The 57,671-nt window shown below is 42.7% G+C and carries 40 protein-coding genes (1 of these 40 running past the window's edge); 11 read left to right on the plus strand and 29 right to left on the minus strand.

Annotated elements, in window-relative coordinates:
- Positions 1-94 precede the first annotated feature (94 nt).
- Together JMX75_RS07960 and JMX75_RS07965 are read right to left on the minus strand one after the other, a co-directional pair.
- A complete protein-coding gene (locus JMX75_RS07960) occupies positions 95-2,356 on the minus strand; it encodes a tetratricopeptide repeat protein (RefSeq protein WP_201531925.1) in 2,262 nt (753 codons plus the stop codon).
- Between the two features lie 273 nt (positions 2,357-2,629).
- Positions 2,630-5,587 (minus strand): valine--tRNA ligase, encoded by a 2,958-nt coding sequence (locus JMX75_RS07965; protein ID WP_201531926.1) that lies wholly within the window; start codon positions 5,585-5,587, stop codon positions 2,630-2,632.
- A 330-nt stretch (positions 5,588-5,917) separates the two neighbouring features.
- On the opposite strand from JMX75_RS07965, the gene JMX75_RS07970 reads away from it, so the two are divergent.
- Positions 5,918-7,003, plus strand: a complete 1,086-nt coding sequence (locus tag JMX75_RS07970; RefSeq protein WP_201531927.1) for a formate/nitrite transporter family protein — start codon at positions 5,918-5,920, stop codon at positions 7,001-7,003.
- Positions 7,004-7,291: 288 nt separating this feature from the next.
- Here JMX75_RS07970 and JMX75_RS07975 read toward each other — a convergent pair whose 3' ends face one another.
- The 6 genes from JMX75_RS07975 to JMX75_RS08000 form a co-directional block, all read right to left on the minus strand.
- Positions 7,292-8,215 (minus strand): bile acid:sodium symporter family protein, encoded by a 924-nt coding sequence (locus tag JMX75_RS07975; RefSeq protein ID WP_201531928.1) that lies wholly within the window; start codon positions 8,213-8,215, stop codon positions 7,292-7,294.
- A gap of 399 nt (positions 8,216-8,614) precedes the next feature.
- Entirely contained in the window at positions 8,615-9,151 is a 537-nt protein-coding gene (locus tag JMX75_RS07980) for a YbjQ family protein (protein WP_181209634.1), read from the minus strand.
- A gap of 51 nt (positions 9,152-9,202) precedes the next feature.
- A complete protein-coding gene (locus JMX75_RS07985; protein WP_201531929.1) occupies positions 9,203-9,679 on the minus strand; it encodes a YbjQ family protein in 477 nt (158 codons plus the stop codon).
- A 139-nt stretch (positions 9,680-9,818) separates the two neighbouring features.
- Positions 9,819-10,376, minus strand: a complete 558-nt coding sequence (locus JMX75_RS07990; RefSeq protein ID WP_020444290.1) for a UPF0149 family protein — start codon at positions 10,374-10,376, stop codon at positions 9,819-9,821.
- 337 nt (positions 10,377-10,713) lie between these two features.
- Positions 10,714-10,950 (minus strand): PA3496 family putative envelope integrity protein, encoded by a 237-nt coding sequence (locus JMX75_RS07995; protein WP_011281113.1) that lies wholly within the window; start codon positions 10,948-10,950, stop codon positions 10,714-10,716.
- Positions 10,951-11,143: 193 nt separating this feature from the next.
- Positions 11,144-12,658: a hypothetical protein gene (locus JMX75_RS08000; protein ID WP_201531930.1), complete on the minus strand. Its 1,515-nt coding sequence runs from the start codon at positions 12,656-12,658 to the stop codon at positions 11,144-11,146.
- A gap of 451 nt (positions 12,659-13,109) precedes the next feature.
- Between JMX75_RS08000 and serB the strand changes: the two genes are divergently transcribed.
- The 6 genes from serB (at position 13,110) to hemJ (ending at position 18,814) form a co-directional block, all read left to right on the plus strand.
- The gene (gene serB / locus JMX75_RS08005) at positions 13,110-14,312 is read left to right on the plus strand and encodes a phosphoserine phosphatase SerB (protein ID WP_201531931.1); all 1,203 of its coding nucleotides are present in this window, start codon (positions 13,110-13,112) and stop codon (positions 14,310-14,312) included.
- Between the two features lie 204 nt (positions 14,313-14,516).
- Complete coding sequence (locus JMX75_RS08010) at positions 14,517-15,527, plus strand: DUF368 domain-containing protein (RefSeq protein ID WP_201531932.1); 1,011 nt, start codon at positions 14,517-14,519, stop codon at positions 15,525-15,527.
- A gap of 372 nt (positions 15,528-15,899) precedes the next feature.
- On the plus strand, positions 15,900-16,289 hold the full coding sequence (aciT, locus tag JMX75_RS08015; protein ID WP_201531933.1) for an AciT family ciprofloxacin tolerance protein: 390 nt from the start codon (positions 15,900-15,902) through the stop codon (positions 16,287-16,289).
- 170 nt (positions 16,290-16,459) lie between these two features.
- Positions 16,460-16,966 (plus strand): hypothetical protein, encoded by a 507-nt coding sequence (locus JMX75_RS08020; protein ID WP_011514462.1) that lies wholly within the window; start codon positions 16,460-16,462, stop codon positions 16,964-16,966.
- Between the two features lie 209 nt (positions 16,967-17,175).
- Positions 17,176-18,303, plus strand: a complete 1,128-nt coding sequence (gene bioB, locus JMX75_RS08025; RefSeq protein WP_201531934.1) for a biotin synthase BioB — start codon at positions 17,176-17,178, stop codon at positions 18,301-18,303.
- A 76-nt stretch (positions 18,304-18,379) separates the two neighbouring features.
- Positions 18,380-18,814, plus strand: coding sequence for a protoporphyrinogen oxidase HemJ (gene hemJ / locus JMX75_RS08030; protein WP_011514464.1), 435 nt, complete (start codon positions 18,380-18,382; stop codon positions 18,812-18,814).
- Between the two features lie 105 nt (positions 18,815-18,919).
- On the opposite strand, the gene JMX75_RS08035 is transcribed toward hemJ, so the two are convergent.
- The 5 genes from JMX75_RS08035 to JMX75_RS08055 form a co-directional block, all read right to left on the minus strand.
- Entirely contained in the window at positions 18,920-19,744 is an 825-nt protein-coding gene (locus JMX75_RS08035; protein WP_201531935.1) for a hypothetical protein, read from the minus strand.
- A gap of 236 nt (positions 19,745-19,980) precedes the next feature.
- A complete protein-coding gene (locus JMX75_RS08040; protein ID WP_201531936.1) occupies positions 19,981-20,472 on the minus strand; it encodes a hypothetical protein in 492 nt (163 codons plus the stop codon).
- A 74-nt stretch (positions 20,473-20,546) separates the two neighbouring features.
- Positions 20,547-21,263: a ribonuclease PH gene (gene rph, locus JMX75_RS08045; RefSeq protein WP_011514467.1), complete on the minus strand. Its 717-nt coding sequence runs from the start codon at positions 21,261-21,263 to the stop codon at positions 20,547-20,549.
- Between the two features lie 236 nt (positions 21,264-21,499).
- On the minus strand, positions 21,500-23,284 hold the full coding sequence (locus JMX75_RS08050) for an AMP-binding protein (RefSeq protein ID WP_201531937.1): 1,785 nt from the start codon (positions 23,282-23,284) through the stop codon (positions 21,500-21,502).
- A 557-nt stretch (positions 23,285-23,841) separates the two neighbouring features.
- Entirely contained in the window at positions 23,842-25,569 is a 1,728-nt protein-coding gene (locus JMX75_RS08055) for an AMP-binding protein (protein ID WP_133104795.1), read from the minus strand.
- 705 nt (positions 25,570-26,274) lie between these two features.
- On the opposite strand from JMX75_RS08055, the gene parC reads away from it, so the two are divergent.
- Positions 26,275-28,593: a DNA topoisomerase IV subunit A gene (gene parC, locus JMX75_RS08060; RefSeq protein WP_201531938.1), complete on the plus strand. Its 2,319-nt coding sequence runs from the start codon at positions 26,275-26,277 to the stop codon at positions 28,591-28,593.
- A 66-nt stretch (positions 28,594-28,659) separates the two neighbouring features.
- On the opposite strand, the gene JMX75_RS08065 is transcribed toward parC, so the two are convergent.
- Positions 28,660-29,592, minus strand: a complete 933-nt coding sequence (locus JMX75_RS08065) for a DUF4268 domain-containing protein (RefSeq protein WP_201531939.1) — start codon at positions 29,590-29,592, stop codon at positions 28,660-28,662.
- A 231-nt stretch (positions 29,593-29,823) separates the two neighbouring features.
- Between JMX75_RS08065 and JMX75_RS08070 the strand changes: the two genes are divergently transcribed.
- Positions 29,824-30,621, plus strand: a complete 798-nt coding sequence (locus JMX75_RS08070) for a Cof-type HAD-IIB family hydrolase (protein WP_133104798.1) — start codon at positions 29,824-29,826, stop codon at positions 30,619-30,621.
- Between the two features lie 93 nt (positions 30,622-30,714).
- Here the strand turns inward: JMX75_RS08070 and JMX75_RS08075 are convergent, their stop codons facing one another.
- On the minus strand, positions 30,715-30,978 hold the full coding sequence (locus JMX75_RS08075; RefSeq protein WP_133104799.1) for a hypothetical protein: 264 nt from the start codon (positions 30,976-30,978) through the stop codon (positions 30,715-30,717).
- 54 nt (positions 30,979-31,032) lie between these two features.
- A complete protein-coding gene (locus JMX75_RS08080) occupies positions 31,033-31,824 on the minus strand; it encodes a 3-oxoacyl-ACP reductase (protein ID WP_201531940.1) in 792 nt (263 codons plus the stop codon).
- Positions 31,825-32,089: 265 nt separating this feature from the next.
- Between JMX75_RS08080 and JMX75_RS08085 the strand changes: the two genes are divergently transcribed.
- A complete protein-coding gene (locus tag JMX75_RS08085; protein ID WP_201531941.1) occupies positions 32,090-33,214 on the plus strand; it encodes an ABC transporter substrate-binding protein in 1,125 nt (374 codons plus the stop codon).
- Between the two features lie 91 nt (positions 33,215-33,305).
- Here the strand turns inward: JMX75_RS08085 and JMX75_RS08090 are convergent, their stop codons facing one another.
- From JMX75_RS08090 to pilM, 11 genes are all read right to left on the minus strand, one after another.
- A complete protein-coding gene (locus tag JMX75_RS08090; protein ID WP_201531942.1) occupies positions 33,306-34,517 on the minus strand; it encodes an FUSC family protein in 1,212 nt (403 codons plus the stop codon).
- Between the two features lie 155 nt (positions 34,518-34,672).
- A complete protein-coding gene (locus JMX75_RS08095; protein ID WP_011514477.1) occupies positions 34,673-36,094 on the minus strand; it encodes a glutamate synthase subunit beta in 1,422 nt (473 codons plus the stop codon).
- A gap of 197 nt (positions 36,095-36,291) precedes the next feature.
- Positions 36,292-40,755, minus strand: a complete 4,464-nt coding sequence (gltB, locus tag JMX75_RS08100) for a glutamate synthase large subunit (protein ID WP_201531943.1) — start codon at positions 40,753-40,755, stop codon at positions 36,292-36,294.
- Between the two features lie 800 nt (positions 40,756-41,555).
- Entirely contained in the window at positions 41,556-42,692 is a 1,137-nt protein-coding gene (locus JMX75_RS08105; RefSeq protein ID WP_201531944.1) for a hypothetical protein, read from the minus strand.
- A 181-nt stretch (positions 42,693-42,873) separates the two neighbouring features.
- Complete coding sequence (gene aroB, locus JMX75_RS08110) at positions 42,874-43,983, minus strand: 3-dehydroquinate synthase (RefSeq protein ID WP_201531945.1); 1,110 nt, start codon at positions 43,981-43,983, stop codon at positions 42,874-42,876.
- A gap of 81 nt (positions 43,984-44,064) precedes the next feature.
- Entirely contained in the window at positions 44,065-44,625 is a 561-nt protein-coding gene (gene aroK / locus JMX75_RS08115; protein ID WP_011514481.1) for a shikimate kinase AroK, read from the minus strand.
- A 164-nt stretch (positions 44,626-44,789) separates the two neighbouring features.
- Complete coding sequence (gene pilQ / locus JMX75_RS08120; protein WP_201531946.1) at positions 44,790-47,168, minus strand: type IV pilus secretin PilQ; 2,379 nt, start codon at positions 47,166-47,168, stop codon at positions 44,790-44,792.
- Between the two features lie 27 nt (positions 47,169-47,195).
- Entirely contained in the window at positions 47,196-47,735 is a 540-nt protein-coding gene (locus JMX75_RS08125; protein ID WP_181209614.1) for a pilus assembly protein PilP, read from the minus strand.
- Entirely contained in the window at positions 47,735-48,466 is a 732-nt protein-coding gene (locus JMX75_RS08130) for a type 4a pilus biogenesis protein PilO (protein WP_201531947.1), read from the minus strand. Before JMX75_RS08130 ends, JMX75_RS08125 begins: the two co-directional genes overlap by 1 nt.
- Entirely contained in the window at positions 48,463-49,128 is a 666-nt protein-coding gene (locus JMX75_RS08135; protein ID WP_020444315.1) for a PilN domain-containing protein, read from the minus strand. The genes JMX75_RS08130 and JMX75_RS08135 overlap by 4 nt, the downstream gene beginning before the upstream one ends.
- A complete protein-coding gene (pilM, locus tag JMX75_RS08140) occupies positions 49,128-50,183 on the minus strand; it encodes a type IV pilus assembly protein PilM (protein WP_201531948.1) in 1,056 nt (351 codons plus the stop codon). The genes JMX75_RS08135 and pilM overlap by 1 nt, the downstream gene beginning before the upstream one ends.
- 195 nt (positions 50,184-50,378) lie before the next feature.
- On the opposite strand from pilM, the gene JMX75_RS08145 reads away from it, so the two are divergent.
- Positions 50,379-53,072, plus strand: coding sequence for a penicillin-binding protein 1A (locus JMX75_RS08145; RefSeq protein WP_201531949.1), 2,694 nt, complete (start codon positions 50,379-50,381; stop codon positions 53,070-53,072).
- Positions 53,073-53,250: 178 nt separating this feature from the next.
- Here the strand turns inward: JMX75_RS08145 and JMX75_RS08150 are convergent, their stop codons facing one another.
- Together JMX75_RS08150 and rpoC are read right to left on the minus strand one after the other, a co-directional pair.
- Positions 53,251-53,775, minus strand: a complete 525-nt coding sequence (locus JMX75_RS08150; RefSeq protein ID WP_201531950.1) for a DUF6586 family protein — start codon at positions 53,773-53,775, stop codon at positions 53,251-53,253.
- Between the two features lie 219 nt (positions 53,776-53,994).
- Positions 53,995-57,671, minus strand: partial view of a DNA-directed RNA polymerase subunit beta' gene (rpoC, locus tag JMX75_RS08155; protein WP_133104815.1) — the 3' portion only. The gene runs 544 nt beyond the window's last position; only the last 3,677 of its 4,221 coding nucleotides appear in the window; its start codon lies off the right edge, out of view — the gene reads right to left on this strand; its stop codon occupies positions 53,995-53,997.

Raw genomic sequence — 57,671 nt, forward strand, 5'->3', positions numbered from 1 at the left:
AGGTCATGCCATCTGCTAAGCTTTTAAGAACTTGTTTGCGATAGTCTAGTGAGTAAGTCATAATGATTAAGTATATCTATTGAGATGTTTTATCCTATAACACTTTTATATTTAATACGCTATATTTACATTTTTTCAACTTTTTTCTAATATATCTATCTTTAAAATTAGTAGGTATAGCATTAAAAACATCAGCCATCTTTTCTAAATAACTTAAAGATTCTTTATAATTACTTCTTTGGAAGAGTGCGTCAGCTCTCCTGTAATTGAGTTGTACTTTCGAATCGTAATAGGTTTTATGTATAAAATCATCAGCTTGACTAATACTATCTTCTAAAAGGTTTAAAATCTTTTGTGCCTTTTCAAAATCATTTTGGAATAGATATCCACGTGCTAGTGTTACAGAAACTAAATGAGATTTTGGATCAAGCTCATATGCTTTTTCAAAATTATCAACAGCTTCATTAATGTTTTCTTCAGATACTTGTAAAAACTTACCAAACCAGTAATGAAGTTGTGGAGTTTCTGGTGATAGTAGTATAGCTAATTCATATTGTTCTCTAGCGTCTGAAGTATTACCTATTTTTTGAAATAAGTATGCTTTAAATCTTGCGACCTCAAAATAATCAGGTGCTAATCTATGTGCTTCATCAAGGCGGTTTATTGCCTCATCATATACAGAATTATTAATGAGCCCATATATCGTTTGAAGCTCTTTAACTATAACTCTATCTGACTTTTCTCTAAATTGAATATTGAAAGGAGCATATTTATCAGAAGTATTTTGATTCATCTGTCTTTCAAAAAGGGAGTTTAACTTATTCCTCTTGTCTCTGATTTTCTTCTGAAAGGTATTAGATGGTTTGTGATGTTTACTAAGATATGAACGTGCTAACTCAGAAAGTTGATACATTGTTTTTACACTTGAGTTCTTAGCATCAGATCTTTGCGATAACATATTTGTTGACATTAATTCTAGAATAGCCTCTTGGACTCGGATGGAATCAAAATCATTTAAATATGCCAATTCTGGCAACCCCATATGACCACTTGCACATTGCATTGAAGTAGTTATTTGTTGAGCATCCTTAGACAGATATTGATAAACGTTTGACATACAAAAATCTAGAAAACTTCCTGAGTTTTGCAATACTGTCTCGATACTCATACCAGTATTTACAGAGCTTACGAACCATTTGATATAACTAGGGTTCCTATGCATCCTATTTACGTAATCTCGTAATTTCTTTTCAGGTAAGGTACTAATAGCATTTACACTACGAATTTTTGCAACCATTCTCAACAATTGAGAAGCATACTTTTCTTCAATCCCTTGAAGCTTTATAGGGTATTCATATGCACCTAAACCAATTCTTGAAGTAATTATAATCTTACTTCCTGGAGGTAAAGAACCAACGAAACGCTTGATATTTTCATCCATAATAGTTTCAAGATTATCAATAAATAAAGCTATCTTAAACGTAGCTAAATACTCAATAACTTCATCAAAAGTATAAGCATAATCTTTTGAATTATCTCCCATAACTTGTGCACCAATTTCTTGTATAACACCTAAGGAAGTATTAATTGCTCCTTTTATTTCCCTAATTTCATGTAATGTTATTTGAGTAGTTTTAGATGTTACCCAAACTACGGCATCAAACGACTTTTTATCTTCTATTAATTCATATGCTACCTTCAAAGCTAAGGCAGATTTACCTACACCACCTTCACCCACAATAGAGATTACCGGGAAACTTCCATAGCATAACTTTTTAATCTGCTCGATTTCCTGATCGCGACCTATTAGTCCAGTTTCATCAAAATCTGGCATAGGTAAATTGTGGTTAATTACGTTATCATCATCTAAATTAGTTATGTTCAATGACAGCACAAAGCTTGGATTTCTTTTAATCTTATTTAACGTATCACTGATGCTTTGCCATGAGATATTCGTATCAAAATCTATTAAACTTTCACAGAAGTTCGTAACATTTGGCAAGTCATCAAAATTCAGAGGACGTATATGCATCACTCTGTTTCTAACAGAAACGAGTGTTTCAAGTTCTCTAGTAAAATGCTTAATAGTTTTTATAACATTATCAGGGAATATTTCCTTATTCGAGTTTATAGTTTGAAAAGTATCACCCAAATCGAAGTAATCGATTAACTCTCTCAACTCTATATCTTCGAAAATACCTCCAATATCCTTTTCAATCCTTATTTTTGCTCTTTCTCGTAATTCTTTATTAATGCTGCTTTCGTCAATAATATATTCTTTAACCAGACCTCTTAAATCCTCTTCGAGAGAAGATATCAATGCATATGCAGTCATTCTAGTTATATTAAATGCCATTTTATGTATCCTTTTTTGTTGCTTCAATACTGTAAAATATAAAGAAGATGCTTATAGCCTATTGATACTAGCGTATCAATTTAATTTTGAGCTGGTTATAGATATATAGCTATTGAATACTAAGTTAAACTAAAAAATCTGATAATAATAGCACACAAATATTCAGTTAAATGGTAATACTAATGATGCACTAGAGAACTAATCAGTAGACAATAAAAAACGCCATCACAAGTGTGACAGCGCTTTTTATTACTACAGATATTTACGTTTTATTTACAACGCTTTTAACTGCTCCATCTGCGCCGTCATCGCCGTCAACTGCCCTTCTAGCTCAGCCAGTTTCGCTTTTTCAGCATCGACTACTTCCGCAGGTGCTTTACTCACAAAGCCTTCATTACCAAGCTTACGCGCGATGCCTTCGGCTTGACCTTTCAACTTATCATATGACTTACCTAAACGTGCTAGCTCAGCCGTTGGATCAATCAGACCTTTCATCGGTACGAGTACACGTAACTGACCGACCATACTTGATGACGATAGTGGCACTTCACCACCTTCTTTGACGATCTCTAGGCTCTCAACTTTGGCAAGCGCTTTGAACTGGTTTTTGATACGTGATAGACGCGCATCTTCATCGCTAGAGATATTTTGTAGTAGCACTGGCAGACGTACGGCATTGCCCAGTTTCATCTCACCACGGATGTTACGGACGCTAGCGATTAGCTCCTGTAGCCACGCCATATCCGCCTCAACCTGCTCACTGATTTGTGCCTTATCCGTTTTTGGATAGTCAGCGACCACGATGCTATCGGTGTTTTTACGACCTAATAGTGGCGCAACCGTCTGCCAGATTTGCTCGGTCAGATACGGCATGATTGGATGGCTAAAGCGTAGCGCCGTCTCTAGCACATGCAGCAGTACATAGCGGATTTGCGCTTTGCGCTCGTCAGACACCGAGTCATCATTCAGACTGGCTTTGGCAAGCTCAACGTACCAATCACAGTACTCATTCCAGATGAACTCATAGATATCTTGGCTGACCATATCGAGACGATACTGGGCGAAATGCTGATGGATATCGGCAACGGTAGAGTTCAGACGACTCATGATCCATTTTTCTGGCAATTCCCAAACGTCAGGGTTTGCCGCTTGGTCGATAGGCTTGGCAGTACCTTCGCTATCGACACAGTTCATGAGTACAAAACGGCTGGCGTTCCAAATTTTATTACAGAAGTTGCGATAGCCCTCGACACGCTTTAGATCAAAGTTGATATCGCGACCGGTACTGGCCAATGAGGTAAAGGTAAAGCGCAATGCATCCGTACCAAAGGCTGGGATGCCTTCAGGAAACTCTTTACGCGTTTGCTTTTCGATTTTGGCCGCGTCTTTTGGATTCATCATATTGCTGGTGCGTTTTTCTACCAGTGCTTCTAGATCAATACCGTCGATTAGGTCAATCGGATCTAAGACGTTACCTTTAGATTTTGACATTTTTTGACCATTGCCATCACGTACCAGACCATGCACATAGACAGTCTTAAATGGTACTTGCGGCGTGCCATCTTCGTTTTTCACGAAATGCATGGTCATCATGATCATGCGAGCAACCCAAAAGAAGATAATATCAAAACCTGTCACCAACACGCTGGTTGGGTGGAAGGTGTCCATCACGCGTGGATCAGCGTTGACGTCTGCCCAGTCAAGCGTACTGAACGTCCATAGACCAGAGCTGAACCACGTATCGAGCACGTCATTATCTTGGCGCAATACGATATCATCGCTTAGATTGTACTTGCTACGCACTTCCGCTTCGTCACGGGCGACATAGATTTCACCCGTCGCATCGTCATACCATGCAGGGATACGATGTCCCCACCATAGCTGACGGCTGATACACCAGTCCTGCAAGTCGGTCATCCACGACATATACATGTTTTTATATTGTGCAGGAACGAATTCAATACGACCATCTTCTACGGCATCAATCGCAGGCTTGGCAAGCTTACTTACTGCTACATACCATTGATCGGTCAACCACGGCTCAACGATCGTACCGCCACGCTCAGCACGCGGGGCTTTGAGCGCGTAGTCTTCGATATCTTCTAGCCAGCCTTGCTCGCCCGCTTGCTCGACAAGGAATTTACGCGCAGCAAAACGCTCAAGCCCTGCATACTCACTTGGCGTGGTCTCTAATGTTGGCTCACGTGTTTGCAGATCAGGATAAACTTCCATCGCTGGCAAAATTTTAGCGCGCTCATCAAGGATATTAATCAATGGCAAGTTATGACGACGACCAAGTTCATAGTCATTAAAGTCATGGGCTGGGGTGATTTTTACGCAGCCGGTACCAAATTCGATGTCAACATAATCATCGGCAACAATAGGCACAATGCGACCAGTGATTGGCAAGGTAATGGTTTTGCCAATCAAATGCGCGTAACGCACATCCTTTGGATTAACCGCAACGGCGGTGTCACCCAGTAAGGTTTCAGGGCGCGTGGTGGCGACGACCAGATAGTTTTTACCCTCTTGGGTTTGCAACTCTTTATCAGTGAAATGATAGCGGAAATGCCATAAACTGCCTTTTTCATCGACGTTTTCTACTTCTAAATCAGATAATGCGGTTTGGAACTTAGGATCCCAGTTGACCAAGCGTTTACCACGATAAATCAAACCATCGTCAAACAGACGCACGAACACTTCTTTAACCGCATTCGATAAGCCATCATCCATGGTAAAGCGTTCACGCGACCAATCGACCGAGCTGCCAAGCCGACGAATCTGACGGGTGATATTGTCGCCCGACTCTTCTTTCCATTCCCACACTTTATCGATAAAGTCTTCACGCGTCATATCACGGCGCTTAATACCTTGCGCCTCCAAACGACGCTCAACCACCATTTGGGTGGCAATACCTGCATGATCCGTACCCGGTTGCCACAACGTATTGTCACCATCCATACGGTGATAACGGGTCAGCGCATCCATAATGGCATTATTAAAGCCATGACCCATATGCAGTGAACCGGTGACGTTCGGTGGCGGCAAGGCGATAGAGAACGACTCATCTTTATCAAAGCTTGGCTTAAAATAACCACTGTCTTCCCAGCCTTGATACATGCCTGCTTCGACATCGCTTGGATTGTAGGCGTTCTCTAATTGACTTAAGGCGGCTTGAATAGATTCGGTCAGGTTGCTCTTGGTATTTTCAGGGGTATTAGGAGTACTCATAATAGAATGGTCTTTTATTAAAAATGAATGTGGTCAAACAAAGTTATCGAAAAATAGGGAAAATAATTAATAGAGTGATTTTAACGTAGATGGGCAGATTTTGTTAGATGCTAAGGTAATTTATCAGCCTTACAGCGCGTCATTACGCCCCTAACACCAGCAAATAGCAGAAAACACCAATAAACAACCGCAATCGGCTGAACTTCCAACAAAATAAATCCTAGTCGTGTTATAAAATATAGGTGATGCGAGAACTTATATAGTTATCGTATAGCATAATAAATGGCGTTTTTATCCTAAAATGATAGCCTGATAAATAGCGAGCCAACTGTGTCCCAAGATACTGAGCACACTTATAACAATAGCAGCCACTCTAAATCTGACAAGATAGATGATCAGCGCTTGATTGATGAGAGCGCTAATCATCCATCTAGTACTAAAAATAAAGATATTAGCGATGCGGATACGCCAGACGATACTAATGCAAAAGAAAACTTGGAATACGAAGACTTCTCTGAGGATATTAGCAAAGAAGACCAAGAAACCATCAAAAAAGTCGCTAATGATGACAATTTAAGTCAAGCAAAAAGCTATGCCAGTATCTTAGTCGAGCAAGTGATGGATGCCAGAGAAACTTTTGAGCGCTCACTTGGCTCACTATTTACCAGTGCTTTTACCGCTGGCCTTGAGATTGGCATCAGCTTTTTTATGATTTTAGCGGCTTTTGCGCTATTGAGTGGCGTGCTACCGAGCCATTATGCTGTGGTACTTGCCTCCCTACTTTACCCGATTGGTTTTATTATCGTCGTCATCGGTCAGTCGCTATTATTTACCGAACAAACCTCACTCTTAAGCCTACCTGTGCTCAATAAAATCGAACCGCTCAATAAGCTGTTACGCCTGTGGGGCATTGTCATCGCTGGCAACGTCGTTGGCGGCTGTTTATTTGCGGCATTAATGATAGGTTTAGGTTTAAATATGCAGCTATTTAGCGTCAGCGACATTGATATTTACGCCGAGCATATCTTAGGGTTTAGATGGTGGGTAATATTTGGCAGTGCTATCTTGGCAGGTTGGATGATGGGCGTCACCGCGTGGCTTGTAACCTCAGCGCGCGATACCCTTAGCCGCATCGTCTTGGTGACGCTTATTACTGGCAGTATCGGATTTTTAGGTTTGCATCATAGTATCGTGGGTAATATCGAAGTATTCTCAGCCTTGCTCTATGGCAATACCGTCAGCTTAGGGCGTTATTTGCTGTTTTTAGCCGTGGTGTTGGTCGGCAATACCGTCGGCGGCGTGGTATTTGTCGCGATACTTAAAAACCGTACCTTCCTATTTGAATTAGCCAAAGTAAAAGAAGAAACAGCTAAGGATAAGTTAGAAGCAAAAAACAATATCCGTGGACCTTACTAGAGACAATCAGCACGGTATTTTTAAATCTAACGCTAAAACTCTATAACCAACTTTAACTATAATAATTCCATTGAAAAACAGTACAAGGCTGCTGGGATAAATTTGACGCAGCCTAGAGAGTGCAAAGCACACAGCAAGCAAGCAAAATTTACCACAGTAGCCCTTTATAACCTTTGTACTTATTTTATTTAGCACTGACTATATCGAAAGCGGTTATGCAGCTTTATAACTAAAAAATTATAATCGAGCAATTATGCCTGAGTAATTATACAAATAACTCATCCCTATTTACAGCATACGCGCTGCCAACACACTACTTTCTATCTCAGACTTTCTTAACTTATTGTGCCGAGCGCTAAATATACGCACCAAAATGCCTGCCGTTAGGAACATTACCAAGGTATAAATAGCTGGCATCATCGACATATCGTAGTTAGATAATAGCGTTAATGCCATAAATATCGACAAGGTACTGTTTTGTAGACCGACTTCTAGCGTCACCGAAGTCCTTTGCGCTAAGTTAAGACCGAACCATTTGCTACTATAATAACCGAGCGCCATGGTTGAGACGTTTAATAATACCGATACAGGGCCGGTAGCGATAAAGGCGTCGACAATGATATCGCGTTGTACATAACACAAAAACAGCACTAAAAACGTTAAAAATATCACCCCAAATCGAGACACATAGACTTGTGAGCGATCGGCGACTTTTGGTGCGTAGCGTTTAATCAGCATCCCAATGCTAATAGGTACAATCGTCAGTACCACTAAGGTAAGCACGGTTTTTACTACCGGCAATTCAAACTCACTACCGCTGCCCATAAAATAAATCAATGAAAAACTCAGTACAATGGGAATGCTAAATACCGTAATAACGCTGGCAATCGCTGTCATCGTCACCGACAGCGCCACATCGCCTTTAGCCAAATAGGTAAATAAGTTTGAGGTAGTGCCGCCCGGACACAGAACGAGGAGCATAACTCCGACGGCGTATTCTGGGCGTAATGGCATGATATTAGCTAGGGCAAAGCCAATAATTGGCAACAGTATCAGCTGATTGGTCAAGCCTATACCGACAGCTTTTGGGTATTTTAATACCCGTTTAAAATCATTGGTAATCAGGGTCAAACCCATACCCATCATGATTAAAAACAAGCAAATAGGAATAACAACGGTATTTACTAAGGTGACTAGAGCCAGACTTTCCATAAACTACATCCTTGTAGATAAGACCTATTGCTAGGTCAATTTATAATGATTAAATGATGCCTGATTAGCAATCCTTGCTAATGCTTATAGATAACAAACATCACCCGTTTTAAACGATTCTCATTTCGAACGATTTTTTATAGCATCTTTCATAGCAATGTTATTGCTAACTATCAACAATAATTAAGAATTAATAAAGGGAGTATATAGGTCAAAAGTCAGGTTTAGCTGTTTTATTCAACGACTCACCAGTCAAATGCAGAATATAGAGATTGAGTAAGAGTAAAAGGGATTGTAACGAGATTAAATGAGAGTGTTTAATGTGAGCTTTTGGATAATTTGGATTTTGATAATTGGCGTTAAATACTTTTAGTTAAATAGCTATGACGGTATAAACGCTTATTTTTTGGAAATATTGATTGAGGTTTTGGCAGGAGTATTGCTGAAAGCATTATTGGGCGCTTTAGTAGAATTTTCAGTACTCATAACTGCCGTACCGTAAGCGATCGCTTCGACCATACTACCCAATTGATTTATATTACTGACTTCAAGACGCAAACCATAAATATGATTATAGCCTTTTGCCTGTGCTTGGGTGCGCATACGTACTAGAGCTTCACGGCGGGCACGATCAAGCAAGGTCTCATAGGTGGTGAGATTTTTACCAAAGAAACTCAGCACTTTGGCAATGACCATTTTAAAATAATCTTGCGCAATAACGACGCTACCAAGCACCAACTCACCCTCAGACTGCGACACTAGTTTTGGTACATAAAAACGCTCACTTGAGACAATAATATGGCTCAACTCAGCTTCGGCAATAGTCAATCTTGCCAAATGCTGACGCTCATGACGCGCACCAAAAAACCAGCCAACTATAAATAAGACCAGCAGCGGCGCATAGTTCATCAACATTTGGCTGAACGATTGATTCATGGAACGTCTCTTATCATCAAAAAGGCTACCTGTCAGTGCTTGAGCGTAGTCTTATTCACCAAAAGGATTAAAGCGCGGTAAATCATCAGGTGACTTTACTGTTGAAGGCTGAGCAACTGACGCCACAGGCTCTTCATATTGAGAATGATGATTTGATGACTGATTCGGCGGTTGATTCGTTGATTGATGGACAGGCTGTTGTGGCATCCGTACGGCTTTGACCGCTGTACCGTAAACAAATAGCTCAGAGGCACCTTGTGCAATACTAGAGGTCGAGAAACGCAGTCCAACCACTGCATCAGCGCCCAACGCCTCAGCTTTGACGATCATACGATCAATCGCCTCTTGACGCGATTCTTCTAACAGCTCCGTATAGGCAGTGAGTTCACCGCCTACGATGTTTTTTAGACCCGCAAATAAATCTTTACCAACATGCTTTGAGCGTACGGTACTGCCGTATACCACATCCAAGCGCTCAGTAATCTGATAGTTGGGCAAGTGCTCAAGATTGGAGAGTTGGACAGTCATAGTACAGCCTTATTGGTAACCTACAGAATTAGTGACTTACAGAATGATAAAAACGTATCGCCCGTTCAAGATAAAAGCACGATACTTTAAAACGCATTAAAAAGCACATTGCTCAAATAATTTATATTGAGCAAACTCTTTAGTCGTTAGTATGGAACAACAAAAACAGCTCAGTTAAGTTGCCTTCGATGCTGTTTACCATTTGTACCATTTTATCTTGGTCTTTACGCATCTCAGCAAGCTCAGGGTCTTCATCATCGATACCACTCAGCACAATCATCGGCAAGGTCAAAACGGCCACATCTTCTGCAGTCTCTTCGTTTTCCATCCAATCACTGGCTTCATCACCATACATTGCATCCACAAAGCCAATCGACCAAGCAACGATATCTGAATCATCAGAAAAATCGACCGCCACTTCTTCATTGCCCGCATCTTCACCAAACGGTAGCTCAATAGGCGTCTCGTTTTTTAGCTCAGCGATGATCGACTCGCGCCAGCGCTGAATACCATCAATCACGTTTGCTGGAATCTCGCTCACATTATCTTCAAACAGTGCTTCTAACCAATTAGGCAGTGGACGCCCAATAACCGTCGCAGTCAAAAAACCATGAGTCGCAACACTATCAAGTACAAATGCGCTTTCTTCGTTGTCTAAATAATCGAGTAGTTCATCGAAACTAAGTTGGTTGGTCATGGTGTCGTTGTCCTTGAAAGATGGATTGCGTCATGCGCAATAAATAAGGGTTATATAAAATAACGAGAGGTATAAAGATGACGATTATCTTGAATAAGTCAATCTACCCAAAGATTTTTTAAATCAATCATTGCTAAAGTACAGCTGTGAGAAATAGCTGGTTAAATAGGTGCTGTTCACTATTGATACTATTAAAATCAGAACCTAACCAGCTTAGCACAGCACACTTAGGACAATTAGTTAACGATGGTTAGCTAATAGCCATAATAGTGCAAATCAATACTTAAAAAGTATTCGCAAAATATTTGCGTGATAACCTTATTATAGCGATGACGAATTAAAGTTCGTCATCATCCCAATCATCGCCATCTTCATCAAAATTATCGATATCGTCTAGATCATCCTTTAGCTCTTTAGCCAAACGTTTTTCTTCTAGCAGATTATCAATTAGACGACGCTTCTCAAGGCTACTTAAGCGTGTACGTACACTCGTCTCTGCTTCTTCAACCATCTTTGCATCATCATCATCAACGAAATCATCATCAAAATCGTCATCAATATCAGCATCACTCATGACCAACTCCTATCTTTTTTGGCAAAATTACTGAAAAGTTATCAATATATATATGCCTTATAAAGTCTCTATTAAGCCTTGTCAATGCTTTTTATTACTATGACGCATTTACAAGTCAACAACAAGACACTATTGGTCATTATCGCGCGGGCAATTGTAGACAATTTCTGCAAGTTAAATAGAGTATCTAATCCTACTCTTCTGAGTCATCGATCATCAATACCGCATTACGCACATCGGCCAAACGCTGAATCATCGCATCATTACCACCATCGAATATCGCGCATTCACGCTCATAAACCGTCGTTGGACGCATGACGCTTTGTACTTGTACGTGATGACTGATTTGTTTAAGACCACCATTCGGCAATAAAATCAGCATCTGCTCTTTTTTGCCGACGCTATCTAGCAGATGCGTCATGGCATCGACTTGGGCATTGTCACTCACACCAGCTTTGGCTGGCAGGGCAAATCGTGACAGCTCAATATGCTTATCATGAATAATTTTATTCAGCATCAAGTATAGCTTGGCTAGCATCACGCCTGCCAATGCAACTTTTGCATGGCTATTCTCTGCTTTAAGCATCACATAAGCACCACTTTCATCAAAGTGTGGTTCATTGATTGCGCTTACACCCAACAACAATGGCTGTTTCAGTAACTCAGTCACCGCTTGGTTTAGTAGCTGCGTACAGAGTGCCAAATACGGCAGACGTTGAGACGGTGCCAAGCGCTCAAGCATATTAAACTCATCATGAAAGACAATCTGGACGCTGACACTATCAAATGCTCTGGTAGCAGACAATCGAGAGACATGATTGTTAGCATGCTGGCTACTGTCTTCAGCTTTATAAGCAGTATGATCATTGACATCACTGTCTGTCATATTACTGGCAGCATCCGCAGTTGTACCGTTAGTATTATCATCGAGCATCGAATCTTGATTCTGCTGGGTTCTGACATACTGATTGACAGCACTATGAATATCTAATTTACGCGTATTAGGTTGCTGGCTATACGCTGTACTGGCAGCTGCTTGACCATTAGATTGACCGTCATGGACCAAACGATCACTTTGGCTAGTACCTGTTTCACCACTATCACTATCAGCAGTAGACATTGATTGACGACGTTCTCGCTCACGAGCATAACCACGCTGATCAAGCTGCGTATATTGCTCACGATGCAAGTCTTGAACATCGCGGCTGATGGCGTTGATTTGCTCTCTGGTTGGACGAGCGATATAGCTGTAAATCAGCCACAGCAATAAATGCAGCACCATCGAACCAATCACAAATGGCCATTGCATGGCGATGATTTCACCCTTGCTAATATCCTTTAGAGTCAATGCCACACTACCGATGACCGCATCGCCTTTGGTTGCAATTTGACTAATGGTATCACCCTGCTGCATCGGCGCATTGCCGACAGGCACCAAGATATCGCCATTATTGTCTTTAATCAGGATGCGAGTCACGTCTTGTTCGCTGGTATAGCGATTGGCAATAACGCTTAAGCTGACGCGGTCTTTATTTTCTAAAGACAGGCGCGCTTCGTCAATGAGCTGAGCGACCATTTGCTCGCCTTTTTGCGCACGACTGTTGCTCAGCTGTTGATCGGTACTGATGACCAATAATAGGGTTTGCAAACAAAAACTAACCAGAAGAATGATGGCAAACAACCCTTGCCGCGGCGCTAAATAGGTCATGATATGGGAAACTTTTTTGGATAAATGGAGTTAAAAAACGAGGCTATTGCTCATTCGCTCATTTTTGCAAGAGTATGCAGCTATATTTGTTCAATTCAATACCGCATTGTCTAAATAATCTTTTTTTATAAGACTGATTATTAAACGCTGCTATCGTACAGTAGTTATGTTGTGCAATTATGTGTGGCGCAAGCATTTAAGCAGTATTTACGACTCGCTTACCCACTCATTGACATCTACTATATCACCATAGTAAGGGTTATGGCGTTAGCGAGTATCATAATTTTTTTGTAATGAGTCATTTCAATTTTACGGAGATTTTTTTGCAACAGTCGCCGTTTTATTTGCTGTTTTATTCGCTACTGATACTTTGCGTCTCATCTATAGTAGCTGCTTACTAAAGCTGTTATTATTCCTAATCTTATATCAGCATACAAGGGACAATTGAGCGATGCCAAACAATACCTCTTACTCGTTACCAAAAGACAGCAAAGCATGGCAACAGGCGGTTGATTCCGTGGCCTCGTTACTACCAGAGGGTACCAATTTACAGGATTTTGATGCACTACAATCCTTGCCTATTTTTGCTTTGATTGTGGTATTGCCGACGCATGTATCTTCACTTGATATCCACCAGTATGTACAATCATGGGTTGATGAGCAGCCAAATTGGCATTTGGTCACGGTTGCAGAAGATGCTGATGCCAATTTTGTAGATGTTGAAATTGCTGATGTAGACACGGCGCAACCTTTTGCCAAACGCTCATTTATCGATGTGCAAGTGTTCCGTTATCTATTGGTGCCAGTGACTGATACCCTGATGCATCCTGCCAAAAAAACTGCCGCCGCACATATCATTGATGACCAATTGACCACGCGTTTGCGTCGCGACTTGACTGAAGCTTATAACAACGCTCAAAACGCCGTCGTAAGCGATCACTTAGATGTTGTAGATTGTCATATCTTATCGGTCGGTCATATGCTGCGCACTCATAAGCTTGCCTGCTTTGATATGGACTCTACGTTGATTGAACAAGAAGTCATCGTTGAGCTGGCAAAAACGGCAGGTATTGGCGAGCAAGTAGAAGCCATCACTGAAGCCGCCATGCGGGGCGAGATGGATTTTGATGAATCTTTTGCGCAGCGCGTGGCGTTATTGCAAGGTATTCCAACCAGCGTGCTTGATGAAATTTGCAGTCGCTTAACATTATCGACAGGTGCCTTGGCCACCATTAGCGCTCTAAAAGCGTTGGGCTATCATACGGTCCTTGTATCCGGTGGCTTTACGTACTTCGCTCGCTATATCGCCGAGCAATTGGGTATTGATGAAATACACGCCAACTCATTGGATATCGAAGAAGGTGAAGTCACCGGTCATATACAGTTGCCTATCGTTAATGGTGCTAAAAAAGCGGCTATCGTCGCCCATACGGCTGAGCGCCTAGGTATTACGATGTCTCAAGTGGTTTGTGTCGGTGACGGCGCCAATGACTTACCGATGATGGCACTGGCCGATTTGGGCGTGGCTTTTAATGCCAAACCTATCGTACAAGCGCGCGCCGATGCCGCTGTGAATGTCACAGGGCTTGAAGGGGTACTATATGCGCTAGGCTATCCTGCATTTGTACGCAGCAGTGAACGCAGCAAAGTTTAGCTAATTATAAAAGATATCGAACCAAAAGCTGGGCTTATACATTTTAATTGGTCCAGCTTTTATGGTTTATTCTCTGCTTTACAGTGTTTTTTGGCGCTACTATACTGCCATTCGCGATTGTCATTTCATATTGCCATGTTTATCTTTTTCAATAACTTTTATCTTATCCAGTAACTTTATCTTGTCCAATAAAAAGGATTGTCCATGACGGCATCACAATCACCACGGCCAGATGCCCAGTCATCTTCCACCCAGTTAGATAACCAACCTGCGGCTGACGAAAGCAGCCCGATTTATAACAACAGCCCCAAGGAATTACTGGGTGTCTATGTGCGAGGGTTGGCAATGGGCGCGGCTGACATTGTACCGGGCGTCTCTGGTGGTACGATTGCATTGATTGCAGGTATTTATGAGCGCTTAATTAACGCTTTGAGCAGTGTGGGTCCCAATCTTTGGCAGGTCTTTCGCCAAGAGGGTGGTATCAAAGGTTTAATTGCAGTATGGCGACAAGTCGATGCCACTTTTTTATTGTTCTTATTGATGGGTATTGCCACCAGCCTTGCAACGCTTGCCGGTGTTATTAAGCATTTATTAGACAATCAGCCTTTAATGATTTGGTCATTCTTTTTTGGTTTGGTCATTGCAACTGTTTTTCTGTTATTAAGTGAGATTAAGCGCTGGAATATCGGACGGGCGCTATTGTTCCTGCTTGGAGTAGCCAGCGCCGTTATCATTAGCAGCTTGCCTCTGATGAATACGACGCCAAGTTTGCCGTATTTGTTTGTTGCCGGTGCTATCGCTATTTGCGCGATGATATTACCAGGCATCTCAGGATCTTTTATTTTATTGTTGATGGGTGCTTATGATACGGTGCTCGAAGCGGTTCATACTTTGAACTTTGCTATTATCTTTACATTGGTGGCTGGTATGGCAACGGGATTATTGCTCTTTACCCGTATGCTCAAATGGTTATTGTCCCGTTATTATCAAGCAACTTTAGCGCTACTTATCGGCTTTATCGCAGGCTCGTTGGTCAAAGTCTGGCCTTGGAAAACAGATGCCCTAGGGACATTAAATAGTGAAGCCGTTTATAACGTCATGCCATGGCATTACCCTACTGGCGCAGAGTGGTTAACGACCTTGAGCTTGATGCTATTAGGTGCCATTCTAGTGACTGCCTTATCGCTTTGGGGTCACCGTAGCCCTCGCCCTTAGTGTCTGTCTACTCTTGCTATAGGCGATTCAATTTAAAAAGAATACAGTACGGCTGGGATAAATTTTGCGAAGCCTCTGGAGTGCAAAGCGCACAGCAAGCGAGAGAAATTTATACCAGCATAATGCTATTCTTAACATAACTCTTCTATATTGAACTCACTATATTAAATCTTACCATTAAAAAAAAGCGCCCATATTAAGGCGTTTTTTTGTTGTCTAAAACTGTGAGATTTGCCATTTATTTTGCCAAATACTTTTAAAAAATCAAACGTCAGCTGTTGTCGCAAAGTCGCCTTCAGAGGCTTTAGCTTTCTGCTACAAACTTCCATAATAGCCTTGTTGGAATTCACCTTATGAAGAGCGAGATGAACAATGTTATTAACAATATTTTCTACATTTGGTAGCGAGGCGTTGAGTACAAGTGCCATATTGGGCTATGGTTTATTTTTAATCGCAGTTATTGCTATTGCTGTGTCATCACAGCGCTGGTTGCTTTGGTATTTGTTTGGCGGCATGGGATACTGGTTAGCCGTAGAAATGATTCATAGTTTAATGACACATTGGTTCTTGTGGTCAGAGTGGCACAATTATGTAATTGCTATGGGTATCAGTTGGCTGCCTTTAGGCGCATGGGTCTTGTATCGAGCGTTACGCTATGAGGATGTCAGTCGCAGCATGATACAAGAGCGTGAGCTGCAAGCAGCGCGCTATATAGAGCATACACCCGTCTATGACGACGACTATCAGCCACGCTTTCATTAAGCACTGCCCTATTATATTGCTGTCATCGAATGTTACAAGATACTTAAGGCTCTCTACGTAACTCCTAAAGAATTGACACCTAGCAATCGTTTATAATCTACTTATATATTTGTCACAAAAATTGTTATAAAGTACGCATTATTTGCGTCTCATTTTTTAGGAGTTTGTCTATGTTTACTGTACCGGTTTTGGATATTAAGTCTGATCCATTAGATGTTTTATTAGCTGTGATTGGTTATCGTTTGTCTATGCTAGCTGATAGCGATAATGAAGATGTTAAAAAAATACTTGCAGATCGCAAGGTTATTATTGAGCTTGCTAGCACTGAAGCAGATGTGGCACGTTATTATAGCTTTGATAATGGTGAATTTAGCCAACATAGTGGTCATGCTAAAGAAGCTGACCTGACTATCAATTTCAAAGACTCTATGACAGGCGTTAAGCTTTTAACTAAAGGCAGCCTTCCTGCCTTTATGACTGCCGTACAAGAAGGCAACTTAAGCATCGAAGGCGATTACAGCCTAATGATGTGGTTCAATAAACTTGCTAAGCATATCGTGCCAGCCATTCCAGAAGAATGTAAACCTTATATCCAAAAAGCCAAGCCATATGCTTATAAAGCACAAAAACTTGCCAACCATTGGGTCGGCGTTGCTAAGCACAAGTTGGGTAAATAATCGAATAATCAGAAGCGATAGATAGCTAGCTGTTAGTGATAGCTGAATGACGGCTTCGCTAGTTTCTGATTTTCTAAAAAGGTTGCGCTATACTATAGCGCAACCTTTTTTATTGTAGATCGTACTACTAAAAAATTAAAACAGATGAGCGACATCCGATGTTTATCTTCTATGACCATGCTTAATATCTTTATAAAAGGATTTATATTATGTCAGCACTGCTTAATATCACAGAGCCAAATAACAACACTAATAGCAATAACAACGATTTTTTAGCATCACTACCGACCGATGCCCCACAAGCCACTGCCAGCAAATACAGTCGCGAGCAGATTGCCCAATTGTTCGATTTGCCATTGATGGATTTATTATTACAAGCGCAAACCATACATCGTCAGAACTTTAATGCCAATGAAGTACAAATCAGCACCTTGTTGTCTATCAAGACTGGCAACTGCCCTGAAGATTGTGGCTACTGCTCACAATCCGGTCACCACCGCGATAAAACCAAGCTGGTCGCTGAGAAGCGCATAGAGGTGGACAAGGTGATTGCCGCTGCCAAACGTGCAAAAGCTACTGGCTCATCACGATTTTGCATGGGCGCAGCATGGAAGCACCCTAGTGCCAAAGACATGCCTTATGTGGTCGAGCTGGTCAAAGAAGTCAAAGCCTTAGGGCTTGAGACCTGTATGACTCTAGGTATGCTAGATACTGACCAGGCCGCACAACTGGCAGACGCAGGACTGGATTACTACAATCATAATTTGGATACGTCTAGAAGCTACTATGAGCAAGTAGTCAGTACGCGCAGCTACGATGAGCGTCTAGATACCATTACAAACGTACGCAACTCAGGTATCAACGTCTGTAGCGGCAATATCGTCGGTATGGGTGAGAGCCGTGATGACCGCATTGACTGGGTGCATGAGCTACTAAAAATGCCTAAAGCACCAGAGTCTATTCCAGTCAACTTATTGGTGCCGATTCAGGGCACGCCAATCGGTGATAAGGTCTTGGCAGAAGGTCAATTGTCAGTGCTTGAGTGGATTCGTACCATTGCTGTGACACGTATTTGCTGTCCAAGTAGCTATGTACGTTTATCTGCGGGTCGCGAAAGCTTATCTGACGCTGAGCAAGCATTAGCATTTATGGCAGGTGCCAACTCATTCTTTTATGGTGACAAACTGCTGACCACGGGCAACACCAGTCAATCAGGCGATGATAGGCTCATGCGCGAGCTTGGCTTAACCAAGCAATTTGCCGCTCCTCGTGCACCAAAGCAAGTACCTGTCATGGACGCCATGAGCGGTCATCAATCACAAGTAGTTTTGGCTTAACGCTACCATTATTAGATAATCTGCGCTAAGCTTGCCCGCGTTTATCATTGCTTAAAATAACCAAAGAGACTTCAGCATGGCAGATTATTTTAATTGGATTAAAGCGGCACACATTATATCCGTGGTGTGCTGGTTTGCAGCGATTTTCTACTTGCCGCGCCTATTTGTCTATCATGCAATGAGCGATGACAAGATCAGTCAAGAGCGCTTTACTATCATGGAGCGCAAGCTCTATCGCGGCATCATGACGCCAGCTATGATAGCGACGTGGGCTTTTGGGTTATGGATGGTGTTTTTGGGTTGGGACGTCTATAAAACCCAAGGCTGGCTACACGTAAAGATATTCTTAGTTATTCTATTGTCCGCTTATCATGGTGCCTGTGGTTTTTATCGTAAAAAGCTGGTCGATAACCCGCAATATAAGTCGCATGTATTTTGGCGCTGGTTTAATGAAGTACCCGTATTTGCTTTAGTCATTATTGTGATTCTAGTGGTGGTTAAACCGTTCTAAAATTGGCTGCAATATAGACAATAATTCATAGAAAAAGCGTCCATTACTTGATGAAGTAATGGACGCTTTTTTATAGCTGAATAAATTATATTAAAAAGATCTACATTAAACGTTCGGGCGCATAATCTGATAGACATTGCTCAAATCATAAACACGATAGCGCGCAGGCTCGCGGCGGCTCTCGCCAGCATAGCTTAATATCAGCGCTTGCTTTGCTTGCTCATTAACCCAGCCAACAAACAATCCGCTGTGCTCGACACCGTTATAACCATGATTGATATAGTAGAGCCAGTCACCAACTTCGATTTCACCACTATTGGCATAAGGACCTTGACCATAGGTACCTTTATGGATGGTATCGCGCGTCACCCCTGCTCGTTTGAACACCGCATTCAGATAATCCCAGCAGCCGCCTTGAATAATCGTACGCTCGTTCAGCGCCATTTTACGGGCAGTGCTAATTACTTCACGGGCAGCCAGACTACTTTGTGTTTCGGCATTGCTGAGTAACGGTAGATACTCGCTATCGACATTATCATAGTTGCCTGATAAAAATGCCGGCAAAACTGATGATACTTGGCGTTGTACTTCAGGATAACGATAATTAGGTTGGTTGTTGCTAACATAAGCATTTTGGTTAGAGTCGCTTTTATTAGCATAGCTACTATTAGAATAACTTGGTTGTGTATTACTTGTATTTGAACGATAACTATTAGAAGTACCAGCACGTTGGATAGTGGATCGCGTACTGATTTTAGCAGCAGGGACAGCGGGGTACGATGGTGTATAGCGGGCGCTATAATCAGTTAGAGAAGATTTTTGAGCAATTAAGCTGCTCATACTATCGGCGTGAACTTGACCGACTGCACCCAGAGTAAGTAATAATGCACTGCACGACGTTGTGATTGACCAAATGGGCAAACGCGACATGACTAGCTCCTTGTCAATATAGTATCAATAACCATAGTAGCGATAACCGTATTCATTATAAGTATGATGAGATTTTTCAATCTTACTTATAAACCATTTGGACAGGATTCTGCAAGCCTTATCACGCTTAAATAAACGATAAAAGGTATAAATATAAGAATAAGCGGTAAATAAATAAGACAAGATGAGCAGGTTAAAAATCTCAAACATTAAAAAAACCTTTAATAATAAAGGTCTTAATCGCTGCTCATTTTGATATTAACATGACGTTTGGTCAGTGTTTGACCTTGTAAGATCGCTTTGGTAGCAGTGGCTTCTTGGATATTATCAAAGCCACTAATACAATATTTACGTTTAGAATCGCCATTAGTAATCTCTAATTGCTCGCCTACTAGACTTATCGTATCGCTGTCAGTTAACTGAATAGGCATACGCTTGCCTTGGTTGTCATGTACCAGCTCACCAGCACGCACCCATAATATGCCGCTATTAATCATACCTGCCATGGCTTTTTTATGCTGTTGGCGCTGCCGATTAAAAAAGAAGCTACCGATAATCAGCAGTGCAAGCGCACCAATTGACCATCGCACCGGCAACAAACTCATTGCCAGCGCGACGCACACTGCGCCAACCAATAACACCGCACCAAACCAGAATAGCCCATTATCTAATGCTTGGGGCTGACCTTGTAAGGTAATTTTGGCGCCGTCATCAGTCAGCTTAAGCATGGGTTACTACCTGTTAAAGAGCGTGAGAGAATGATTAAAAAGCGTTGAGCAGGCGGTATAGCTGGCCTACATTACTACCAACCTAAGGCAGTTTTTTGCATAGCAATCAGCTCAGCGATGCCTTTTTCAGCAAGAATAAGCATATCGTCAGCTTGAGCACGAGTAAATGGCTTTTCTTCCGCCGTCCCTTGTAGCTCAATGAACTCGCCTTTTTGGGTCATCACCACGTTCAAATCCGTATCACAGCTGGCATCTTCTTCGTAGTTTAAATCTAAGTACGCTTTACCATCTTTCATACCGACAGAAACGGCAGCAACCAAACCAATCAATGGATCCGCTTTTAGTTTCTTAGTTTTTTGAATGCTCTCTAAGGCATCGATAAGGGCAATCGCGGCACCGGTCACACTAGCAGTACGAGTACCACCATCCGCTTGCAAGACATCACAATCTAGGTAAATGGTATTTTCACCAAGCTTACTCAAATCGATCATGGCACGTAAACTACGACCGATTAAACGCTGGATTTCTTGGGTACGACCTGATTGCTTACCGCGAGCCGCTTCACGTTGATTACGAGTATTGGTCGCGCGTGGCAACATGCCATACTCAGCCGTGATCCAGCCTTTGCCTTTACCCTTGAGCCAGCGTGGTACGCCAGACTCTACACTTGCGGTGCACAGTACTTTGGTGTCGCCAAAACTGACCAATACTGACCCTTCAGCATGCTTAGTATAATGGCGCTCAAAGCTGATTGAGCGAAGTTGATTAAGCTCACGGTTGTCAATACGCATAAAATTCCCTAGTACGAAGTTGTAAAAGCAGTGTTATAAAATAAGAGGTTTATATTTAAATTTATCGTTATGTGGTTAGCCAATCAGTATTTCCAGCAAATTTATATATTAAAATAAATGACAGCTGAATGCTCTAGCAGGGCTAAATGTTAGGTTATCCTAACGTGACAACGGTGCAATAGCAAGATTCACACAAGCTATCACACCGCTGTCTTGATTAAAAATAGCTGTAAAAGTTATTCTAGACCTTCCATCTTACGCAATTCTTTACGCAGGATTTTGCCCACGTTTGATTTTGGTAATTCGTCAACGAATTGAATATGACGTGGACGCTTATAGCCGGTTAGTTGTTTTTTACCAAAATCAAGCAGCTCTTGCTCGGTCACATTACCTTTTTTGACCACATATAGCTTTGGATCTTCGCCGCGATCATCATTTGGAATCCCGATCGCACCGCACTCTACTATCCCTGGATGCTCGCTCATGGCTTCTTCGATTTCATTTGGATAGACATTAAAACCAGAGACCAAAATCATGTCTTTTTTGCGGTCAACAATTTTGATAAAGCCTTTTTCGTCCATAATGCCGATATCGCCTGTTTTAAGATGACCACTGGCAGTAAAGCTTTCAGCCGTTTCTTCAGGACGGTTTTGATACCCAATCATGACTTGTGGACCTTTGACACAGATTTCACCACGCTCACCGATAGCTACCATGTTTTCATCATCGTCAATCAAAATGACATCGGTACTAGGGGCAGGGATACCAATCTTCCCGGTAAATTCAGCAATGGTCATTGGGTTAAAGGCAACTACTGGTGAGGTTTCAGACAAGCCATAGCCTTCAACGATAGGCAGACCAGTGATTTTATGCCACTCTTTTGCCACACTTGGTAGTACCGACATACCGCCACCAATAGAGGCTTTTAGACTAGAGAAATCTAAATCTGCAAAACTGTCCTTATGTACCAGGCCATTAAACAAAGTATTTACTGCAGGAATAAAGGCCGGTTTATATTTGCCCATCTCTTTAATCAAACCATCAAGATCACGCGGATTTGGAATCAGCAAACCAGCACAACCTTGGTACATGCTATACATCCCGCAAACCATAAACGAGAACACATGGTATAGCGGTAGCGCGGTCAAAAGCACATCAGTAGCGTCTATATCCTCTTCAAAAGCGCTGTCCATGAGCGCGCTAATCTGTAACATATTGGCGATTAAGTTACCATGAGACAGCATCGCACCCTTAGCTACCCCAGTCGTACCACCGGTATATTGCAATAATGCCACATCGCTTAAGTTCAAATCAGGACGCTTATATTTGCTAGCTGATACGGCACTTAATGCCTGCTTAAAGCTCGTGCTCTCTGGCAAACGATACGCGGGAATCATTTTTTTGACATGGCGGGCGACCAGATTGACCACGGGTCCTTTTATCGTGCCTAACATATCGCCAATTTTACAGACGATGACATGCTTCACTTGACCCTTATCTTGCGCATCTTGATAAGTTTTTGCAAAGTTTTCGACGATGAACAATGCTTTGGTGCCACTGTCATGCAACTGATGCGATAACTCGCGGCTGGTATACAAAGGATTGACATTGACCAGCACCATACCTGCGCGAATGATACCCAAAGCCACCACAGGATACTGCAAGATATTGGGCATCATGACACCGACTTTATCACCCTTTACGAGCCCTAATGACTGTAAATAACTGGCAATTTGACGACTGTATAAATCCAATTGCTTAAAGGTAATAGAAGCACCCATGCAGATATAGGCAGTTTTCTGTCCATAACGGCTGAAATTACGCTCGAACACATCAAGTAAAGAGGTACTGTCATCTGGCATCTCAATGGTAGGATTAATGCCATAGCGCTCATAAGCACTTAACCATGGACTGTCATTCGCTATCGTCGGCATAGTAGGAAACGCGTTAGCTCCAGCCTTTGATTGAGTATTATTCGCAGCTTTATGGTCTGTCATCTCTTTATTGATATTATCAGTCATAATTTTCCTTAAATGTGGCCGTTAAAATATAGAATATGTCTAATTAAATCACCGTGGTCGTTAGTCACTCATTTGCAAAATCAAAAACTTGTGAATAAGAAGTCTTTTCGCTCATAAGCAAACAGATCTTATCATTCACAAATCTTTTAAATCAAAATTATCACCTTCACACTCCACTCTATTGTTTACTATAAAACCGTTAAAGCTAACACGGCTACAGTGCTTTATAGTGATCATTCTGTGAAAGCTCTGGGCTAAAAAATCTACACTTTTATCGTTAAGTGCAAAAAATATCGATACGGACTATATCAGCTTTATGGAGAATTCTCTATGAATACCAGCAAATCATAATAGGAAAACAAAAAAATGATAAGGTCCTATATAAGCGACCTTATCATCATTGATAACCATCTTTTACAACAATATATCATAGCTATTTTTACTGGCTGTTTCTACTAATTGCCACATCAACTATTAAGCGGTTTTCATCCCTGCTTCTTACTAATAGATAAAGATGAAAGCAGATAAAAAAAGCTTTAAACTTGATGGTAAATATTCTAACCGTGGTTCTTTTCTTCAAGTACGCGTAGATCTTTATGTAAAATCTTACCGACGTTCGATTTTGGCAACTCATCGATGAACTCAACGTAACGCGGACGCTTATAACCGGTTAGGTTTTCTTTGCTATAGGCAAGCACTTCTTCTTTCGTCAAGCTGTCATCACTACGCACCACATAAATCTTCGGTACTTCGCCACTCTTTTCGTCTTCGACACCGATGACACCACATTCCAAAATCTTTGGATGGGCTGACATCACATCTTCTACTTCGTTTGGATACACGTTAAAGCCTGATACCAAAATCATGTTTTTCTTACGATCAACAATTTTAAAATAGCCTTCTTCGTCCATCACACCGATATCACCCGTACGGAAATAACCGTCAGACGTCATAACTTCAGCCGTAGCATCATCACGTTTCCAGTAGCCTTTCATCACTTGCGGACCACGAACACAAATCTCACCGCGCTCACCAAGGGCTACTTCATTGCCTTCTTCATCCAAGATAGCCATGTCAGTCGCTGGCATCGGCAGACCGATATTGCCTGAGAATTCGCCATTACCCTGTGGGTTTGCAGACGCAACCGGAGAAGTCTCTGACAGACCATAACCTTGTACAATCACGTTACCAGTAATTTTTTGCCATTTCTCAGCAGTATCTTTTAGAACCGCCATGCCGCCGCCCATAGACATCTCAAGCTTGCTATGATCTAAGGCTTTAAATACCTCACTGTTCGCCAATGCATTAAACAGGGTATTAACTGCTGGGAAAAATGCAGGTGGGTAATCTTTATAAGCCTTGATTAAGCTTGCACCATCACGTGGATTCGGTACCAGTAGACCGATACAGCCGCGATATAAGCCGAACATACCACAAACGGTAAATGAGAAGATATGATACAGCGGCAATGCCGTCATGATAACGGGTTGCTCAGCCATACCGTCAAATTTATCGAAAGCGTCACCAAGATAGGTATCACACTGAATCAGGTTGGCAACTAAGTTGCCATGGGTAAGCATCGCGCCTTTGGCCACACCTGTGGTACCACCGGTATATTGCAGAACAGCAATATCATCAAGGCAGATATTATCTGGACGTTTATAATTTTTCGCCGGAAAGCGATTCAGTGCCGTTTTAAAGTTAGTGCTGCTTTTAAGGTTATAATCAGGTACCAGTTTTTTCACATGGCGCACGACCATATTGACAATAAAGCCTTTCAACGGGCTCATCAAGTCGCCCATCGAGGTTACGACGACATGGTCAACCAAGTCTTTACCAATCTCTTCATAGGTTTTGGCAAAGTTCTCTAAAATAAATAAGGCTTTGGTATCAGAGTCTGTTAGCTGATGCTCAAGCTCTTTTGAGGTATAAAGCGGATTGACGTTGACCAAGGTCATACCCGCACGCAGCACACCCAATACTGCAACCGGTAGCTGCAAAATATTTGGCATCATAACGCCGACTTTATCGCCTTTTTTCAGCCCAAGTGACTGTAAGTAGGCAGCAATTTGTTTACTATAGCGATCTAAATCTTCGTAGGAAAGCTTGACGTCCATACACACAAACGCTGTTTTACCAGCATGTTTAACAAAATTCCGTTCAAATATATCGATTAAAGAAGTATTGGCGGCTGGCATATCAATATCATATTGAATACCAAGCTTTTCGTAAGTTTTTACCCATACTTTATCGTTACGACGGATCTGGTTACCTTGATTTTCCATAATCTTACTTCTCCTAATAAATAATGCGCTACTGTAAACCCATAATTATCACAATGTGATAAACGTACAAAGACTCGGTGTGCAAGCTCACCACAGTGATGGCAAGCAAGGCTGGCGGTGCAAAGATATTGTGATGAGTCAACAATTTAGCGGTAAATAGCCCTTTATTGTTTAACATACACACTTTATACAAACTACTCAATACAAAAAAATGCTACTTGAGTTCGTAAAGTAACTTGACGGTCAATATTTACATTTATATCAGTGAGTTAATTATGATTCCGAGCAAATAACCCACTTTTTGTTGATAAGTATTTATCGTCTATTCGTAGATAGAATTCATTAAAATCTGGAAGTGACATTGAGCAAAACGATAAGCGCTCAGCCTGCACACCGCTTGCCTGCATCGATTTTATGATTATGAGCATTATTAAGGCTATATGGGTGAAAACGTAAATGTGATAAGTAAGAGGATAAAAACAGTAACATGAACGACACTCATATTATTTTCTAAAAACTATCGACCAAAACGTTATAGGATCATCATGCTTAATAAAACCATTAGCTTAAGCACGTCATGCACTGTCGTTTATACTAAGTAGTGGCTTTTTAATTGCACCAATATCCTTTAGGATAGCACTATCCTATTTGCACGATTGCACCGATTTTTTATACCTATTAAAACTGATAAGTGAACCCTATTTTATGTCCGATGTTATCGATCACACGCTTGACCCAATCCTTGCAAATGAACCAATGGATACGCGCTCAGTGGCAGAGTTCGCTGAGCAAGCCTATCTTAATTATGCCATGTACGTCATCATGGATCGGGCGCTGCCAAATATTGCTGATGGTCTAAAGCCTGTCCAGCGCCGTATTGTTTATGCCATGAGCGAGCTTGGGCTAAAATCGACAGCGAAGGCGAAGAAGTCTGCGCGTACAGTCGGTGACGTATTGGGTAAATATCATCCGCATGGCGACAGCGCTTGTTATGAAGCCATGGTACTGATGGCACAGCCTTTCAGCTATCGCTATCCGCTGATCACTGGTCAAGGTAACTGGGGTAGCCCTGATGACCCCAAGTCCTTTGCCGCCATGCGTTATACCGAAGCCAAAATGTCTGCTTATGCCAATACCTTGCTCGCGGAACTTGGTCAAGGTACGGTTGATTGGCAAGATAACTTCGATGGTACGATGTTGGAGCCAACCACCCTGCCTGCCCGCCTGCCCAATATTTTATTAAATGGAACAACTGGTATCGCCGTCGGTATGGCAACGGATATTCCGCCGCATAACCTGAATGAGGTGGTACGCGCAGCGATTCGTCTGCTCAAAAACCCTGAGCTGTCGGTTAAGCAATTAACTCAATCGATACCAGCGCCTGATTTGCCAACCCCAGCTGAGATCATCACCAGCAAAAAAGACTTGCAAGCGATGTATGAGACTGGACGTGGCAGCTATAAAATGCGGGCGACCTTTCATATTGACCCGAAAGAGAAAAATCTTGTTATCATCGATGCGCTTCCTTATCAAGTATCAGGCAATAAGATTCAAGAGCAAATCGCCAAGCTGATGACCGATAAGAAGCTGCCTTGGATTGTTGATATTCATGATGAGTCAGACCACGAAAATGCCTGCCGTATCGTCTTAGAGCTAAAATCTACCCGCGTCGACGTGCAGCGCGTCATGAGTCATCTATTTGCCAGCACTGATTTAGAAAGCAATTACCGCGTCAATATGAATATGATTGGCCTAAACGGTAAGCCGCAGGTCAAAAACCTGAAAGAAATATTGGAAGAATGGCTCGTCTGTCGCCGTTCTGTAGTCACGCGCCGCTTGCAATATCGCCTTGATAAAATTGATAAGCGCTTACATATCCTCGCAGGTTTGCTGATTGCTTATCTGAATATCGATGAAGTTATTCGCATCATTCGTGAAGAAGACGACCCAAAATTATCATTAATGCAAGATTATGACCTGACTGAAATACAAGCCAATGCTATCTTGGATATTCGTTTGCGTCAGTTAGCTAAACTCGAAGAGATTGAGCTGCGCCGCGAGCAAGATGATCTAGCTGCTGAACGCGCTATCATTCAAGAATACTTGGACAATCCAGATAGCCTGACCAATTTGATGATTGATGAGCTCACTGCCGACATGAAAGAACACGGCAACGAGCGCGTATCGCAATTGGCAGAACGCGAAGAAGCGCAAGCGCTCAAAGAATCTGACCTCGTACCAAGCGAGCCTGTCACCGCTATCCTATCGAAAGCCGGCTGGATACGCGCGGCTAAAGGTCATGACGTCGATGCTGCTGGCATGGCTTATCGCTCAGGTGACAGCTACCAAGCCTACGTTCGCGCTAAATCCAACGAGAGAATCTACGTGCTCGACAGCACCGGACGCAGCTATAGTATCGATGCGCATAGCCTCGCTTCTGCTCGTGGTCAAGGTGATCCGCTGACCAGCGTCTTAAAACCGCCAGCAGGTGCGACTTTTGAGCAATTGCTTACTGGCGACAATGACCAGCGTATTATTTTAGCCAGCTCGCAAGGCTATGGTTTTATTAACACCATTGGTAATCTAGATAGCAATCAAAAAGCCGGTAAAAATATCATTAACCTAGCTGCTGATAGTCGTTTATTACCTATCGCACGTATTGATGCTCAAACTGAGGTGATTGTAAGCTCTGAGAACAATGGCATCCCTGCTAGCGAAAATAGCGCTACTCTCGATCATATCGCTGTGGTCACCAATGCTGGCTATTTATTGATATTTGCGCTTGATGATTTGCCTGAACAGGCTCGTGGTAAGGGTAATAAGATGATTACTCTAAAAAGTGATGAAGAAGTACTTACCATCACGCCACTTAGTAAACAAGACAGCTTAATCATCACTGCTGGCAAGCGTCATGTGACCTTAAAGCCGATGGACTTAGTCAACTATACTGCTAAACGTGGTAGTCGTGGTGGTCAGTTGCCACGAGGCTTTCAGAACGTGACAAGTGTTGAGGTTGTTGGGTAAAATTATTTCTATAATCTTAAATAGAGTAGTATCGAAATAATTATTTCGATACTACTCTATTATTTCTCATACCTTTACTTGGTTAATATAAGGCTGTAATACATTTTTAAACTGTATCATTCTATTGATACAATCCTCAATGACAATATCCCATTCTTTTTTATTAGTTTGCCATCCACCTGATGCGATTTCGCAATCGATAACACAGGCTCGATATTCTTCAAGGCTAAGCCAATTAATTTGAAAGTTTAGACTATCTTCAATTTCTATGCGATTCTCAAGTAGCTGATTAAATATGCTAATATTATCCTCTCCTGCTTCTTTACCTCTATCGATATAAAGCTTAATGGAAATACTATCCTTTTTTAACCAAAATGTGTAACTAACACCTCTCAAGCCTGAACTAGTGCCAATCCAATTATATTGAGAAGGTGATATATTTTGAAATAAAGTATCTTTTTTCTTGAACTCAGTAAGTAAACCAGACCAAAAATCGAAACGTAATTTGTGCCGTTCTGTATTTTCTTGCTTAACAATGCCTATGCGTTTTAATTCTTCACTAGGCTCTACGATTGTCGTAAATAAAGGTGCCGGAGCGCTGTCCCCAATCTTGATTCCTTCAATTTGAATCAAATAAAAGTTAGCTTCTTTGTTTTCGTTTAACCAACTCACAGCTTGTATATGCTCTTGTCTAGCTGCTGCTACAATCCAGATAGCAACTTTGGCATCAAAAGCTGCTAGATAAGTAATGAGTTTGCCTAGATGGTCATGGTCACTTTTTTCTAATTGGTTTTCAATAATAACCATATTACCAGAAGGGTCTTCTCCTATAATATCTACAGAGAATGTACCTGTTGATTTTTCAGTTTCTATATTTTGTATTTCAAAATCAATAACCTCATTTAAGACTTCGATATTTTGACTTAACCAAGTTGTAAAATCATATGCCTCATGACGCCATATCTCTCTCAGTGGTACCCTCTCAACTCTGCCTACCATAACAATCTCAATTTTTTTATATTATATGTTTCATTGTTGATTTTTTAAAAATAATCCCTAACCACAATCTTGCCATATACCTTATTACCAGACTTATAGCATACTAACATGATAAAAATAAGTGTAAATCGCCATTACTGTATGACATAGTCAAACGCCTAGATAATACCAAATAATTTTCGGCAAAACTTAATAATCATATTTACCGTAGATAGGACTTTCAAAGCCACTATGAATAATAAAACACCCACCCCCAAAATCATATTTTTTGATATCGACGACACCTTAAGCCGTAACGGTATTATCGCCGCGCACAATCAAGCAACGCTTGAAGCGCTTGCCCAAACTGACATTAAACTGGTGATTTCAACCGGACGTTCCAAAGCCATATTGCCTGCTGATATATTAGCCTTACTTGAGGCTGATGTATTGGATGCCATTATCTGTATGAATGGACAATATAGCTTTAATAAAGAGGGCATGATTAGTCATTATCCATTAACCGATACGCAGACCAACAAGATTGTAATGCTATGCCAAAAAAGTGAACTCATCCACAAATTTGACTCCGCAACGCATATTGCATGGTCACATGAAAACGCGCGCCTGCGTGAATACAATGCGATAACGCCTAATTCTATCCTTGACCCAGATTATCATAAGGCAAATACGGTTTATCAATGCTCTGTATTCTTTAACACTCAAGAAGAGAAAATGCAGGAAGTTGACTTTGCCCAAGATGATTTAAAACTGGTACATTGGCATCATATTGGCGCAGATATATTACCAATCGAGGCATCTAAAGCACGCGGTATCATCGATTTATGCCTGCATTACGATATTGATGCAAAGGATTGTATGGCATTTGGTGATGGGCTAAATGATTTAGAGATGTTTGATTTGGTCGGCTATGCGGTGGCAATGGGCGATGCAAAGCCTGAACTGATCGCGCGTGCGGATTTTGTCACTGGGACAATTGAAGAATATGGAATACAAGCGGTACTCAATCATTTGCATATAGCATCGTGACAGTGTGGGCTTGAATAGGGTTATTTATCAGTTTAGTCAAGCAGATGAATGGTCTGCAAATAGGCAGACCATTCATCTGATCTATCACTACATTTAACTGAGTTTAAATACTAATCCATGAAGCCAACTACCTATTTTATAAAGTGCGACAGCGATCAAAACAAAGATCAATGCAGCGATTAAATAAGCCAAAAAAGTGGGTAAATTGGTCAACCAGCCAATAGTGAATGCCACGCCAAGATAAGCTTCCCATGGCCAGCTTAACAAGGGCGTGTTCATACCATCATTGAAAAAAGCGATGATGGCGCACAGTCCTATAATAGCAGTAATAATGCCAGCGATTTTACGGTTCGTCATCTCGTCTCTCTTGTACAATTAAATCAATTTAGTAACCGAAAAATAATTCTACTATTAAGGCATCGTTAAACCGCCATCAACTGCGATAGATTGACCAGTAATAGCTGAGCTCAAGTCAGATGCCATCAATAGTACTGAATTTGCAAAGTCGGCAACTGAGGTCGCTTGACGAAGTGGTGTCGTCGTTGCGATATAATCAAACACTTCTTCAGTGGTTAATTTACTAGCGTCAGTCGTTTTTAATAGTCCACCTGCTAGCAAGTTCACACGAATACCATATTGCCCAAGCTCCGCTGCTAGATTACGCGTTAGACCAATAAGCGCTGATTTTGCCGTCGTATAGTCGTAATAAGTGACCACCGGATTGTAAACCAAGTTGGTTGAGATATTGATGATCTTACCCATCTGCTGAGTTTTCATTTGCGGTAATACCGCTTGTACTGTATTGACGGCACCTTGGACAATGCCGTCAATTTGCTGAGAAAAATGTACCCATTTCACAGTCTCGATACTGGTGTAATCAGCACTCGGGTTAAACTGATAGCTCGGCAAGGCATTGTTAACTAAGATATCAATACATCCGAAACGTTCTACAACTTCTGCTGCCATTGCTTGCATTTGTGCTAAATCAGTTACATCCCCTTGATAAGTAAAAGCACGCCCGCCTTCTGCTTCGATATCAGCAACCACTTTTTCAGCCGCCTCTTTACTATGCAAATAGTTCACGCAAACGCTCGCGCCTGCCGCTGCCATCTGCATGGCGATTTGAGCGCCGAGACCACGACTGGCGCCTGTGACGATAGCAACTTTATCAGTAAGAAGTGCCGGAATAACGGTTTGAGCCATGATGTTGTATCCTTTATTATTATGTTATGGTTAGAGTATGACTATACTTAAAGAGCTCTAGCTAAAGACCAAGTCACGCTTATCATAGCATGATTGATTGCTATCACTTCATGAGCATTACTCCTAGCATTGGCTAGTGCTGAACTCAGTTAAATCACTGCCCTGTAAATTTCGACTTACCATGCTCATAACCGTATAATGAATTAATTTTATGACGGATCATGCGCCCGCTTTTCACCTTTTGCCCTAATTTAGGAGAGACATTTTGTCCCATTTATCTTCATCCAATTGGTCTACTCGCGCCTCTATCAAAATACTGCCGAAAGCATTCCTCTGTGCCGCCATCGGACTCTCTATTACCAGCTGTAGCAAATCTGATAACGCGCCTATCGATAGTTCTCCTACCAGCGATGTCACGTTGAACCTTTATAACTGGTCAGAGTATATGCCACAAGAAATACTTGACGGCTTTACTGAAGAAACCGGCATCAAAGTCAATTACACCACCTTTGACTCTAATGAAGCCATGTATGCCAAGCTAAAACTGCTTGATGATTCGAGTCAATACGACTTGGCGATTCCATCGACATATTATGTCGAAAAAATGGCAAAAGAAGGTCTACTACAAGAGCTTGATAAGTCTAAATTGAGCAATTTTAAAAACCTTGATACTTCTTTTACCAATACCAAAGTTGACCCAGAAAACAAATACTCTATTCCTTATATGTGGGGCAGCACCGGTCTTGCTATCAATGGCGAGACGGTTGATCCAGCCACGGTCAATAGTTGGAATGACTTATGGCGTCCTGAGTATAAAGGTCAAGTGATGCTGATGAATGATATGCGCGAAGTGTTTGGCATGGCGCTATTAACCCTAGGCTACTCTGGCAACAGTAGAAATCCTGACGAAATTAAAGCCGCTTATGAGAAGCTCACCACCTTGATGCCGAATGTGAAAACCTTTAACTCAGATGCTTCACGTATGCCATATATGGAAGGTGAAACCAGCGTCGGTATGACGTGGAATGGTGAAGCTATCATCGCCAATAGTGAAGGTCTCACTAGCTTGGTGTATAAATACCCAACCGAAGGTGCGATATTATGGATGGACAATTTTGTCATTCCTAAAAACGCCACGCAAGTCGATGCAGCACACAAGTTCATAGACTATCTGCTACGTCCTGAGAACTCCAAAATTGTTAGTGAAGAGATAGGTTATGCGTCGCCTAATATTGCGGCACGTGAGATGATGCCAGAAGAAGTGAGAAACAATCCAACCATCTATCCTAGTAAAGAAGTGCTAGCAAAGGCTGAATTCCAAGAAGATGTCGGCGATGAAGCATTGCAAGTGTATCAACAGTATTGGGATAAGCTAAAAACCGGTCGTTAATCATTGTTTATTAATAGCTGATTGTTGATAGCTGTTTTTAGTAAATATTACCGTAAAAAAAACGCTGACTTAGATGGTCAGCGTTTTTTATTTATAAATGCAAATCTGTTTCACCACCATGCTCCTCTATACGTCGTTGTTCACGGCGCTGGTAGCGCAGACCAGAAGCCGTAAACCACTGCGGCTTAGTCTCTTGTAATAAGTCACTGAGCTGCTGTAATTGCACTTGTAAAGTTTGTGTCAACCAAAAGTAGCCCTGCCATTCAAAGCCTAAATTTTCTACGCTTGGATATTCTGATAAGGTAATACGCGTAATGGGACGAAACACCTCATCACTTGGGCTACGCAACACTGCTGCCATATGTTGCATCACTTGGGTTAATTCGTGCTGATAATGTATGAGCAGGATATGATTATCCTCATCGATCTCGATACTGGCTAAGCGCGGTGCTGCCGTTAGCAGCAGATCAATCGTACCAATAATATTTCGGTGGGTACGTTGAATACTCTCAATTGTCTCTTTATCGATACCAGACTCGCTCGTTGTTGCTGCTAAATGGGGGCGTACCGCTAAGAGTCTTTTATTGATCTGCTGTAGCTCTATTACTAAGGCTTTGTTAACAGGTACGGCAAAGACTGTTGGATTGACGTATTGAACAGCACCATCAATCAATTCTTCAGCAGTATCGATATGATTGCCTACCCTAGCATAGAGATTACTACAAGCATCGAGGTTACTAGCCAGTAAGAATCGCCACATCAATGTGGACTTCAATGGCAAAATCAATGTCGCTGCAACTGCAAGGCCAGTACCAAGTAAAATATTGAGGGCACGGTAGATACCATCTTGACCGATAGTGCTTTGACCCAAATCTGAAACAATCATCAACATGGTTATACCAGTCAATAACCCTGTGTAGCCAAGATTCCTAATCGCCAGATAGCCAATAATACCACTCATCAGTCCAATGATGACATAATCTACCCACAACCATGTCCCTACACCTTGACTAAACCATACAATACCGAGCGCAGCACCAATACCTAATAAAGTACCAAGTACTCGCTCTTTAGCCTTAGTATAGATTGCACCTTGATACTGTAGCAATCCTAGAATAATAAAAACAGTGATAGTCGTCCATTCTCCATGTGGAAAATTGGTGACTTTATTGACTAATAAAGCGAGTATAACTGCCACGCCCAAACGTATAGCATGCAGCACATCAGCATGCTGATAGCGAGCGTATGGCTCTATCACAGGAGCGGTAAATCGTTGTAAAAAAGTCGGCTTCACGCAGCACATCTCTTATCATTAATGAGAATTAGAATTAAAAAAAGCATAAAAATAACGCCTTTTACCTATTAAAAGATAAAAGACGTTAAGTGTCAAAACAAGCTCGCACATCACCAGAAAAAGGCAAAGTTAAGTGAGCATTTGGGTGTCAATCAGGCTAATTACTACACTTCTAAATAATCTAAAATCCCTTCAGCCGCTTCACGACCTTCCCAAATGGCAGTGACCACCAAATCAGAGCCACGTACCATATCGCCGCCGGCAAAGATCTTAGGATTATTGGTTTGGAACTTAAAGGTTTGTTTTTCCGCTGCCAATACTCGACCAGATTTGTCCATAGAAATCTGCTGCGCGTCAAACCAATCCGCAGGGCTTGGACGGAAACCAAATGCCATAATCACTGCATCACAAGGTATAATCTCTTCTGAGTTGGCAATTGGCTCAGGATACTGACGACCGTTTTCGTCTGGTGCGCCCAGATGCGTCGTTACTACTTTTACCGCATTAACCTTACCGTTTAAGCCAATTATTTCAGTCGGTTGACGGTTAAATAAGAACTCAACCCCCTCCTCGCGTGCATTGACCACTTCACGACGTGAGCCTGGCATATTTTCCTCATCACGGCGATAAGCACAGAATACTTGCTCAGCACCTTGACGAATACTGGTACGATTACAGTCCATCGCGGTATCGCCACCACCCAACACCACGACTTTTTTGCCTTTTAGGTCGATATACTCGCCTGAGTCTTTTTCCCAATCATTACAGCGATTGACGTTGGCAATCAGGTAATCCAGAGCGTCATACACACCCTCCAACTCTTCACCAGCAAAGCCACCACGCATATAGGTATAAGTACCCATACCCATAAATACAGCATCATACTCACCGAGCAGCTCATCAATACTGACATCGGTACCAATTTCTGTCTCAAGGCGGAATTCCATGCCCATGCCTTCAAAGATGACACGGCGATTACGCATGACGTCTTTTTCCATTTTGAACTCTGGAATACCGAAAGTTAATAAACCACCAATCTCTGGACGTTTATCAAAGATAACGGGTTTGACGCCATTTCTAACCAAGATATCTGCGCAGCCAAGACCTGCAGGTCCTGCTCCAATGATGGCAACCTTCTTGTCTGTCCAAATGACCTTAGACATATCAGGACGCCAGCCGAGGGCAAAAGCGGTGTCATTGATATACTTCTCGACATTGCCAATCGTCACGGCACCAAAGCCGTCATTGAGTGTGCAAGAGCCTTCACATAAGCGGTCTTGCGGGCACACACGTCCACAGACTTCAGGCAAAGTATTGGTTTGATGACACAATTCTGCAGCTTGGAAAATTTGACCCTCAGCGGCTAGTTTTAACCAATTAGGAATGTAATTATGTACGGGGCATTTCCACTCACAATACGGATTGCCACATTCTAAACAGCGATGCGATTGCTGAGCGACTGATTCACTTTCAAACGGCTGATAAATTTCAACAAACTCTGTTGAACGCGTGGCGATGTCTTTTTTGATCGGCTCAAGCCTTGGCACATCTAAAAACTGAAAACTATTTTCTAAGCGTTTTGCCATGGTATTGTCTCTTTTATATAGGGGTCTTTTATAGTGGCTAACGACAGTCGATATAGGCAGCCTCAATGAGGCAAATTTACTTATATAGGCTGTCATTTACCTGCTCAAAACATCTATAAATTCATCTTTAGAATAACGTCGTGCACCTCTAATATCTATATATTATGGTACACAACGCTATCAATAAATCAGATCAATTATTGCGGATCAGCGGTCGTGGTTTTAAGCAAAGTTGCAACGTTTGCTGCTTTTGGCTTAACCAAATAGAACTTACGCGCATAATGCTCGAAGTCCGCTAATATGGTCTGCCCCCATGCGCTACCCGTTTTATCGACATGCCTTTCGATGACCTGCTGTAAGTAGATACGGTGGCTTTCCATCTGCTCGCTTGAAATACGATTTAAATCAATCAACTCATGGTTGCAGCGATCAAAGAAATCACCTTCTAAATCGAGTACATAAGCAAATCCACCCGTCATGCCTGCGCCAAAGTTAAGACCAGTACGTCCAAGTATGGTGATGATACCGCCCGTCATATACTCGCAGCAATGGTCGCCTGTGCCCTCGATAACAGCATGAGCACCTGAGTTACGAACACCGAAACGCTCCCCTGCCGTACCAGCAGCATATAGCTTGCCACCTGTTGCACCATACAAGCAGGTATTACCTACAATGGCAGTATCTTGCGTCACAAAGCTTGAGTCTTTTGGTGGATAAATTACAATCTCACCGCCTGCCATGCCTTTACCAACATAATCATTGGCATCGCCTTCAAGCTCAATATGCAAGCCACCAGCATTCCAAACACCTAGACTTTGTCCTGCTGTTCCGGTCAAATGCAGCTTAATAGGTTTGTCACTCATGCCAAGATTGCCCCATAACTCTGCAATCTCGCCTGAGATACGCGCCCCAATCGAGCGATCACAGTTACCAACGTAATAACTATAGTCGCCACCATTGCCTTGACGAATATTCAGCAGCATATCACTAATCATCTGCTCAGCAAGCAAGCCTTTATCAAATGGCTCATTGCGCTCAACTTGACAAGTCTGCGCTTTGCCGCTACTGGCAGGATGACTAAATAATAGAGGCGATAAATCAAGATGCTGTTGCTTAGCAGTATTGCCTTCTAATATATCAAGCAAGTCAGTACGTCCAACCAACTCTTCCATCGTGCGCACGCCAAGCTTTGCAAGCCATTCGCGTGTTTCGGTTGCGACAAATTTAAAGAAATTAATCAGCATTTCAGCTTCACCGATGAAGTGATCATCGCGTAGCTGGGCTTTTTGAGTGGCAACGCCCGTTGGGCAGTTGTTTAAATGGCAAATACGTAGGTATTTGCAACCGACGGCTATCATCGGCGTGGTGCCAAAACCAAAGCTCTCAGCACCAAGAATGGCGGCTTTGACCACATCAAGTCCTGTCTTTAGACCGCCGTCGGTTTGAATACGGACTTTATGACGCAAGCCATTAACGCGTAATGATTGATGAGTTTCAGCAAGACCTAGCTCCCAAGGCGAGCCAGCATGATGGATAGACGACAGAGGTGATGCTGCCGTACCGCCGTCATAACCTGAGATAGTAATCAAGTCAGCATAGGCTTTTGCCACACCTGTTGCAATCGTGCCAACACCCGGACGCGAAACCAACTTAACTGACACCAACGCATCTGGATTGACTTGCTTAAGATCAAAAATAAGCTGCGCCAAATCTTCAATCGAGTAAATATCATGATGCGGCGGCGGCGAAATCAACGTCACTCCAGGCACAGAGTAGCGTAAGCGGGCGATTAAAGCATTAACCTTACCACCTGGCAGCTGACCACCTTCACCAGGTTTTGCCCCTTGAGCAACCTTGATCTGCATGACTTCTGCTGAACGCAGATAGGCGGGCGTTACCCCAAAACGACCAGAGGCAACTTGTTTAATTTTTGAGTTACGCAATGTCCCATAACGTACAGGGTCTTCGCCGCCCTCACCTGAGTTTGAGCGACCACCAATGGTATTCATAGCGATGGCAATGGCTTCATGCGCTTCTGGCGACAGCGCACCTAGCGACATACCAGCAGAGTCAAAACGCGACAAAATGGCTGAGATATCTTCAACCTCATCAACGTCAAGTGGATTGTCCGTTTTAAGCTGTAGTAAATCACGTAAAGTAGCGACCGGACGGCTATTGACAATTTCTGCATATTGACGGTAATTGTCATAATTACCAGTTCGTACCGCCAAATGTAGGCTATTAATCACATCAGGATTAAAGGCATGATACTCTTTATTAAAGACAAATTTTAATAAGCCGCCTTGATCAAGTGGGGCGCGACGCTTAAAGGCATTTGCCGCAAGCTGCGCTTGATCTGCTGCCAAATCAGCAAAGGTTGCGCCTTTAATACGACTTTGCACGCCTTTAAAGCACAGATTAACCACTTCTTCAGAAAGACCTACCGCCTCAAATAACTGGGCACCGCGATACGATACAATGGTAGAGATACCCATTTTTGATAAAATCTTTAGCAGACCTTTATCTAAGCCTTTACGGAAATTTACCCGTGCCTGAATCGGATCACCAAGCAGCTCGCCAGTCGCAACCAAATCATCAATCACGTCATAAGCTAGATAAGGATAAACGCAGGTCGCGCCAAAGCCAATTAATACCGCGACTTGATGTGAATCACGTGCCAGACCAGTTTCAATAATTAAATTGGCATCGGTACGTATACCTTTTGCAATCAGATAATGATGCACCGCCCCTGTGACCATTATGGCGTTGGCAGGGACTTTATCTACCGCAATGTCTTTATCAGATAAGACAATCAAGGTATGACCAGCACGAATGCTACTGGCGACTTGCTCGCAGATAGAGATAATGGCAGCGGAAAGTTCTAATGTACGGTCATAATTTAAGTCGATACGTGCCATCTTAAAAGCAGGATCATTCACAGTTTCAAGTTGCTGCATCTTACTTGCTGAGAGCACTGGTGATGACAAGATAAGGCGATGCGCGTCACGTGCCGATGGTGCAAACACGTTGGTTTCAGCACCAAGACAGGTCTGTAATGACATGACGATAGATTCACGTAGCGGATCAATCGGTGGATTAGTGACCTGTGCAAACTGCTGACGGAAGAAATCACCGACATGGCGGATCTGCTGTGATAGTACTGCCATTGGCGTATCATCACCCATCGAACCGACTGGTTCTTGGGCATTTTCGGCATTAGGACGGATGATTTCTGTGCGTTCTTCATTGGTGATGTGATACATTTTTTGCAATGCTTTTAGCGGCTCACCGCGACATGCTTTTGCCGCCAACTCTTCTTCTAAGCGCTCATCATCACGGATACGAGTTGCCTCGTCGCGTAACCATTTACGATACGGATGCGCCTTTTTGAGCAAGGTCGCGATGGCTTTGGTATCCATTATTTGACCGGTTTGAGTATCAATGACTAGCATCTGACCGGGTCCAACACGACCTTTAGCGAGCACGTCTTTTGGCTTATAATCCCAAACCCCTACTTCTGAGGCGACTGTAATATAACCATTCTTCGTCGTCACCCAGCGCGATGGACGTAAACCGTTCCGATCAAGCATACAGACCGCATAGCGACCATCTTGAATCACAAGCCCTGCAGGACCGTCCCATGCTTCCATATGCTGTGAGTAAAACTCATAAAACGCTCGCAGATCCATATCCATGCTATCGACATTCTGCCAAGCAGGTGGTACCAGTATCGACATTGAATGAAACAAGCTCATACCGCCTGACATCAGAACTTCTAGCATATTGTCTAAGCTAGATGAGTCTGAGCCACTACTATTAACTAAGGGCGTTAACTCATTCAAATTGGGTAATTTATCTGATTTTAATTTTGGCGTACGCGCCTCTGACCAGCTGCGGTTGCCGGTGATGGTATTTAGCTCACCATTATGCGCCAGATAGCGGAAAGGCTGGGCTAGTGGCCAGCGCGGTAGCGTATTGGTTGAAAAGCGCTGATGGAATACCACGATATGCGACGCCAAACGCGCATCTTGCAAATCTAAGAAGAAAGCTGGCAAGTCTGATGGCATCACCAAACCTTTATAAATAATAGTCTGACAGCTCAATGAGCAGACATAAAACAGCTCATCATCAACCAAGCGTTGCTCAGCTTTTTTACGCGCCACAAACAGCTTGCGATTAAAATCATCTGCTGCCAAACCATCCGGCGCATTGACAAATACTTGCTTAAAATCTGGTAATGTCTGACGCCCAATTTCACCGACAATGCTTAAATCAAGTGGTACATCGCGCCAGCCGGCTACTTCTAAGCCTTGCGCGGCAATCTCTTCATTTAATACTTGTAGGCTATGCTGAGCCGTTGCCGTATCTGGATTGACGAATACCATACCAACCGCGAAGTTATCCGTTATCTCAAACTGTTGCTCTGCTGCAATGTCTCTAAAAAAGGCAACGGGCGTCGCTAATAATAAACCACAACCATCGCCGGTTTTGCCATCAGCTGCCACGCCGCCACGATGGGTCATACAACTTAGGCTGTGAATGGCTGTTTTCACCAAGTCATGACTGGCCTGACCCTCAATATGAGCAATCAAACCAAAACCGCAATTGTCAGAAAAGTCATCTGGCGAGGCCAAATGCGTATGGGAGGAAATCATTGACATAGCTGGTCCTTTTAAGTAAGCGGAAGTTTATGCAACCAATGTGATGCACAAACCGTTTTCCGCAAGCAGAACGGGCTGGATTATATTTACATATCCGGATTAACAAAGCGCGAGCAGAAAAATTATTGCCAGTGCGCTGGGTATGATAAGAACAATTATCAAAGTACCCTGTATGCTAGCAACATTTGAGCCATCAATTTAACGCGGACTGATAGGATAACTTGGTGAAAGTATTCAATGTCAATCGTCGCAAATCAAAATATTAAGCACTTCAACGTGACTACTTGTCGATCTTATGTTGGTTATAGGTTCCAATATGAATCTTATAACCTTCAATGACCAAACTAGTAAATAGCTGAAAAAACGCAGTTTATCCATCAAATGTGAATATAAGACGCCTATATTCAAGCGCCTTAACAATCCTAATAAGGATGATAGTAAGAGAAGTTGCGCCACTTGCGATATGCTGATCGTAGCGGATAACTAGTAACTAGCTAACAAGTAGCAGCGCTTGAGATATGATGTTTTCTGTTAATCATTTATCCTAAATCTAATAAAATCTTCTTAAATTAGAAGCTAACAAATGACCATTTACGATAACTATACAGAACGTCACCCATCCTTATATTAGTGAATGATTGATAAAAAATCTAGTCTTTTCTGCCGATTCATCCGTCAGATTTTGTAAGTGTTTATATTGCTATTGGTTATACAAGATATCATAACCCATAAGTAAATGATTCATAAAAAAGCCCACTGTATTTTTTAGTGGGCTTTTTGACGTATGTGCTTACTTAAAATTAGTCTTTCTTTTCTTCGATGAGCTCTTTTATACTATCGTTTTTGGCTTTTGGCACTGCCGTATTGTTAGAGCTATTATTGGCATTTTTATTCGCCGAGCTTGCACTTGAATTTTTATTATCTAAATTTGTACTGTTGGGATTGGCAGTGTTATTCGGCGCCTTAGGCGTGGCAACCACTGGTGGTTTTTTCGCTGAATTAGTATCAGCACCAGATACAACAGGCTTTTTGCTTTCTTGCTCAGGCTTACGGTTATTATCAGTACTTTTAGGGGCTGAGGTAGTAGGAGATTGCTCTTCCATACCAAAAATACGCTCCTCATTAACTGTCAAGGTATCAGAGGTATCAACGGACTGACGAATGCTTTCAGTCGCACTGCTATTGGTCGATTCTTGAGGAGTACGGTTGGTCGCATTGCTTGCGGATTGCTCACTGTTATTTACCGTAGGTGTTTTTTGACGTAGCGGCACTTCACGCTTGGTTGGTCGCAGATTGACGGCACGGGTGCGTTTTGTACTCAAATCTTTTACAGGATCAGGGCGCTCATAATTATCAATGATGCTGACGTAGCGATTGATCTCTTCAGGCAATACTCGCACATTGGCAGGCAGCTTAAAATCTATCAGCTTAGCCGCACCAACTGCTTCTTGTGGACTACCCATCAAGCCATAAGTCAGCATATAACGGACTTGCTCATTTTCATCAAGGTAGCGGAAATATGTAAATTTGCTACGGTCTTCACGTCCTTCTAGATAACTGACAATCACTTCATTTTCAGCGACATTCATGACCTGTACTGTCCACTTGCCTTTGTTGGCAAGCAGATAACGCTTATCTTTAAATTCATCAGGATAGCTGCGCAAATCACGAACCGTTTCATCAAAACTTATCGGTTGTACGTCAGTATCAAGCTCATGCAGCGATTCAATTTTCAATGGCTGCTCAAGCTCCGCACTCAGTGTTTTCGGCGCTGCTATGGGCGCGTTTTCTATCTTGGCGCCCATCGCTGGCGTTTGGCTAAACATCCATACCAAAGCGGTGGTCACACCCAACATCAGAGTCGCTATCAGCCAAATCAGCGCTTGACGGCGATAGGATTGACTCGCGGTACGAGTCGTCGAGCGAGATGCTGCCATGGAGGTGTCCTTGGTAAAGATATGCTTAGGATAGGGTCATAAAAATTATACAGATAAAGATAAAACCAAGCGCTCTATACTCACTTCAAAATAAACGAGAATCGCTTTTAGTACCGTGCTATTTCTATATTGAAAACAATTAATTGCTCATAGCCATTTATAATGTATGTTCTTTTATAGCTTACGGTGCATGCGTGGCTAGCACATCGGTGAGCAGATGCGGGTCAAAATCATTGGTTAATACTGCTTCACCCAATGATTTTAACAAAATAAGGCGGATTTGTCCGTGTTTCACTTTTTTATCATGCCCCATTAAGTCCAAAGCGGTCTGAACTTCAATAGGCGGCGGCGTGATCGGTAAATTGGCTAATGACAATATGCGCTTAACACGAGCAACCTCATCGCTCGTTAACCAGCCGATTTTTTGTGACAGCTCAGCCGCTTGTACCATGCCCGCAGCGACTGCCTCACCATGTAGCCAACTACCGTAACCTTCATGAGTTTCAATCACATGACCAAACGTATGACCAAAATTTAATAAAGCGCGTACACCTGATTCTCTTTCATCTTGGGCGACAACATCAGCTTTGTACTGGCAGCAGCGCTTGACCGCTTCACCCAGTACCGCTAAATCCAAAGCCATCATCGCAGGCAGATTGTGCTCAAGCCAAGTCAAGAACTCGGCATCCATAATCAGCGCATATTTAATAACTTCAGCAAGCCCTGCTGACAGCTCGCGCGCTGGCAGGGTTTTGAGTGTACTCATATCTGCCAATACCATTTGCGGCTGCCAGAATGCGCCAATCATGTTTTTGCCTTGCGGATGATTGATACCGGTTTTGCCGCCGACACTTGAATCCACTTGAGACAGCAAGGTGGTTGGTATCTGAATAAAATTGACGCCGCGCATAAAGCTTGCCGCTGCAAATCCCGTCATATCACCAATGACACCACCACCAAGCGCAATCAGAGTCACATCACGATTAAAATGCGCTGCCATCAGCACGTCATAAATCTGATTGATACTCGACTGGTTCTTATATTGTTCACCATCTGGGAGCACACAGACTTTGACGGTAAACTGCGCTTCAAGTTCCTCTTGTAAAGCCTTTAAATATAAAGGCGCAACCGTTTCATTGGTGACGATAAGGACTTGACGACCTGTAATATAAGGGGCAACTTGGCTAGCCATACTGCTATTTTCTGCTATTGCGTTTTCAGTAATGACGATTGGATAGTCATGACTTTGCGTATGTACTGTCAAGTCAGCATGAAACAGTGGCGTTGCCATGAAAATCTCCTTAATTCTTACGAGTAAAATTTAACTAAATAGGTATTCGATAATATTGGTCATACTAGTCATTTTTTGACATCAGTCTTTTTCAGGCTCTGAATCGACAGACGTAGAGATACAAAATGAGTTAAGCTGCTGTAATAATTGATTGACCATGTGCCGTGGATACGTATGTCCTGTTGGCATAATGATATGTGCTACTTCCCTGTACAATGGATCACGCGCGCTATATAAACCTTGCAGTATTTTTCTAGGGTTTGGCTGCTGTAATAAAGGACGCGATTTGTCTTTCGCAGTACGAGCCATTTGTACATCGACAGGCGCATTGAGATATATAACGATACCGCGCTGCTTTAAATACTCACGATTTTCAGCTGCCATCACAGCACCGCCACCAGTCGCTAAAACAATTTGCGGTTGCTGTGTTAGCTCATCGATTGCACGCGTTTCCCGTTCTCGAAAGCCTGCTTCACCTTCTTTGGCAAATATCCAAGCGATATCGGCACCGGTCTGCGATTCGATATACCAATCGCTGTCTACAAACGAGCGCCCGAGCTGCTTTGCCAGTAATCTGCCGATTGTGGTCTTCCCTGCTCCCATCGGCCCTACCAAAAATACCGACGGTAATTCCTCAACCATAGTACTCACTCAGCTAAATTAGGTATGATACAACGTCATTGATATTCTGGCTAGTAATGAGCTGTGATTATTGTTAGTAAAATCCTTGCCAGCCTAAAAATCAACCATTAAAAAAGCAAGCACTAAGGCTTGCTTTTTATGACTCAAAACCAACTAAAATCTGACTAATCTAAGCGACTAATACCATCATTGATCAGTTTCGGCGTGATAAATATCAGCAGCTCTTCTTTGGTATTGCTGCGCACGTCTTTACGGAAGGCACGACCGATATAAGGCAAATCACCTAAGAAAGGTACTTTATCGACGCCATTATTAGTACGGTTTTTAAAGACGCCGCCCAATACAATGGTTTGACCATCTTCAACAATAACGTTGGTAGAAATCGAGTCTTCAGCGATGGCAACCTGATTATTAATAATGGTCGGTGTGCCATTGGTGATTAGCAGCTGCAAACCAATCTTACCATCTGGAGTAATATTTGGCGTGGCTTCCAAACTTAAAGCAGCTTCTTTAAAGCTAGTAGTAGTTGCACCACTTGCTGATGCTTCTTGATAAGGAATCTGCGTACCAGAAGATACTTTTGCCGTTTGCTTATCAGAGGTCAAAATCTTCGGCGTAGAAATCACTTCACCGCGGTTGTCTGCTTGCATGGCTGACAATTCGAGATCGAGCATAAAATCAGAAATACCTAGCAGACCAAAGGCAATACGACCTGCTGGATTATCAACGCCTAAATCAACGTTTAGATTGTCAGGACGAGTGATATCGTATTTAGGATAAGAGACGGTCTGACCATTAATAGTCGTGGTCTGCACATCAAAATCTTTTAAGTCCCATAAAGTTTGGTTACTGCCACCGACCAACAAGTTCCGGTTATTGGCAGCGCCATTTGATAAGATACCCCAACGCACGCCAATCTCTTTACTAAAGCTATCAGTCGCGCTAACGATACGCGCTTCAATCATGACCTGACGGACAGGAATGTCGATTTTACCAATCAGCTTATGGATATTTTCAATGCTGGCTGCCACATCTTTAACAATCAAAGTATTGGTACGCTCATCGACTGTTACCGTCCCACGATTAGAGAGCAAGCTATTGCTATCTTTAGTATTAGCATTGGCGCTGCCAGTATTGCTACCGCCAGAGGCTCCACCACTACCTTGAGAGATCAGGGTTAGGACATCTGCCGCTTTTGCGTAGCTTAGACGGATATATTCAGTACGTAACGGTGCATAAGACTCAACCGCTTGCTGGGCTTCAAGCTCACGTGCTTCTTGTTCAGCAAGCTCAGTTGAAGGCGCAACCAAAATTACGTTACCGTTTTCACGTTTGCCCAAATTTTTACTTTTAAGAATGATATCAAGTGCTTGATCCCAAGGTACGTTGATAAGGCGCAAGGTAATATTACCGGCGACCGAATCACTAGCAACGATATTCATCTCTGTAAACTGCGCTAAGATATCTAGGACACTACGAATCTCAACATCTTGAAACTCCATAGATAGCGCTGCACCAGTATAGACTTTTTCTTCAAGCGTCGGCTCACGTAGCAGCTCAGGTCGTCTGATACCAATATTGAGCTGACTGCCTGATTGATAGGCTTGATATTCAAAGTCGTCTTTCATATTGATGGTAATAACACCATTTTGACCTTGGTTTTTAGTATCAATACTGTCTACCAAACCACCGTTAACATTCAATCGGCGTAGCAGATTTCTAGGTACGGTACTGCCTGTCAAACGCACAACCAGCTTATTACCTTGACGCTGAACGTCTACAGGAATCGCTTCATTGGCAAGTGAGATACTAACGTTACCACCGCCATCATTCCCTGCTGAAAAATTCACAGCGCTTAGCCCATCATAGCTATACTGCTTGCTGACTTGTGCAGAGGCAAGTTGTGGGCTTAATAAAGGGTTGACACGTACGACCATGGTGTCAGCAGGTACTTGGTTTTTTGTGACCGTGGTTCTAATAGGCGCAACAGCAACGCTACTGGTTTCAACAATGGGCGTAACCACAGCCGTGGTAGTAATAGCCGAATTGCCATTTAGGACATCTTGTACAGGGTCGTTGGTAATGACTTTCGTGACCACCGGAGCAATCACTGGACGATTAGGGTCCGTAATCGTCAGCAATAATTCATTGCCATCAATCGCGGTGGTATAGTTGCCCGTCTTTTTTAGCCCAACGATAAGACGGGTGGTATTGTCACTATTTAAGGTGGTGACCTCATTGACCATACCGATATTATATTCTTTAAAGCGACTAGCAAGACCGTTTTGCACCTGTTCAAAATCCAGCACCAAACGGCTAGGATTGTCGAGCTGATAAGCGGCTGGTAATACTGGCGCACCTGAAAACCCTAAACGCATTTGCGTTACGGCTGGCGCAGTCTGCACCACAGAGACAGTGTTGATGCGCTGCTCGGCATGGGCACTGCTACTTACAGCTACCATACTCATTGCCAATGCAGAGATGGCAAAAGTAGAAGATACGCGGTTGCTCATCGTCATTACCTTGTTATTGCGTACTGTCATTATTTATTCCTCAAAAAATCTGCCGACTTAGCTTATAGGGGACACCAGCGACTGGGGTTTTTCAACAAACCCAGCACGGCTGTCTGGCACAATTTCAATCAAGTTAATCTGAGTCGGCGTGATTTCAACAATACGACCGTCATTCAATCCAAGATAATTACCCACTCTAACACTAGCAACTGAGCCATCAGGACGCTGTACTAAAGCGTACTGTTGACCTTCAGGCGAGATAACCACACCGCGAAAAATCAGTTGTGTCAGCTCGTACTGTTCAAGCGGTTCTTTGACTCGAGTTATATCAGGACGTACCCCGTCAATAAAGGTGGTCGGACCTTGTACGTTCACTAAACTCGGTGGCAAAAATGGACTACGCTGCGCACTGGCGCTATAGACAAAATCTTCTACCAGCTCGGCCTGAGGAGGAGGCTCAATCGGCTGCGCAGGCTGGTTACGGATATCAGCCATTGCCTGTTCTGCTAAACCGATACGATCCGTACAACCCGTTAGAGATAAAATAGTAGCGCTTAACAGCAATAACCTTAACTTAGGCAATTTTTGGCTAGTCATCAGTTGCCTCCTGCAGCAGCATCGGTGGGTACAGCTTCAGCCACCACTGCATCACCTTCAGGGACCGCTTCTTTTGAGCGATAGGTTTTGGTTTGCAATACCAAATTTAGCTCGGGTAAAACATCCAAGGTTGGCTGCGGATTACTGACTTCGAAGTCGTGCATGGTGATAATCCTTGGTAAAGCTGCCAAACCACTGATAAAACTACCAAATTGATGGTAGTCACCCAACGCTGCAATACGAATAGGCTGCTCAATAAAGAATTCATTTTCAATTTCAGGCTCGACAGATATGTCCTGAAAACGGATGTTACTGCCCACGCCCGTCATATTGATACCCTCAACCAATTCTGATACACGGGTATCTTTTGGTAGCTGGTCAAGCAAAGTATTAAACTCCGCTTCCATTTGAATCACTTGAGCTTGATAAGCTTGTAGATGGCGCGCGCGCGATTCTTTTTCACGGTAGCTATCGAGCAAGGTTTGTTGTTGGCTTTCTGCTGCTGTAATTTCATCGATTTTACTGCTGATTGGTAATGCCCATGACAAAGCAGCAATCAAAGCAATAATAAAACCAATGACGGTGACTTTAACAGGGAGCGGCCAACTACCATAGTTTTCAGAATCCAATGACTCAAAACTGCGGCGAAACTCATTTAAATCAAACTGTTTTCTTTGTCTTATCACCGTCTTTTTGAGTTTAATACGGGTTTTTTTACGGGTCAGTTTCATAACTCACCTCCAAGTACAATAGCGCCATCAGCACCTTCTACAGGAACGGCTGATTCAGACTGTACTTTAGTCGTGATCACAAACTGCACATAGCTGTCTTCAGGATAAATAGGACGCGGTTGTTCACCTGGCGTAGTGACCGTATTTTCCAAAACGGGGGCTGCTTGATAAGCGGTAATGTTTTGCTGAATATTACTTACGGCTGAATCGCCCATCCACTTACTGCTATCAAGATTACGGATCAAGCTTGATACCACGTTTGGATTGTCAGCAAGACCTGTCAATGTTAATACATCCCCTTCACGTTTTAGATTATTCAAATAAAGCGCTGGCGGAATGGCTTTAGCAAGATCATCCCATAGACGTACAGGTACAGGACGTCGACCTTGCAAGTCTTGAATAACTTGCATACGTGAGATGATATCTTCACGGCGCTGCTCTAAGCTATCAATCTCGACCAACGCTTTATCCAAGCGAGCGTTTTCTTGTTCAATCAGTGCATTGGCATCTAATTGTTCAGCAAGTTCGTTATTAAAATAACTCCACGTCGCAAATGCTGCAAGCAGAGACAACAGTGTCACTGCCACCACCAAGGTGATAAACTCTTTATTGCGGCGGGCACGCTCTTCTTCTCGCCAGGGCAGTAGGTTAATACGAGCCATTAGTCAAAGCTCCTTAACGCCAGACCGCAAGCGGCCATTAAGCTGGGTGCATCAATCGCCAGTTGCTCATGATCGATATGCGGCGCAATAGTCATATTAATGAACGGATTTGCAATACTCACAGGCACGCCCAATCGCTGCTGCGCCATGCCAGCAAGACCCGCAATAGAGCTACTGCCACCAGCAAGGACCACATGATCGATACTACTATATTGACTTGAGGAGAAATAAAACTGTAAAGAGCGAGTGATTTGTTGGATGGTATTTTCTATAAATGGTGTTAAGACATCAGTATAGTAATCATCAGGTAGAGCACGCTCGCGCTTACTAATAGAAGCTTCTTCAGCAGACAAACCATAGCGGTTTTGGATGGCTTCCGTCAGCTGACTGCCTCCAAATAACTGCTCACGACTATAGATAAACTCGCCATTTTTGGCGACATATAATGTTGTTTGATTGTGTCCGATATCAACCAGCGCCACCAAATCTGGCAAGTTTGGCAGACTGTCTGCCATCAAGCCAAAAGCACGCTCAATGGCATGCGACTCAATATCCATTACCTTGGTTTGCAGACCACCAAAGGTTAAGGCATCAACTCTTTGGTCAACGTTTTCTGAACGAGAGGCGGCAAGCAGTACTTGCACCATGTCATCATTAATAAGAGAGGGACCCAATACTTCAAAGTCCAAATTGACGTCTTCTAGCGGATAAGGTATGTATTGGTCAGCATCCAAACGAATTTGAGCTTCACGCTCAACGTCACTTAGCACCATATCCATATCGATGATTTTAGTAATCACCGCTGATCCTGAGACTGCTGTGGCTGCACTACTACCCGCCGCTTGGCAACGCCTTGCCAAGCCTGCTATAGTATTGCCTACCACTTCCGTGTCTACAATGAGTTTGTCGATGACTACGCCTTCAGGTAATATTTCAGTACCATAAGATCTTAGGTGGAAAACGCCTTGTTGGCGCTGTATGTCAACCAACTTCACTGAGGTGGTACAGATATCCACGCCAATCAAATGTCGACTCTTAGAAGTAAATAGCCTCACAAACTCTATACCTTATATTAAGTGTACAATCTGATAGTTATTTGTAATAATTTAGTACAATACTTTACTTAACAGATAGATTCAAGCATTTAAATGTCCTGTAGAGGCTAACTTACACATTTATTATTACTTGGCTATTTTGTTCAAGGTATAATGTTTTTTATCTGTTGCAAACCTTAATCGATAAGTCTGACTATGACCAAAAAAAATGCCACCGTTCGTCTCATTCACTTTTTGGTGGGGCTTTTCATTGCCTGTCTAGCGTTGGCGGTTGTATTAGCGCTTGCCGTTCCTATTGGCTTCTATGGTATGGCGATGTATTTATCGCCAACGTTGCCAAGCACACAAGAGATTAAAACGGCAACTTTAGAGATGCCATTACAGATATATAGTAGTGATGACAAATTGATTGGGCAATATGGCAACCGTTTATCATTGCCTATTACCTTTGAAGAGATACCGGAAGACTTGACCCATGCTTTTTTGGCAGCAGAAGATTCTTCATTTTTTCAGCACAGCGGTATTAGTATTAAAGGATTAGGGCGCGCGGTCACCGAAGTGGTAACGGATGATGAAAGCCAAACAGGTGGCTCGACCATCACCATGCAGGTCGCCAAAAATTATTTTCTAAGCTCAGATCGCACGTTAAATCGCAAACTAACGGAATTATTTTTAGCCCGTAAGATTGAAGACGAGCTGAGTAAAAACGACATTCTTACCCTTTATGTCAATAAAATTTACTTAGGTGAAGGCGCTTACGGTATTCGTGCGGCTGCCAAAAAATATTATAGTAAATCGTTAGAAAATCTCACCATTGCTGAGATGGCAATGCTTGCAGGTTTGCCGAAAGCGCCCTCTAAATACAATCCTGTTGCCAATCCAAGCCGTGCGCTCACGCGCCGTAACTGGATTATTGGTCGCATGCATGAATTGGGTTACATCGACAAAACCCAATATGACGAAGCCATTAATGCGCCCATTGGTATTAAGCTTTATCAAGAAAAGCTGGATGTTAATATGCCGTATTTGGCCGAAATGACGCGCGCAGCTCTGGTTGATCGTTATGGTGAGCAAGTTATGCATGGCGGCTGGCGTGTACGCTTGACGGTTGATAGTCAAGCGCAAATAGATGCAGAAAAGGCAATTTTATCTGGCTTGGTTGCTTACGAGCATCGCCATGGCTGGCGTGGCGCCGAAGCAAATGATGAACCGCTAAAGAATTTCAGTCGCTATAGCAATATGTCGCCTGCCAAAGTCACTAAAGTGAATACCAGTAGTTTTGAGGCAACCATGCTTTCAGGAGAAAGCGTGACCGTTAATTGGTCTGGTATGCGCTGGGCACGTAAATACATCTCTGCTGATCGCATTGGTTATTTTCCAAGCAATGCCAGCCAAATAGTGAGTAAGAACGATATTATTCGCCTGATACCGACTGCTAGTGGTGGCTGGCAGCTTGGTCAAATACCTGAGATACAAGGTAGTTTGGTTTCTCTGAATCCTGATACCGGTGGCGTTCGTGCCTTGGTCGGTGGCTTTGATTTTAACCATAGTAAATTTAACCGTGCTCTGCAGGGCTGGCGTCAACCGGGTTCCACCATTAAACCCCTTGTATATACAGCAGCATTAGAAAAAGGCTATCGTCCAGATAGTATAGTTTCGGATCGCCCGCTGCAAGTAGGTGACTGGAAACCAAAAAACTCTGATGGTCGCTTCTTAGGTGATATCACGTTAAGCCGCGGACTTTATTTATCACGTAACTTAGTATCTATTCGCTTGCTGCAAGCAATTGGTATCTCTGACGCTCGCAACTTATTAGATGAATTTGGTCTTGATAAAGAGAAGCTGCCAACTACTTTGTCTTTAGCGTTGGGTACAGGTCAAGCAACCCCATTACAAATGGCAACCGCTTACGCCACCTTTGCCAATGGCGGGCATCGCATTCAACCTTATTTTATTGAACAAATTTATAACTATAATAATAAGCTTTTATTTCAAGCCAATCCTCAGCAAGCTTGTGCCCTATGTTTCAATGAGCAGCTCGACGATGTCAATAAAAAACTAACTGAAGAATATGATGCAAAAATAGAGGAAAGTAAAAAAGTAGCTGAAGACGTTAAAACAGGCGACGCTAAAGAATCGCCGGCAAGTAAAAATACAGAAACTAATATAGAGGCTGACAAGAGTAACACCCCTACTAAAGACAGTAATAAGATTGATTTGAGCATTTACGATGCCAGTCCAGAATCAGATCGCCTAAATGCACCTGTTGTACAGTACGTACGCGCTGAACAAGCTCCGCGTATTTTAAAGCCTAAAGTCGCTTATGAGATGGCAGATATCTTACGTGATGTAATACAGCGTGGTACAGCGTTTAAAGCAAGATCTTTGGGACGTGATGATATTGGCGGCAAGACAGGAACCACCAATGAAGCGAAAGATGCTTGGTTTGCAGGCTTCCATCCTACCAATGCTACCGTCGTCTGGATGGGATTTGACCAACCATCAACCATGGGTCGTCGCGAATATGGTGGTGTGGCAGCCCTACCCGTTTGGATGGATTTTATGAAAGCCCAACTTAACGACACGCCTAGCCAATGGGTCTCTATTAATAACCGTGCCAAGTCCAAGAAACAAAAGCAAAACATTATAGAGATGATGGATGAAGGGGTCACTGAACTTGATGGCGAAGATACTGATACAGGCAAATCGGAAAAACCAGTAAAGACATCTATTCAGAAGCGCCAGCCACCTGCTCCAAAACCTGTTGAAACGCCGGCAGTTACGACCGATGTTAAACCTGCTAATAATGGTATTACTAATAGCCCAGCGCAGAAACCAAAACCATTAGTAGTCAAGCCTGTAGAACGTATGCCAGCGATGCCTGAGTAATAGACTGCTTTCTATATTGATACATTTAAAAAGGCTGGTTCAGTAAACACTGAGCCAGCCTTTTTTATAGGACATATTTCAATTGCATTTAATTTTGTGCCCTACTCAGCTTAAAGGTAGCAGCTAATCATTAAGTACTCATAACGAAGCTTTGAAAATATAATCTAAGCCATAAGAACTAAAATTCCACCATACCAGCACGTAGCTGCTCAATCAGCTCCAAAAACTGTTGGCGCCATTCACGTATGGTCGCATCATCTGGCAACCATTGATTGGAAAGTGTTACTACATTGACAATCAAATCAGGCATTTGTTTTTTGTCGTCAGCCGCCTTATCCACCGAATGCTCAGATATCACGGCATATAGACAACGCTGATAGGCATGTTCTATATCAGCCAGAAATCCTTGCTGCTGTAACTGCTTTAGACGCTGCACTTCAGGTGATACTTGCGTACGCTCGATCAGTGCTTCTTCGATATCTAGCAATGTCGGCGTCGTCAACGTTATATTATAAAAGTGACCAAGCTCTTGTAAAAAAGCTAAAAACGTACCGTATAGATGAAAAATAGCGGTCTCACAATGTGCTTGATATAACTGCTTGTCAGTCGTGTCTGCAGCGGCTTGACAGGCAAGGCGGCAAAAATACAGCTTTTGATTGGTACGGTCAGCTTGATATTTGGCAACGCGAGTTTTATCTGCCATGCGCTTATCCTTTTTAGTGAGTACTGCTAAAAATAATCGGAAATTACGAATACTTATGAATACTAGAGCCAAAATCTCTAACTATTTAAGTTATGCAGTGTACTATTTTATCTCATCATTTCCCAAGAAAAAACTTGTTGTGATGGAATTTTAAAGCAAAAAAAGCCAGCAACTTAGGCTGGCTTTTTTATTTATTCAAATAACTAAATGCTATCTAGTTTAATGATTACCTTGATTCAATTCTTGAGCAAAGGCTTCATCGAAGCTTGCAAAGTCTGTCGCATCAGTCGTTGCTGACATATCAAACGCCGCATTTAAGTCTTTATCTTGCAGTTTTTGCTCTGCTTTTTCTTTACGAGCTTTATGATAAGCAAGACCAGTACCAGCCGGAATCAAGCGACCAACGACTACGTTTTCTTTCAGACCACGTAACTCATCCACTTTACCAGTAACCGCAGCAGCCGTTAGGACACGAGTCGTTTCCTGGAACGATGCGGCTGAGATAAAGCTTTCGGTTGCCAAACTTGCTTTAGTAATACCAAGTAATTGACGCTCAAACTGCACTGGGAATTTATCTTCCGCTTCCAGCTTGGCATTCAGTGCTTTGATATCAGCATATTCTACTTGATCACCTTTAAAGTGGTTTGAATCGCCGCCATCAGTAATCTCAACTTTACGCAACATCTGACGAATAATAACTTCGATGTGCTTATCGTTAATTTTTACACCCTGCAGACGATAAACGTCCTGTACTTCGTTAACGATATAGTCAGCAAGCGCGGTTTGTCCTTTCAGACGTAAGATGTCATGCGGATTTTGTGGACCATCAGCAATAACCTCACCACGAGCAACCGTCTCGTTTTCGAAGACGTTAATCTGACGCCATTTCGGGATCAGCTCTTCATGAATCTCACCATCTTCATTAGTAATAATGAAGCGATTTTTACCTTTAGTTTCTTTACCAAAGCTAACAACACCCGTCATTTCAGCCATGATAGCGTGATCTTTTGGACGACGTGCTTCGAATAAATCAGCTACACGTGGCAGACCACCGGTAATATCTTTAGTACCTGAAGACGCTTGTGGTACACGACCTAGAATCGAACCAGCTGCAACTTTCTCACCGTCGCTAACGCGAATGATGGTTTCAGCAGGTAAGAAGTAAACGACTTCTTTACCTTCGTCTGTGTTCAAGATAATCGCCGGACGTAAGTCTTTTGCTGAGCTTGAACGATCTCGAGTAGCTAGAATCTCAAACGAGCTCATACCAGTCGCATCATCAACTTTTACGGTAGCAGTTAAGCCATCAGTAATCTCACTGAAACGTGCGGTTCCCGCGAATTCTGTAATAATAGGATGCGTGTGCGGATCCCACTTAGCGATGGTTTGACCACCTTCAACTTGGTCTTCATTTTTTACAAGAACGCTTGAACCATAAGGTACTTTATAGCGCTCACGCTCACGACCAAGCTCATCGGTCAAGGCGATTTCAGCTGAACGCGATACGATAACCAAATGACCATCGGTATGCTGTACAGTCTTCATGTTTTCAAAATGCGCTTGACCAGCACTACGAACTGAAATGCTGTTGTCCACAGAAGCAGAACTTGCCGCTCCACCAACGTGGAAAGTACGCATAGTCAACTGAGTACCAGGCTCACCGATAGACTGCGCCGCCATAACACCAACAGACTCGCCGATATTCACTTTATGACCACGAGCAAGGTCACGACCATAGCACTGTGAACAAACGCCATGTTCGATATTACAAGTAATCACTGAACGTACCCAAATATCATCGATTGCATTGTTATCTAGTACTTTAACCCAATGCTCATCGATCAACGTACCCGCTGGAATCAAGATTTTTTCAGCATTATCGTTATAAGTGACATCACGTGCCGTTACACGACCTAGTACTAGCTCGCCCAACTTCTCAATGATCTCACCACCTTGGATATGTGGCTTCATGAGCAAGCCTTGCTCAGTACCACAGTCATCACTGGTAATAACCAAATCTTGTGCTACGTCAACTAAACGACGCGTCAAGTAACCTGAGTTAGCTGTTTTCAATGCCGTATCCGCAAGACCTTTACGCGCACCATGCGTTGAGATAAAGTACTGAAGTACGGTCAAACCTTCACGGAAATTCGCTTTAATTGGTGTTTCAATGATTGAGCCATCTGGCTTAGCCATCAAACCACGCATACCAGCAAGCTGACGAATCTGGGCGGCACTACCACGAGCACCAGAATCTGACATGATAAAGATAGAGTTAAATGACTTCTGCTCTTCTTCTTCACCTTTAGCGTTGATAATTTTATCAGTCGCTAAGTTGTCCATCATCGCTTTAGCGACTTTGTCATTGGTACGTGACCAAATATCGACCACTTTATTATAACGCTCACCAGCCGTTACAAAGCCTTGCTCAAATTGGTCTTCAATTTCACGCACTTCAGCTTCAGCGACTTCGATGATTTGCTTTTTCAGTGGTGGAATAACCATGTCATCGATACCGATAGACACACCAGATAGTGTCGCTTGTGCAAAACCAAGATACATCAATTGGTCAGCAAACATAACACTTTCTTTTACGCCCACTTTACGGTAGCAAGAGTTGATCAGTTTAGAGATATTCTTCTTAGTCATCTCTTCATTACATTCGTCAAACGACATACCAACAGGCATGATGTTCCAGATTAACAAGCGACCAGCAACGGTATCTTTGATACTCGTCTCTTTAGTACGATTGCCATCATCATCAATATGTGTTTCAGTGACACGAACTTTAATCTTGGCGTTAACATGTAAATCGTTTGAACCAATCGCACGCAATGCTTCATTAACGGTAGCAAAAATCATGCCCTCGCCTTTGGCATTTACTGACGAGCGACTGATGTAATACAAGCCCAATACAACATCCTGTGATGGTACGATGATTGGCTCACCGTTCGCAGGAGACAAGATGTTATTGGTCGACATCATGAGCGCACGAGATTCAAGCTGAGCTTCTAATGTCAATGGCACGTGAACGGCCATTTGGTCACCATCAAAGTCAGCGTTGAACGCGGTACAAACTAGAGGATGTAGCTGGATGGCTTTACCTTCGATTAGTACTGGCTCAAATGCTTGCAAGCCCAAACGGTGAAGTGTTGGCGCACGGTTAAGGAGTACTGGATGCTCACGGATAACCATGGCCAGCATATCCCACACTTGTGGCTCTTCACGCTCTACCATCTTTTTGGCAGCTTTAATCGTCGTCGCCAAACCATGAGACAATAGTTTGTTATAAGTAAATGGCTTGAACAATTCAAGTGCCATTTTCTTTGGTAGACCACACTGATGTAGACGTAGGGTTGGACCAACAACGATCACCGAACGACCAGAATAATCAACACGTTTACCTAGTAAGTTTTGACGGAAACGACCTTGCTTACCTTTGATCATATCAGCCAAAGATTTCAATGGACGCTTGTTACTACCAGTAATGGCACGACCGCGACGACCGTTATCAAGCAAGGCATCTACTGATTCTTGCAACATACGTTTTTCGTTACGTACGATGATATCAGGAGCACTTAACTCAAGCAGACGCTTTAAACGGTTATTACGGTTAATAACACGGCGATATAAATCGTTCAAATCTGATGTTGCGAAACGACCGCCTTCTAGTGGTACTAGCGGACGCAAATCTGGTGGTAGTACTGGTAAGATATTCATTACCATCCACTCAGGCTTGTTATTAGAATCACTGAATGCTTCTAATAATTTAAGACGCTTAGACATCTTTTTAAGCTTGGTTTCAGAACCCGTTTGCGGAATCGCTTCACGCAGCTCATCAATCTCTAAATCTAAATCGATATCTTTTAAAAGGTCTTGAACCGCTTCCGCACCCA

The sequence above is a fragment of the Psychrobacter sp. LFX-11D genome (assembly GCF_904846475.1).
GTDB lineage: Bacteria > Pseudomonadota > Gammaproteobacteria > Pseudomonadales > Moraxellaceae > Psychrobacter > Psychrobacter cryohalolentis.

Excerpts from the sequence above, each read along its gene's own strand:
- JMX75_RS07960 (WP_201531925.1), bottom strand. The coding sequence starts at position 2,356 with ATGGCATTTAATATAACTAGAATGACTGCATATGCATTGATATCTTCT.
- JMX75_RS07965 (WP_201531926.1), bottom strand. The coding sequence starts at position 5,587 with ATGAGTACTCCTAATACCCCTGAAAATACCAAGAGCAACCTGACCGAA.
- JMX75_RS07975 (WP_201531928.1), bottom strand. The coding sequence starts at position 8,215 with ATGGAAAGTCTGGCTCTAGTCACCTTAGTAAATACCGTTGTTATTCCT.
- JMX75_RS07980 (WP_181209634.1), bottom strand. The coding sequence starts at position 9,151 with ATGAATCAATCGTTCAGCCAAATGTTGATGAACTATGCGCCGCTGCTG.
- JMX75_RS07985 (WP_201531929.1), bottom strand. The coding sequence starts at position 9,679 with ATGACTGTCCAACTCTCCAATCTTGAGCACTTGCCCAACTATCAGATT.
- JMX75_RS07990 (WP_020444290.1), bottom strand. The coding sequence starts at position 10,376 with ATGACCAACCAACTTAGTTTCGATGAACTACTCGATTATTTAGACAAC.
- JMX75_RS07995 (WP_011281113.1), bottom strand. The coding sequence starts at position 10,950 with ATGAGTGATGCTGATATTGATGACGATTTTGATGATGATTTCGTTGAT.
- JMX75_RS08000 (WP_201531930.1), bottom strand. The coding sequence starts at position 12,658 with ATGACCTATTTAGCGCCGCGGCAAGGGTTGTTTGCCATCATTCTTCTG.
- serB (WP_201531931.1), top strand. The coding sequence starts at position 13,110 with ATGCCAAACAATACCTCTTACTCGTTACCAAAAGACAGCAAAGCATGG.
- JMX75_RS08010 (WP_201531932.1), top strand. The coding sequence starts at position 14,517 with ATGACGGCATCACAATCACCACGGCCAGATGCCCAGTCATCTTCCACC.
- aciT (WP_201531933.1), top strand. The coding sequence starts at position 15,900 with ATGTTATTAACAATATTTTCTACATTTGGTAGCGAGGCGTTGAGTACA.
- JMX75_RS08020 (WP_011514462.1), top strand. The coding sequence starts at position 16,460 with ATGTTTACTGTACCGGTTTTGGATATTAAGTCTGATCCATTAGATGTT.
- bioB (WP_201531934.1), top strand. The coding sequence starts at position 17,176 with ATGTCAGCACTGCTTAATATCACAGAGCCAAATAACAACACTAATAGC.
- hemJ (WP_011514464.1), top strand. The coding sequence starts at position 18,380 with ATGGCAGATTATTTTAATTGGATTAAAGCGGCACACATTATATCCGTG.
- JMX75_RS08035 (WP_201531935.1), bottom strand. The coding sequence starts at position 19,744 with ATGTCGCGTTTGCCCATTTGGTCAATCACAACGTCGTGCAGTGCATTA.
- JMX75_RS08040 (WP_201531936.1), bottom strand. The coding sequence starts at position 20,472 with ATGCTTAAGCTGACTGATGACGGCGCCAAAATTACCTTACAAGGTCAG.
- rph (WP_011514467.1), bottom strand. The coding sequence starts at position 21,263 with ATGCGTATTGACAACCGTGAGCTTAATCAACTTCGCTCAATCAGCTTT.
- JMX75_RS08050 (WP_201531937.1), bottom strand. The coding sequence starts at position 23,284 with ATGACTGATAATATCAATAAAGAGATGACAGACCATAAAGCTGCGAAT.
- JMX75_RS08055 (WP_133104795.1), bottom strand. The coding sequence starts at position 25,569 with ATGGAAAATCAAGGTAACCAGATCCGTCGTAACGATAAAGTATGGGTA.
- parC (WP_201531938.1), top strand. The coding sequence starts at position 26,275 with ATGTCCGATGTTATCGATCACACGCTTGACCCAATCCTTGCAAATGAA.
- JMX75_RS08065 (WP_201531939.1), bottom strand. The coding sequence starts at position 29,592 with ATGGTAGGCAGAGTTGAGAGGGTACCACTGAGAGAGATATGGCGTCAT.
- JMX75_RS08070 (WP_133104798.1), top strand. The coding sequence starts at position 29,824 with ATGAATAATAAAACACCCACCCCCAAAATCATATTTTTTGATATCGAC.
- JMX75_RS08075 (WP_133104799.1), bottom strand. The coding sequence starts at position 30,978 with ATGACGAACCGTAAAATCGCTGGCATTATTACTGCTATTATAGGACTG.
- JMX75_RS08080 (WP_201531940.1), bottom strand. The coding sequence starts at position 31,824 with ATGGCTCAAACCGTTATTCCGGCACTTCTTACTGATAAAGTTGCTATC.
- JMX75_RS08090 (WP_201531942.1), bottom strand. The coding sequence starts at position 34,517 with ATGTGCTGCGTGAAGCCGACTTTTTTACAACGATTTACCGCTCCTGTG.
- JMX75_RS08095 (WP_011514477.1), bottom strand. The coding sequence starts at position 36,094 with ATGGCAAAACGCTTAGAAAATAGTTTTCAGTTTTTAGATGTGCCAAGG.
- gltB (WP_201531943.1), bottom strand. The coding sequence starts at position 40,755 with ATGTCAATGATTTCCTCCCATACGCATTTGGCCTCGCCAGATGACTTT.
- JMX75_RS08105 (WP_201531944.1), bottom strand. The coding sequence starts at position 42,692 with ATGGCAGCATCTCGCTCGACGACTCGTACCGCGAGTCAATCCTATCGC.
- aroB (WP_201531945.1), bottom strand. The coding sequence starts at position 43,983 with ATGGCAACGCCACTGTTTCATGCTGACTTGACAGTACATACGCAAAGT.
- aroK (WP_011514481.1), bottom strand. The coding sequence starts at position 44,625 with ATGGTTGAGGAATTACCGTCGGTATTTTTGGTAGGGCCGATGGGAGCA.
- pilQ (WP_201531946.1), bottom strand. The coding sequence starts at position 47,168 with ATGACAGTACGCAATAACAAGGTAATGACGATGAGCAACCGCGTATCT.
- JMX75_RS08125 (WP_181209614.1), bottom strand. The coding sequence starts at position 47,735 with ATGACTAGCCAAAAATTGCCTAAGTTAAGGTTATTGCTGTTAAGCGCT.
- JMX75_RS08130 (WP_201531947.1), bottom strand. The coding sequence starts at position 48,466 with ATGAAACTGACCCGTAAAAAAACCCGTATTAAACTCAAAAAGACGGTG.
- JMX75_RS08135 (WP_020444315.1), bottom strand. The coding sequence starts at position 49,128 with ATGGCTCGTATTAACCTACTGCCCTGGCGAGAAGAAGAGCGTGCCCGC.
- JMX75_RS08145 (WP_201531949.1), top strand. The coding sequence starts at position 50,379 with ATGACCAAAAAAAATGCCACCGTTCGTCTCATTCACTTTTTGGTGGGG.
- JMX75_RS08150 (WP_201531950.1), bottom strand. The coding sequence starts at position 53,775 with ATGGCAGATAAAACTCGCGTTGCCAAATATCAAGCTGACCGTACCAAT.